The sequence below is a fragment of the Paenibacillus sp. FSL R5-0636 genome (genome assembly GCF_037974255.1).
Taxonomy (GTDB): Bacteria; Bacillota; Bacilli; order Paenibacillales; family Paenibacillaceae; genus Paenibacillus_AQ; species Paenibacillus_AQ odorifer.
This window is the reverse complement of sequence record NZ_CP150232.1, coordinates 6,227,731-6,285,401: the sequence shown is the minus strand read 5'-3', so window position 1 is coordinate 6,285,401 and position 57,671 is coordinate 6,227,731. Positions and strand designations below refer to the sequence as shown.

General features: G+C 44.5%; 52 protein-coding genes and 1 other annotated feature (2 of these 53 only partly in view). Of the genes, 44 read left to right on the top strand and 8 right to left on the bottom strand.

Annotated features, from left to right (window positions below):
- The 5 genes from MKX34_RS28685 to MKX34_RS28665 all read left to right on the top strand — a co-directional run.
- Positions 1-2,603 carry the 3' portion of an S-layer homology domain-containing protein gene (locus tag MKX34_RS28685; protein ID WP_339203957.1) on the top strand. 1,903 nt of this gene lie to the left of the window's left edge, so only the last 2,603 of its 4,506 coding nucleotides appear in the window; its start codon lies beyond the left edge, outside the window; its stop codon occupies positions 2,601-2,603.
- Positions 2,604-2,836: 233 nt separating this feature from the next.
- Positions 2,837-3,844, top strand: coding sequence for a cation diffusion facilitator family transporter (locus MKX34_RS28680; protein WP_076296887.1), 1,008 nt, complete (start codon positions 2,837-2,839; stop codon positions 3,842-3,844).
- Positions 3,845-3,918: 74 nt separating this feature from the next.
- Positions 3,919-4,239: a metal-sensitive transcriptional regulator gene (locus MKX34_RS28675; protein WP_076296882.1), complete on the top strand. Its 321-nt coding sequence runs from the start codon at positions 3,919-3,921 to the stop codon at positions 4,237-4,239.
- A 106-nt stretch (positions 4,240-4,345) separates the two neighbouring features.
- The gene (locus MKX34_RS28670) at positions 4,346-4,675 is read left to right on the top strand and encodes a four-helix bundle copper-binding protein (RefSeq protein WP_076296881.1); all 330 of its coding nucleotides are present in this window, start codon (positions 4,346-4,348) and stop codon (positions 4,673-4,675) included.
- Positions 4,676-4,849: 174 nt separating this feature from the next.
- Entirely contained in the window at positions 4,850-5,893 is a 1,044-nt protein-coding gene (locus MKX34_RS28665) for a globin-coupled sensor protein (RefSeq protein ID WP_305953660.1), read from the top strand.
- 85 nt (positions 5,894-5,978) lie between these two features.
- Here the strand turns inward: MKX34_RS28665 and MKX34_RS28660 are convergent, their stop codons facing one another.
- Positions 5,979-6,149, bottom strand: a complete 171-nt coding sequence (locus tag MKX34_RS28660) for a hypothetical protein (RefSeq protein ID WP_155288200.1) — start codon at positions 6,147-6,149, stop codon at positions 5,979-5,981.
- A gap of 137 nt (positions 6,150-6,286) precedes the next feature.
- Between MKX34_RS28660 and MKX34_RS28655 the strand changes: the two genes are divergently transcribed.
- The 15 genes from MKX34_RS28655 to arsC all read left to right on the top strand — a co-directional run bounded on the left by MKX34_RS28655 (position 6,287) and on the right by arsC (position 21,127).
- Positions 6,287-6,610 (top strand): PadR family transcriptional regulator, encoded by a 324-nt coding sequence (locus tag MKX34_RS28655; protein WP_036681391.1) that lies wholly within the window; start codon positions 6,287-6,289, stop codon positions 6,608-6,610.
- A 16-nt stretch (positions 6,611-6,626) separates the two neighbouring features.
- Positions 6,627-7,163 (top strand): DUF2812 domain-containing protein, encoded by a 537-nt coding sequence (locus MKX34_RS28650; protein WP_076296880.1) that lies wholly within the window; start codon positions 6,627-6,629, stop codon positions 7,161-7,163.
- 237 nt (positions 7,164-7,400) lie between these two features.
- Complete coding sequence (locus MKX34_RS28645) at positions 7,401-8,633, top strand: glycosyl hydrolase family 8 (protein WP_256717630.1); 1,233 nt, start codon at positions 7,401-7,403, stop codon at positions 8,631-8,633.
- 762 nt (positions 8,634-9,395) lie between these two features.
- Positions 9,396-10,205: a CPBP family intramembrane glutamic endopeptidase gene (locus MKX34_RS28640; protein ID WP_143758642.1), complete on the top strand. Its 810-nt coding sequence runs from the start codon at positions 9,396-9,398 to the stop codon at positions 10,203-10,205.
- A 137-nt stretch (positions 10,206-10,342) separates the two neighbouring features.
- Positions 10,343-12,724, top strand: a complete 2,382-nt coding sequence (locus MKX34_RS28635) for an ATP-binding protein (protein ID WP_076296879.1) — start codon at positions 10,343-10,345, stop codon at positions 12,722-12,724.
- The gene (locus tag MKX34_RS28630; protein WP_038573390.1) at positions 12,702-13,358 is read left to right on the top strand and encodes a response regulator transcription factor; all 657 of its coding nucleotides are present in this window, start codon (positions 12,702-12,704) and stop codon (positions 13,356-13,358) included. Before MKX34_RS28635 ends, MKX34_RS28630 begins: the two co-directional genes overlap by 23 nt.
- A 169-nt stretch (positions 13,359-13,527) precedes the next feature.
- Positions 13,528-14,046 (top strand): DinB family protein, encoded by a 519-nt coding sequence (locus MKX34_RS28625; protein ID WP_038574881.1) that lies wholly within the window; start codon positions 13,528-13,530, stop codon positions 14,044-14,046.
- Between the two features lie 16 nt (positions 14,047-14,062).
- On the top strand, positions 14,063-14,206 hold the full coding sequence (locus MKX34_RS28620; protein ID WP_179089300.1) for a hypothetical protein: 144 nt from the start codon (positions 14,063-14,065) through the stop codon (positions 14,204-14,206).
- Positions 14,207-14,413: 207 nt separating this feature from the next.
- Positions 14,414-16,375, top strand: a complete 1,962-nt coding sequence (locus MKX34_RS28615) for an ABC transporter ATP-binding protein/permease (RefSeq protein WP_076296878.1) — start codon at positions 14,414-14,416, stop codon at positions 16,373-16,375.
- 28 nt (positions 16,376-16,403) lie between these two features.
- Positions 16,404-17,072 (top strand): response regulator transcription factor, encoded by a 669-nt coding sequence (locus MKX34_RS28610; RefSeq protein ID WP_038573388.1) that lies wholly within the window; start codon positions 16,404-16,406, stop codon positions 17,070-17,072.
- Positions 17,073-18,416, top strand: a complete 1,344-nt coding sequence (locus tag MKX34_RS28605; RefSeq protein ID WP_081383945.1) for a HAMP domain-containing sensor histidine kinase — start codon at positions 17,073-17,075, stop codon at positions 18,414-18,416.
- Positions 18,417-18,458: 42 nt separating this feature from the next.
- Positions 18,459-18,860, top strand: a complete 402-nt coding sequence (locus MKX34_RS28600) for a GNAT family protein (RefSeq protein WP_076296877.1) — start codon at positions 18,459-18,461, stop codon at positions 18,858-18,860.
- A gap of 81 nt (positions 18,861-18,941) precedes the next feature.
- Positions 18,942-19,268 (top strand): metalloregulator ArsR/SmtB family transcription factor, encoded by a 327-nt coding sequence (locus tag MKX34_RS28595; protein WP_036680319.1) that lies wholly within the window; start codon positions 18,942-18,944, stop codon positions 19,266-19,268.
- Positions 19,269-19,396: 128 nt separating this feature from the next.
- Positions 19,397-20,686: an arsenic transporter gene (locus MKX34_RS28590; RefSeq protein ID WP_076296876.1), complete on the top strand. Its 1,290-nt coding sequence runs from the start codon at positions 19,397-19,399 to the stop codon at positions 20,684-20,686.
- Between the two features lie 21 nt (positions 20,687-20,707).
- Positions 20,708-21,127: an arsenate reductase (thioredoxin) gene (gene arsC, locus MKX34_RS28585; RefSeq protein WP_076296875.1), complete on the top strand. Its 420-nt coding sequence runs from the start codon at positions 20,708-20,710 to the stop codon at positions 21,125-21,127.
- A 17-nt stretch (positions 21,128-21,144) separates the two neighbouring features.
- Here arsC and MKX34_RS28580 read toward each other — a convergent pair whose 3' ends face one another.
- Entirely contained in the window at positions 21,145-22,329 is a 1,185-nt protein-coding gene (locus MKX34_RS28580) for an oxalate decarboxylase family bicupin (RefSeq protein WP_076296874.1), read from the bottom strand.
- A 164-nt stretch (positions 22,330-22,493) separates the two neighbouring features.
- Between MKX34_RS28580 and MKX34_RS28575 the strand changes: the two genes are divergently transcribed.
- From MKX34_RS28575 to MKX34_RS28560, 4 genes are all read left to right on the top strand, one after another.
- On the top strand, positions 22,494-23,348 hold the full coding sequence (locus MKX34_RS28575) for a copper amine oxidase N-terminal domain-containing protein (RefSeq protein ID WP_076296873.1): 855 nt from the start codon (positions 22,494-22,496) through the stop codon (positions 23,346-23,348).
- 55 nt (positions 23,349-23,403) lie between these two features.
- On the top strand, positions 23,404-24,960 hold the full coding sequence (locus MKX34_RS28570; protein ID WP_076296872.1) for an SAM-dependent methyltransferase: 1,557 nt from the start codon (positions 23,404-23,406) through the stop codon (positions 24,958-24,960).
- 45 nt (positions 24,961-25,005) lie between these two features.
- Positions 25,006-25,266, top strand: a binding site (T-box leader).
- Positions 25,267-25,347: 81 nt separating this feature from the next.
- Positions 25,348-27,027, top strand: coding sequence for a glutamine--tRNA ligase/YqeY domain fusion protein (locus tag MKX34_RS28565; protein WP_076296883.1), 1,680 nt, complete (start codon positions 25,348-25,350; stop codon positions 27,025-27,027).
- Positions 27,028-27,233: 206 nt separating this feature from the next.
- A complete protein-coding gene (locus MKX34_RS28560) occupies positions 27,234-28,526 on the top strand; it encodes an Nramp family divalent metal transporter (RefSeq protein ID WP_051491117.1) in 1,293 nt (430 codons plus the stop codon).
- Between the two features lie 95 nt (positions 28,527-28,621).
- On the opposite strand, the gene MKX34_RS28555 is transcribed toward MKX34_RS28560, so the two are convergent.
- Positions 28,622-29,779 carry an N-acetylmuramoyl-L-alanine amidase gene (locus tag MKX34_RS28555; RefSeq protein WP_076296871.1) on the bottom strand — a complete coding sequence of 386 codons (1,158 nt, stop codon included), beginning with the start codon at positions 29,777-29,779 and terminating at the stop codon, positions 28,622-28,624.
- A 149-nt stretch (positions 29,780-29,928) separates the two neighbouring features.
- Between MKX34_RS28555 and MKX34_RS28550 the strand changes: the two genes are divergently transcribed.
- Both MKX34_RS28550 and MKX34_RS28545 read left to right on the top strand, forming a co-directional pair.
- Positions 29,929-30,936, top strand: a complete 1,008-nt coding sequence (locus MKX34_RS28550; protein WP_170914300.1) for a TIR domain-containing protein — start codon at positions 29,929-29,931, stop codon at positions 30,934-30,936.
- Positions 30,933-31,172, top strand: a complete 240-nt coding sequence (locus tag MKX34_RS28545; RefSeq protein WP_036680302.1) for a hypothetical protein — start codon at positions 30,933-30,935, stop codon at positions 31,170-31,172. The genes MKX34_RS28550 and MKX34_RS28545 overlap by 4 nt, the downstream gene beginning before the upstream one ends.
- A 60-nt stretch (positions 31,173-31,232) precedes the next feature.
- Here MKX34_RS28545 and MKX34_RS28540 read toward each other — a convergent pair whose 3' ends face one another.
- A complete protein-coding gene (locus MKX34_RS28540; protein WP_076296870.1) occupies positions 31,233-32,318 on the bottom strand; it encodes an LLM class flavin-dependent oxidoreductase in 1,086 nt (361 codons plus the stop codon).
- Positions 32,319-32,861: 543 nt separating this feature from the next.
- Here MKX34_RS28540 and MKX34_RS28535 point away from each other — a divergent pair.
- Positions 32,862-34,145: an ArsB/NhaD family transporter gene (locus tag MKX34_RS28535; protein WP_076099947.1), complete on the top strand. Its 1,284-nt coding sequence runs from the start codon at positions 32,862-32,864 to the stop codon at positions 34,143-34,145.
- A gap of 560 nt (positions 34,146-34,705) precedes the next feature.
- Here the strand turns inward: MKX34_RS28535 and MKX34_RS28530 are convergent.
- Positions 34,706-37,597, bottom strand: a complete 2,892-nt coding sequence (locus MKX34_RS28530; RefSeq protein ID WP_339203941.1) for an S-layer homology domain-containing protein — start codon at positions 37,595-37,597, stop codon at positions 34,706-34,708.
- Between the two features lie 326 nt (positions 37,598-37,923).
- On the opposite strand from MKX34_RS28530, the gene MKX34_RS28525 reads away from it, so the two are divergent.
- The 8 genes from MKX34_RS28525 to MKX34_RS28490 all read left to right on the top strand — a co-directional run bounded on the left by MKX34_RS28525 (position 37,924) and on the right by MKX34_RS28490 (position 45,708).
- Positions 37,924-38,700 (top strand): ABC transporter ATP-binding protein, encoded by a 777-nt coding sequence (locus MKX34_RS28525; RefSeq protein ID WP_036680296.1) that lies wholly within the window; start codon positions 37,924-37,926, stop codon positions 38,698-38,700.
- Between the two features lie 106 nt (positions 38,701-38,806).
- Positions 38,807-39,610, top strand: a complete 804-nt coding sequence (locus MKX34_RS28520) for an ABC transporter permease (RefSeq protein ID WP_036680294.1) — start codon at positions 38,807-38,809, stop codon at positions 39,608-39,610.
- A 35-nt stretch (positions 39,611-39,645) separates the two neighbouring features.
- Positions 39,646-40,533 (top strand): ABC transporter permease, encoded by an 888-nt coding sequence (locus MKX34_RS28515; protein ID WP_036680293.1) that lies wholly within the window; start codon positions 39,646-39,648, stop codon positions 40,531-40,533.
- Between the two features lie 24 nt (positions 40,534-40,557).
- Positions 40,558-42,165, top strand: a complete 1,608-nt coding sequence (locus MKX34_RS28510) for an FAD-binding protein (protein WP_036680291.1) — start codon at positions 40,558-40,560, stop codon at positions 42,163-42,165.
- Complete coding sequence (locus tag MKX34_RS28505) at positions 42,162-42,494, top strand: ferredoxin family protein (RefSeq protein ID WP_036680289.1); 333 nt, start codon at positions 42,162-42,164, stop codon at positions 42,492-42,494. Before MKX34_RS28510 ends, MKX34_RS28505 begins: the two co-directional genes overlap by 4 nt.
- 47 nt (positions 42,495-42,541) lie before the next feature.
- Positions 42,542-43,600: an ABC transporter substrate-binding protein gene (locus tag MKX34_RS28500; protein ID WP_051491116.1), complete on the top strand. Its 1,059-nt coding sequence runs from the start codon at positions 42,542-42,544 to the stop codon at positions 43,598-43,600.
- A gap of 159 nt (positions 43,601-43,759) precedes the next feature.
- Entirely contained in the window at positions 43,760-45,370 is a 1,611-nt protein-coding gene (locus tag MKX34_RS28495; protein ID WP_076296869.1) for an FAD-binding protein, read from the top strand.
- Positions 45,367-45,708: a 4Fe-4S binding protein gene (locus tag MKX34_RS28490; protein WP_036680283.1), complete on the top strand. Its 342-nt coding sequence runs from the start codon at positions 45,367-45,369 to the stop codon at positions 45,706-45,708. Before MKX34_RS28495 ends, MKX34_RS28490 begins: the two co-directional genes overlap by 4 nt.
- A gap of 66 nt (positions 45,709-45,774) precedes the next feature.
- Here MKX34_RS28490 and MKX34_RS28485 read toward each other — a convergent pair whose 3' ends face one another.
- Complete coding sequence (locus tag MKX34_RS28485; RefSeq protein WP_076296868.1) at positions 45,775-46,320, bottom strand: glutathione peroxidase; 546 nt, start codon at positions 46,318-46,320, stop codon at positions 45,775-45,777.
- Positions 46,321-46,943: 623 nt separating this feature from the next.
- Here MKX34_RS28485 and MKX34_RS28480 point away from each other — a divergent pair.
- From MKX34_RS28480 to MKX34_RS28455, 6 genes are all read left to right on the top strand, one after another.
- Complete coding sequence (locus MKX34_RS28480) at positions 46,944-48,020, top strand: bifunctional 3-deoxy-7-phosphoheptulonate synthase/chorismate mutase (protein WP_036680279.1); 1,077 nt, start codon at positions 46,944-46,946, stop codon at positions 48,018-48,020.
- Positions 48,021-48,281: 261 nt separating this feature from the next.
- A complete protein-coding gene (locus MKX34_RS28475; RefSeq protein ID WP_256717631.1) occupies positions 48,282-49,661 on the top strand; it encodes a SulP family inorganic anion transporter in 1,380 nt (459 codons plus the stop codon).
- A 218-nt stretch (positions 49,662-49,879) separates the two neighbouring features.
- Positions 49,880-50,362 (top strand): Rrf2 family transcriptional regulator, encoded by a 483-nt coding sequence (locus tag MKX34_RS28470; RefSeq protein ID WP_076137019.1) that lies wholly within the window; start codon positions 49,880-49,882, stop codon positions 50,360-50,362.
- A 21-nt stretch (positions 50,363-50,383) separates the two neighbouring features.
- A complete protein-coding gene (locus tag MKX34_RS28465; RefSeq protein ID WP_076128737.1) occupies positions 50,384-51,382 on the top strand; it encodes an LLM class flavin-dependent oxidoreductase in 999 nt (332 codons plus the stop codon).
- A gap of 192 nt (positions 51,383-51,574) precedes the next feature.
- Positions 51,575-52,348: a hypothetical protein gene (locus MKX34_RS28460; RefSeq protein WP_076296866.1), complete on the top strand. Its 774-nt coding sequence runs from the start codon at positions 51,575-51,577 to the stop codon at positions 52,346-52,348.
- A gap of 105 nt (positions 52,349-52,453) precedes the next feature.
- Positions 52,454-53,287, top strand: a complete 834-nt coding sequence (locus MKX34_RS28455; RefSeq protein ID WP_036680268.1) for a prohibitin family protein — start codon at positions 52,454-52,456, stop codon at positions 53,285-53,287.
- A gap of 75 nt (positions 53,288-53,362) precedes the next feature.
- Here the strand turns inward: MKX34_RS28455 and MKX34_RS28450 are convergent, their stop codons facing one another.
- Together MKX34_RS28450 and MKX34_RS28445 are read right to left on the bottom strand one after the other, a co-directional pair.
- A complete protein-coding gene (locus MKX34_RS28450) occupies positions 53,363-54,355 on the bottom strand; it encodes a 3-oxoacyl-ACP synthase III family protein (protein ID WP_076137015.1) in 993 nt (330 codons plus the stop codon).
- Between the two features lie 10 nt (positions 54,356-54,365).
- Positions 54,366-54,707, bottom strand: coding sequence for a hypothetical protein (locus tag MKX34_RS28445; RefSeq protein ID WP_076099934.1), 342 nt, complete (start codon positions 54,705-54,707; stop codon positions 54,366-54,368).
- A 297-nt stretch (positions 54,708-55,004) separates the two neighbouring features.
- Here MKX34_RS28445 and deoC point away from each other — a divergent pair, with 297 nt between their 5' ends.
- From deoC to MKX34_RS28430, 3 genes are all read left to right on the top strand, one after another.
- Positions 55,005-55,682 carry a deoxyribose-phosphate aldolase gene (gene deoC / locus MKX34_RS28440; RefSeq protein WP_036680262.1) on the top strand — a complete coding sequence of 226 codons (678 nt, stop codon included), beginning with the start codon at positions 55,005-55,007 and terminating at the stop codon, positions 55,680-55,682.
- A gap of 311 nt (positions 55,683-55,993) precedes the next feature.
- Complete coding sequence (locus MKX34_RS28435; protein WP_036680260.1) at positions 55,994-57,286, top strand: homocysteine synthase; 1,293 nt, start codon at positions 55,994-55,996, stop codon at positions 57,284-57,286.
- 210 nt (positions 57,287-57,496) lie between these two features.
- A protein-coding gene (locus MKX34_RS28430) for a hypothetical protein (RefSeq protein ID WP_076296865.1) crosses the window boundary here: on the top strand, positions 57,497-57,671 show its start. It continues 896 nt past the right edge of the window; the window shows 175 of its 1,071 coding nt (coding positions 1-175); its start codon is at positions 57,497-57,499; its stop codon lies beyond the right edge, outside the window.

Sequence of the window (57,671 nt, the reverse complement as noted above, 5' to 3'; positions counted from 1 at the left end):
TAGCCACGCCAGCGGCAACGGCGCTGAACATTGCACCTGTCGCAGGTAGCACAGCGACAATGAAGCTCACTACGGGCGTAAGTGCCCCGCAGACCAACGGTGGCAGCTTCGCGCAGCAGCCAGTAATAACACTGCTGGATCAGTTTGGGAATCTAAACATTGGCGACAACAGTTCGGTTGTTACTGTGTCGAAGAAGGACGCAGGAAGCTGGACGTTGACGGGGAATACGACGTTGACGGCAGTAGCAGGTGTCATTTCCTTTACGGATCTGGGAGCTACGAATGCAGCTGGAATCACCGGAGCCCAACTGGCATTTGATGCGACAGGTCTTGCAGAGATCACTAGTGCAGTTATTGACCTTACCTGGCCTGAACTTGCTGCGCCAAGTATTGAGTCTGTAACGGCAGGAAACGGACATATTCGAATTACTTGGAGTCCCGTATATGGTACCGATAGTTACGCTGTATATCAGTCTACAGCTTCAGGTGTTTATGGAGCTGAGGTAGCTACTATAAGTGGCTCTGAGAACAGTTACGATGCTGTAGGATTAATTAATGGAACTGCTTATTATTTTATTGTTAAAGCTGTTAATCCTGATGGTATCAGTGCGGCTTCCAATGAAGTAACTAGAACGCCTCAGGTTCCAGCGCCGGGCGCGCCAATACTTCATTCACCTGTGGCAAGTAATGGCATCATCGGCTTAACATGGGATCCGGTGAAGGGTGCGATTGGATACACTATATATCAAGGTATCACTTCCGGAATCTATGAGACACAAGTGGCTACAGTAAGCGAGTCCGTCTACAACTATGATGTGACAGGGTTAACTAATGGCCAATCTTATTATTTCGTAGTTAAGGCATCTAATCCGGGCGGGGAGAGTGCAGCTTCTAACGAAGTCAGCACGAAACCAAGAACATCACCATCTGCACCTACGGGCTTAATAGCAGTAGCGGGAGATGGCGAGGCGACTGTGACATTTGCAGTTCCTGATTCGAACGGGGGAACTCCAATTACGAATTATGAGGTTACTGCTTCTCCAGGTAATATCGTAACAGTTGGGGCAACAAGTCCAATAACGGTAACAGGTCTAGCGAATGGAACAACTTATTCGTTTACAGCTAAAGCGATTAATAGCGCTGGTAGTAGTGTAGCTTCTGAAGTTTCGAACTCCGTGACACCAAAGTCATCAACGGAGGTTGAGGTTACACCTACACCGCCAACACCAACACCAACACCAACACCAACACCAACAGAATCACCGACATCAACACCGACTGCACCACCTGCAACAACTGCACCAACTGCAACAGCAGGATCCACTGCTACAGCTACAGCTACACCATCTAGCAGCATGGTTGAGGTATTGGTGAACGGTAAGGTTGAAAATGCCGGAACAGCAACGATATCTGAGCATAACGGGCAGACGGTTACCACGATTGTTGTAGATCAGGCAAAAATAGAGCAACGCATCGAAAAGGAAGACCAGAATGCAATTATAACTATCCCTGTGACTGCGACTTCAGATGTGATTATTGGCGAGCTTAATGGTCAAATCATCAAAGATATGGAGCAGAAGCAGGCGCTGTTAATCATTCGTACTCCAAAGGGTACTTATACAATATCAGCAGCTCAGATTGATATCAGTGCAATTTCAAAACAGTTTGGCACAGACATTGCTCTACAAGATGTGAAGGTGCAAATTTCAATTTCTGTTCCGACTGCGGATGTACTGAAAAGAATAGAAATGCTGGCAGCCAATGAAAAGCTAACGCTGGTAGCTCAGCCATTAGATTTCACGGTGAAAGTTACTTACGCTGGGAAAACTGTTGAACTCACTAAGTTTAATACCTATGTGGAAAGAACTATTCCTCTTGCGGATGGTGTAGACCTTAAGAAGATTACGACTGGGCTAGTGCTTGAAGCAGGGGGGACGATCCGCCATGTACCCACACAGATTGTTGCCATTGATGGCAAAAACTTTTTGAAAATACACAGTTTAACGAACAGTACGTATTTTGTAGTTCAAGATCCACAGAACTTCAAGGATGTCGTCACCCACTGGGCTAAGGACATTGTCAATGAGATGGCTTCCCGTAAGGTTATTAATGGAGTCGGTGACGATTTGTTTAACCCTAATCAGGAGATTACACGTGCAGAATTTGCGGCGATTATCGTACGTGGATTGGGATTGAAATTGGAGAGCGGAACAACATCCTTTACGGATGTGAAGGTCTCAGATTGGTATAATGATGCGGTGCAGACAGCTTACTCCTATAAGCTAATCAACGGTTTTGAGGATGGAGCGTTCCATCCTACAGACAAGATTACTCGGGAACAGGCGATGAGTATTATTGCTAAAGCTATGGTGATTACCGATTTGAAGACAAAACTTCCTGCCAAAGAAGCAAGCGAGCTGCTGAGCATTTACACGGATGCGAATGAAGCATCAGGCTGGGCGAAGAGTGGCATTGCAGACAGCCTGCAAGCAGGAATCATCACGGGCAGAAGCGGAAATGTACTTGCCCCACAAGCCTTCATTACGAGAGCAGAAGTTGCGGCTATCATCCAAAGATTGCTGCAACAATCAGATTTGATTTAATACACGGTTCTGATTCGAGAGGATCCTCCATGCAGGAAGAGCTGCGGAGGGTCCTCTTTATTTTATTAGGTCAGAGACAATCATTTGTTGCTTTTTTATTGACAAGAAGAAAAATCCAGTTAATAATAACATGTGAACACATGCTCATATGTTATTATTAACTGGAGCTTTTGAATGTAACTGCGCAGGGCTACGAATACTATCTAGCTGAAGGTAATAGGAGGTTAAGCATGATGAACAAGAAGAAAAGACACAATCATCAGGTCGAGAATGCACACAGGCAACAGGCCAATCACGATCACAGTAACCACGACCACGCTCATGAAGGACACAATCACTCGCATGGCGCTCACGGGCATCATCATTTTGATCCAAGTGGAAATAAAAAAGGGCTTATGATTGCGTTAATCATTACGGTTGGAATTATGTTTTTGGAGTTTTTTGGAGGGTTAATTACCAACAGCTTAGCCCTGTTATCGGACAGTGGGCATATGCTAAACGATGCAAGCTCTCTAGCATTAAGCCTAGTAGCGGTCTGGTTCGCAACCAAACCTGCTTCTCCGAACAAAACGTACGGATTTCATCGATTTGAAATTTTGGCGGCACTTTTAAACGGAGTTACTTTATTTGTAGTTGCTGGATTTATCATTGTAGAAGCTTATGGGCGATTTTTTGATCCGCCGGCGGTTGCCAGTGGTTCTATGATGCTGATCGCAAGTATTGGTCTTTTAGCCAATGTAGCTAGTGCATGGTCGCTTATGAGAAAAGGGGATGTGAAAAATAATATTAATCTCCGTAGTGCTTATCTCCATGTGCTTGGTGATGCTTTAGGTTCGGTAGGGGCGATTATTGCCGGTTTAATTATGATGATTTTTGGCTGGTATGTTGCAGATCCTATCATAAGCGTTCTGGTTGCTCTATTGATTCTTAGAGGGGCATGGGGAATTATCAAACATACCGTTCATGTCCTTATGGAAGGCACACCGATTACAATTAATCCAGCTGAAGTAAAGGAAATCCTCGAAAGCATTGAGGGGGTTAGAAATATTCATGACCTGCATATCTGGACCATAACTTCGGGCTTAGATTCACTCAGCTGTCATATCTTAATTGAAGAGGAAGCAGATGACCAACGCATTTTGCAGCAAGCGATTCGGTTAATTGCCGATCATTTCAAAATTCAACATACAACCATTCAGGTTGAAACTTCCGCTATAGTTCATGAAGAATTGAAAATCTAATCAATGATTTATTTTTTGAATAGAATAGGGGGGCTATAGTATAATAAAAATACGAGGAAAGGGGTGATCGGTGCATGGATAATCTGACTCACGAGCATGAATCATGCAGTACGGATGAGCGGAAAAGTCATCACTCAGATAAAACTAAAAAGCATTTGATTAGCCGGCTCAATAGAATTGAAGGTCAAGTTAGAGGGCTAAAAGGGTTAATTGAAAAAGACACCTATTGTGATGATGTGCTGCATCAAATCTCCTCGGTCCAATCTGCATTGAACGGCGTGGGCAAGCTTTTGCTGGAGCATCATATGAAAAGTTGTGTAGTGGAACGTATCCAGGATGGTGAGAACGAGGTACTGGATGAGCTATTAGTTACCATCAATAAATTAATTAGATAATTGATCAATCGGAAGGATTCCTTGGGATCCTTTTTTATTTGCTCAAATTGGGTATATATAGAGTAGGGGACTATCCTAATTTATGATTTCGAGAGGAGTATGTGTTATGGCACATCAAAACTACAAAGAGTGTATTGAAGAGTGTTTGAAATGTATGGTAGCTTGTAATCACTGTTACTCAGCTTGTTTGGATGAGGATCATGTGGGGATGATGAAGGAGTGCATTCGCCTGGATCGTGAATGTGCAGATATATGCGAGTTCGCAGCTCATGCGATGTCGATGAACAGTAAATATGCAAAAGAAATTTGTCTGGCTTGTGCAGAAGCTTGTAAAGCCTGCGGCAACGAATGCCAAAAGCATGATCATGAACATTGCCAGCAATGTGCAGAAGCTTGTTTTGCTTGTGCAAAAGTTTGCCGTGAAATGGCGGCATAAATTAAAGCTTGAAACTGAAAGGGCTGCCGCGGCAGTCCTTTATTCATGAATAGGAAGCCAAATCTAAGGGCACTAGTGAGGTTTTGTAAAATTATTAAGCAATATAGGCAAATATAGTGTTAAAATTTATTGAAATAATACCTTTATAATCAAGAGATATAGATGCCATAGGGGATGGCTGAGAAAAATAAACAGAATGAGGGGGATGTTAACAACGTTATGATCAATCTTAGTCCAGAACGACTCCAGCAAGTTAGCTACATAGGGATTACTGAGGCTGATTTAGAAATATTAAAAAGCAAGGAGAAAGAATTCAACTTAATCGTTAGCTCATTGGTTGAGGAACTGTATAAACAGATGACGATGGAGCCAGAATTGCTCCACATCATTGAGCAGCACAGTACACTGGATCGATTAAAAGAAACACAGCAGTGGTATTTTTTATCCATGGCCTCTGGTGTGATCGATGAAGCATTTATTGAAAGACGTTTGCTTATCGGGAAAATCCATTCTCGTATTGGATTAACAACGAATTGGTATTTGGGGACGTACATATTATATCTGGATCTGGCTACTGCTTATTTTGAACGGATATTACCAAACGAGTGGAAGCCTGTTATTCATGCCTTAACCAAGATGTTTAATCTCGATTCACAGCTCGTTCTTGAAGCCTATGAAGTGGATGAAAAAGCAAAAATTGAAAACTTGCTGGAGAAGCAAAATCACCTGCTTACAGGAGTGAGTTCAGCCGTTCAGGAGCTGGTATCTTTGATGGTTCAATTAAAGGATAGCAGTGAATCGATAGAAAGTTTAGCTAGTAAAAATGCTGATTATCAAGAGAAAACGCATCAAACGGTATTATATTTAGACAAAGAGGTGGAGTCTATTCATCAAGTGGGTACGATGATTAGAGAAGTGGCTGATCATACGCATCTTTTAGGCTTAAATGCGGCTATTGAAGCGGCCAGAGCTGGAGAGTTTGGAAGAGGGTTTGAAGTTGTGGCTAATGAGGTTCGTAAGCTAGCCCGCCGCTCAAAGGATTCATTGGTAACCATTGACCAGAAACTAGACAATATCAATGCCACCCTTTCCAAGGTGAAAAAAGAATCAGAACATAACTCCATGTATTCCAAGGATCAGGTCAAAAGCTCTCAAGAGCTGGCTTCCTTCGTGAACTTAATTGAAAAAGTGACTGCTGAGTTAGAGAGCTTGAAATGAAGCTGCCACGGATTGAAACACTCCTTCAGAAAATTCTGAGGAGTGTTTTTTTGTTTGAAATATAAGAAGTTATTAGCGGTCTAGCTTAGACATCAGTTTTGGAGACGCCGTTTAAGCTGGGCACATAATCAGCAGCCTTATCGATGTTCACCATCTGAGCGGCTTCATTGAAATTGTTGTTATTCTCCGCATTGTTTTTCTTACTTGGTTGATGTTTACCTGGAGCTTCTTTGGGATTGGCACTATTTTTGGGCATGACATTCACCTCCATATTCTTCACCTAGTATGAGAAGGTAGTTTGAATTTTATGCCAGCAGTTGACAAGTGTATCATTAAAAGATATAGTTCATTTAATGATATATCTTTTAATGATACATATGAGGAGGTGATTAAGTGTCAAGAACGGACTCATTGGAAATGGGAGAGCTCACAGACACTGCATTTTATATTCTCTTATCTTTAGTCGAAGCCAAACACGGATATCTAATTATGAAATCGATCGAAACGATGACGAACAATCAATTTTCAATTGGGCCTGCTTCCATGTATACAACTATTAAGAAGCTGTTAGCGGCTGAATTTATTGAGTTGTATAAAGAAGAAGAGGATGATAAACGAAAAACGTATATTGCAACAGAAAAAGGGATTGGATTGCTGAGAAAAGAAGTAGAGCGCCGAAAAGAAATGATTAGACATGCAGAACAAATTCTCAAATAAAAGGTGGGGAATAGGCATGAAGAATACAAAATATGTGACCAGCGGGGGCTTAGCTTTTACTGAAAAAGGTGATATGCAGAAATTGAGTAAGTATGCCAAAAGGGGCTGGCTCCTGGAAAGCTTTGCACCATTTGGTTATAAGTTAAGAAAGGGAGATCCCCAGACTTTTGAGTACAGTGTAGATTATCACACGAATGTGGATGAGGAGTATTATTTGATTTTTGAAGATGCCGGATGGACCTATGTCTGTTCTGCCGGAAATGGGTTTCATATCTTTCGGGCAGCTGCAGGTACGGCGCCTATCTACTCAGACACTGGGACCCTCATTGACAAATATGAACGTGAAAAGAAAACGATGGGCAAAGCAGCCTTGCCATTGCTTATAGCTTTGATTGTTTTTATCTTCCTAGCGATCTTGGGCGTTAATAGATGGTTACCTGAGATGGTGAGGAATATCAGCCTAGTGTTAGTAGTGGTCACACTTTGTATGTTGGTCTTTCCGGGTCTTCCATACATTGCGTATCGACTTAAATTAAATAAATTACGAGAATAGCGAATGAATTTTTATCTAAAGGATGTTTGCACAGCCATGAATGAAGTTGGTTGTGGGACCATCCTTTTTTAGTTGAGGAGTGAGAACAAATCTAAGTCTCAGATATATAGTACTAATGATCTATTAATGGGATTTATTATATATTAATTCCATATTATGTATTACAATGATAGCGAATACGAATTAGCTTGCTGTTTTCTTTCAAATTTATTACCACAATTGAAGAGGAGGCAATGAATGATGAAGAAGAATGCAAAGCTTAGGTTGAGTTGGAGAAGCCTTATTGTCGTATGTTTGGTAATTAGTATTCTTCCTGCCGGTTCCGCGTTTGCAGCAGTGAACAAACCTTTTCCGCAACACACCACCTACACGAGTGGATCTATCAAGCCGAACAATGTAACCCAGACCAGTATGGATAATTCAGTGATGACTAAATGGGATGCGTGGAAAACGGCCTATCTCAAACCAGCTGGCACTGGCAAATATTACGTTAAGTATAATTCAGATGGAGAAACGGTATCTGAAGCACATGGTTACGGGATGTTGTTCACAGTTTTGATGGCTGGTTATGACAGTAATGCTCAGACTTATTTTGACGGCTTATATAATTATTACAAGGCTCATCCAAGTACAATTAACCCTTATTTGATGTCCTGGAAGCAAAATAGCAGCTTTCAAAACATTGAAGGCGAGGATTCGGCTACAGATGGAGATATGGATATAGCTTTCTCATTGCTGCTTGCGGACAAGCAGTGGGGAAGTAGTGGTACGATCAATTATTTACAAGCTGCAAAAGATATCATTAATGCGATTATGGACAATGAGATTAACCAGACACAGTGGACGATCCGTCTAGGTGACTGGGCGAATAGTGGCTCGTATAATACAGCAACTAGACCTTCGGATTTCATGCTAAATCATTTAAAAGCATTCCAACAGGCTACAGGAGATACCCGCTGGACGAATGTTATCGATAAAACGTACACGATTATAAATAGCCTTTATACGGGTTATAGCTCTAGCACTGGACTCTTGCCTGATTTCGTAGTTTACTCTGGGGGTGTGTATAAACCTGCTGCGGCGAATTTCCTTGAAGATGCCAATGACGGGAATTACAATTACAATTCTTGTCGTACCCCATGGCGTATTGCAACAGACTATTTGATTACTGGAGACAGCAGGGCACTTTCTCAGCTCAATAAGATGAATAGCTGGATTAAGACTAAAGTAAGCAGTACACCTGGTAGTATAAAAGATGGGTACAAGCTAAACGGAACCGTATTTGGAAGTTACAATAGCGGTGCTTTCTATGCTCCATTTGGGGTCAGTGCGATGACCTCATCAACTTACCAAAGCTGGTTGAATTCTCTCTGGAGCCACACGGCAAGCAGTGCTGCAGAAGATTACTATGAAGACAGCATCAAGCTGTTTTCGATGATCGTTATGTCTGGCAACTGGTGGACCTATTAAGAGAATATTTAGGTAGAAAAAGGCTGTCCCCAAAACGTTCATGCCCAAAGCCATAAAAGCCAAACAGAACAGCGATTCTCCTAATATTGGAGAATCGCTGTTCTGCATTTTTGGTCAACTGCAGCTTGCTTCAGTAGATTATGGGCAAAAGTAAAGGCACCTGATCTCTAATGTCACTTTTATGTGCTGCAATGCATAAAACCCTGTAATCCCCGAGATCCCCGCAATCTTCGTTTGTTCTTCGGTTATCCAAATACACTTTCCGGTTCCGTCATTCGGCGTACGGCGGAGCATCCTTTATTTGATAACCAATTGAATCATGGGGCGTACCTAATGATGCTCCAAATGATGCAATAAGTGAAGCACTTATACAGCAATTAGGGAATTTCTCCCTGAAATTCAGAGATTTCTGTTCATCAGACATATAATTAGGGAAAACTTCCCTAAATTTTGGCCGATTCAGTAACTAATAAAGAAATCTCCCTGATTATTAGGGAGGAATTCCCTGATTTTGTCCTTTTAGAGCGAATATCGGCTATTTTCAGGGAGTATTTCCCTAATTAGTTTACACTTACGCTGCACATCGCACACCATTTCCCTATTTTTGGGACAACCTTTCTGAAGACTTTGCGGCATACAGATAAGCAGTACCGCAAAAGAATTGTGGTTTTAGCGAACGTTGTTTTCGGTGAAACGTCCTGCCAGTTTATATACAATTGGATTAAATAGGAAAATGTAGTTCCTTATATCTAAAAAAGGCAGGTGATAATATTGCTCTCAGACAAGAAACAATCTCTACTATTTATTATTATCGTATGGGCAATGGCGTTAGGGATGTTGCTGCTTCCGGAATCGGCACAGGGTCTGTATGGTTTTACTCCTTTTTTCGCAGTATGTATCATGATGTTTCTGATTGTGAGAGATGGATACAGTGCTGAGGGATGGAGAAGGTTGGGCTTCAAATTTAGGGGAGGCAAAGAATACATATTGGCTTTAGTTATTCCCTTAGGTTCACTGGGAGCGGGTTATGCTGTCTATTGGATGGAATGGACTTCAAGCTTAATTCCTCCAGATTCATGGATCGAGATTGTTATATATTTGCTCGTTTACATTGTCCTTGGTTCGTTATCTGCTTTGGGGGAAGAGATCGGTTGGAGGGGTTGGCTGCTCCCGCGTTTTCAATGGATGGGAAGAGTAAGTTCTAGTGTAACAATGGGCTTAATCTGGGCTATATGGCATTATCCGGGGATTCTTGGGCCGCGTGCTTATCATTCCTCTGGAAGCCGCTGGCTCGTGGTGGTGCTCTTTACCTTATCTGTTATGTTTGCGGGCATCATTATAAATGAACTGCGTCTGTCCTCCGGTAGTATTTGGCCGGCAGTGCTTTTACACGGAACTAATAATGCTGTAGATAGTGTTTTGCACAATATTACTGTCAGTTCTTCACCTATGTTGGAGTATGTGGCCGGGGAGAGCGGTTGGGTTCCAATGATTTTATATGGGTGCGCAGCTATATGGATTCTGAATCGAAACCACAGAGTGAAACAGCAAAAAGCCAGAATAGAGCTATAATTCAATGCGGACATTTAGAAGGGAAGGAATATCATGCATAAAAGTATATAATTTCCTGTGTGATTCATATAAAATGGTAGGGGAATACCAACTAAGAATAGAGATATGTATAATTTTGTTCGTTCGGGGGATTTGAAATGACAGTAAAACTCCGCCAGTTATTCATATCAGGGTTACTTTGCATTTTTGCTTTTCTTATTATTCATTTTGTGGGGGTCATTCACTCTAATATCTTGCTTGGCGTTGGTCTGGAGCAGAATGAACGAGGGCAATATTATATTGCTGAGGCAGACGTTTTTAGCGAAGGGTATAAACAGAATTTAAGGGAAGGGGATATCTTATTACGGGTTAATGGGAAACCGATTGACAAAGTGGACGAAGCTGTTAGATATGGAAGCTTAACTCAGGTTCAATCCGTTGACCTTCTTCGTAACTCCAAGGGGGGTGCTCCACTTGCTTTGCATTATGATATTGAGAATAAATCCTCCATATATCATACGTTTACCCAGCTTGTAGTCCCTGGAGCGACATTTGTTTTTTTGGCAGTGTTAAGCCTTCTATTATACCGCAGGAGAAGCGGGGAGCGCTCAGCAGAGCTGCTGATTTTATTCTTTTTATTAGTCGGAATAACTTACTTTGCGGGATATGCTTCAAGTAGATCTGATCTTATAGGTAGAATCGCGATGGGTTGCGTGTTGCCTTTAATTCCACTGGTTTTTATTCACTTTCTCCAAGTATATCTGAAACGATTTGATGTATTAGTTTTATCTACTACTGTAATCAAAATATACTACGGCCTGGTTATTTTATTAAGCCTATTTTCTACCTCCAGTCTAATGGTTTACTCATGGGATAGATCCTTGTATTCCTTTATAAGGTTAATTATTATTGGGTTCTTTGTTTTTGGGATTTTTTACAGCATATTTAAGCTGCTATATTTATACATTACTTATCGAAGCACAACGCTTAAATCGATGTTTAAAATTATGCTTACCGGACAAATCCTTGCGTTTACACCTTTTGTTCTCTTCTCAGCTGCACCCATTGCTGTTGGGGTCAACTTGATTCCTTACGAAATTACTACGATCTTTTTGTTTTTGATGCCAGTTACTTATTTTTATCTGCTGACGGCTAGGCAACTATTTGACATTGATTTCGCTTTTAATCGGTTTAAATATTATTTATTAATTGCTTTTTTTCCGGCGCTAATGATTGTAGCCGTACTTGCGATCATTCAGAGCAGGCAAGAGTATGATTGGATCAAATGGATTCAGATGTTTTTGGTTGTATATTTATCTATTACAATCTTTTTATTCTTTAAGGAGAAAATAGATTATTATTTCCGGCCTAAATTGTTCCGTGAGCTTTATCATTATCAAGGTAGTCTGGAGCGATTCTCGAAGCAAATCTCCAAGGTGATGAAGCGGTCTGATTTGGAGGCTGCAATTTACAAGGAAATCAATGAGATTTTACCGGTTAGTCGGTCTGCTTTTTTTGAGAGAGATGAGGATATGAGTAACCTCGAACAAATAGTCGACAATTCGGGCCAAGAGATCAACATAGAATTTGTATCGAAATCTCCAGTTTTTAAGGTAGGAGAAGTAGTTCAACTCAAACAGGGGATCTTACTCGTAATCGGACGTCACCAAAAAAAATTTAATCTCCTCTGGATTGATCATAAGAAGAATCATACAAAACTTAATTCGGATGAGCTTAATTGGTTAAATACCCTCGCAAATTATGCGAGTATTGTTTATGAGAATTTATATCTTATTGAAGGCTTGATTGAAGACCTTGAAGCAGAGATGAAAAAAGAGTTACATGCAGCACCATGGGTTCTACGCCTGATCTTTAACTTATCAGAGAAAGAACGCAGAAAGCTGGCGGCAGATTTACATGATTCTGCTCTTCAGGATCAGCTCATTTGGCTTCGCAGGCTGGAAACACTGATCTCCGATCATGATATTGAGGCGGATATTTTGCCAGAGCTGCTTCAGATTAAAGAGGGACTTCTGGATGTGATATATCAGATTAGGGAGACCTGCAATGAACTGCGTCCGCCGCTGCTAAGAGAGACCGGAATTGTGAAGGCACTGGAACTATTGTTTGAGTATGCCCAGCTGCAGTCTAACTACATTATCACCTTTACATCCAGTCCGATTGGTGAGCTAAGTGATGATCTGGTGATTGCGTTGTATCGAATAGTACAGGAGCTCCTGCGGAATGCCGGGAAACATGCCAAGGCGAATCAGATTGAAATTGAGCTGGACCAGCAAGAGCATCTCTATTTCCGATATAAGGATGATGGGATTGGCATGAATATAGTTGATATCAGGGAATCTTTTCAGCATATGGGCCTGTCCGGCATCAAAGAACGTGTTGCGAGCTTAGAGGGGCAATGCACTTTTAACTCGGAGAAAGGGAAGGGACTGGAGGTTATTATTTATTTACCGACAATGGCTTTTGTAGAAGAAAAGCACAGAGGAGGCGATGACGATGATACGTATCTTGTTGGTTGATGATCATCCTTCAGTCGGAGAAGGAACCAAAACTATGATTGAGCAGGACGCGGATATGGAGGTTACTTTTGTTTTGTCAGCGATGGAAGCTTTGGATAGGCTGGAGCAACAAGAATTTGATGTGATCTTATGCGATCTCAACATGCCTACGATCAGCGGACTTGAATTCGCCAAAAGAGCCGTTCAACGTGATCCTGAATCTAAAGTGGTGATTTATACCGGATATGAGATCAGTGCTCATTATAATCTTTTGATGGAGTCAGGGGTCACAGGATTTATCTCTAAGACAGCTTCCCGAGAACAGTTGTTAAATACCATTCGTTGTGCACTGAGGAATGAGGCGGTCATTCCGGTGTCTTTACTTAAACAGCTACGAAGAAATGATATCAAGATTTCTAATCACCGGGATAATCGGCTGCTTGAAGAAGTGTCCATTAATCAAAGAGAACAGGAAATACTCCAAGAAGTAGCTAGTGGAAAAAGCAATAAAGACATAGCCAGCAAGCTTTTAATGTCACAAAGGACTGTGGAGTATAACCTGACGAGAATCTTTGAGAAGCTTAGTGTACATTCCAGATCCGAGGCTATTGTTGAGGGTAAACGACTAGGTCTTGTTAGGATGGAGACTTTCTAAGTTGAAGCCCATACAACCCAATACATAGTTTTGTTAGTTTTATTCATGTTGTTAAGCACCTCACTTTGACATCTTGATCGTCATTACCTGTAATTCATAATTCTGAACCATTCTGGTATTTAGATGTATTATTCTGAAAAAATCAAGGAGGAACATCCATATGATTGACATGAACCAACTATTTTTGATTACAGATATCCCAGGTTACTCGCCGCAAATCAGCCGACTTTTATCCATGATGAACTATGCAAGATATACAACATTAGAAGCCGTTAAGGGTCTAACTGTGGAACAACTGGATTATTTATTGGATGCTCAGAGTAACTCTATTGGAGCGTTATTATTGCACTACGCTGCTGTAGAATATGCATATCAAGTGGCAACGTTTGAGCAAAGAGATTTGTCTGAAGAAGAGCTAACAAGATGGGGACCAGCATTAAATTTAGGCGACGAAGGACGAGCCAATATTAAGGGGAATGACCTAAGCTATTATTTAGATCGCCTAAATGAAGTTAGACAAAAGACTTATGAATTATTCGCAACCGTCGATGATAATTGGTTATATACTGAAGAGGAATTCTGGCATAACAAACCTGCGAACTACTATTTTATGTGGTTTCACGTTTTTGAGGATGAAATCAATCATAGAGGCCAGATTAGGCTGATCCGAAAAAGAGCACTAGCTTAAGAAAGGAGGCGCGCGAATGGAGTACATAGAGAAAAATATAAAGCCTTTATTTAAGAAATATCCGCTGCTCTCGAAATTTGTATTAACAGTGGTGATTATAGACATCATTTATTACGCCGGCAAACAAGTTGGAGGATTAGCTTATTACCTCATGCACTAATTTCTTTTGAAAATAAGCCGAATAGAAAAGGCGAGTTCCACTCATTTTGAGTGTGAATTCGCCTTTTTATATTGCCTAACCTAAATATCTGCTGTAGCTCTGACTCTTCCATGTGGCTATCCAGTTCATTATCAGTTCACACAAATTTGTTAGGATATGAAACATCAAAAGAGATATAGCGCATGACCAGGAGAGGAAGAGAAACAAATGAAAATATTAGAAGTTAAACATGTAAAGAAATCATATACTTTGTACGGTAAAGAAAAGGTGCCAGTACTCCATGATGTGAATCTAAGCTTTGAGACAGGTGAATTCGTCTCTATTCTAGGTGAGTCTGGCTGCGGAAAGTCCACACTGATGAACATCATTGGGGGAATGGACTCCGATTATGAGGGCGAGGTCCTTGTCCGCGGAAAGAATTTAAGCACGATGACCGAAAAGGAAATGGATGATTATCGCAAGAACAATATTGGCTTCGTTTTTCAAAATTTCAATCTGATCCCGCATCTGTCAGTTTTGGAGAATGTTACAGTGGCGATGCAGATGACGGATACCAGTGAGAAGGACCGCAATAAACGTGCTATAGATATTTTGACTGAGGTAGGCTTGAAAGAGCACCTGAAAAAACGCCCCAATCAGCTGTCCGGTGGACAGAAGCAAAGAGTGTCCATTGCCCGCGCGCTAGCGAATAATCCTGATATTATTTTGGCAGATGAACCTACAGGGGCCTTGGACAAGGATACCGGCGATCAAATTTTAGTCTTATTGGACAGCATAGCCAAAAGAGGGATATTGGTCATTACCGTGACCCACTCACAGAAAGTAGCCGACTCTGGTACCCGTATCGTAAAGGTTGAAGAAGGACGGATTAAAGATGATATTCAGTTAAAGGACCGCTCCTTGATTAGTTACGATGGAGGAGAGGGGTCATCCCGAAATCTCAGTTTATTTGCATCTTTTAAAATGGCTCTGCAGAATATGAAGCTCAACGCCAAACGTAATGTATTGGTAGCTTTGGGTGGGTCTATTGGTATTTTAAGCGTACTGTTGATGCTTTCCTTAGGGAATGGAATTACGAACTATATGAATGACGAAATTAATTCAAGTATGGATCCTTTACTCGTGGATATAACTAAACCCAGTGAAGAAGCTAAAGGCATGCAAGGTCCAGAGGCAATGATGTTGCCCGGCGAAACGTTTACGGCTGCCGATATTGAAACCATTCGAAATATTCCAAATGTTGATTATGTAGAAACCATCACTTCCATTTCGGGCAAATCTACTATGGTTTTTGCAGATCAGACGGTTAGTCTTACACAATTAACTACCTTAACGGATGCTTTTGATAAAGAGACGATTACCGCAGGGGCTTTTCCAGAGGACAAAGAGATATTATTACCCGTGAAAACGGCAAGTAAATTAAGCGGAAACGACAGTCCAGAGTCTTTGGTAGGGAAGTCGATTCATCTATATATTAATGAAATGGATGCTAAGCATAAACCGGTCACATTGGAACAAGAAGTCACTATCTCTGGTATTTATGAAAGCACTGATCCAAGAGCGCAAATGCAACCCACGGGTTATCTTCCAGCGCAGACTTTGGAGCAAATGTATGCTGACAAGGGGATTACAATAGGTCCAATTCAAGTTAATGCTTTTGCAACCGATATGAAATATGTGAATGATATTAATGCAGCCGCTGTTGATGCTGGGTTCTCAGGTTCTCAATCGGCAAAAATCATGGAGCGAATCACAACTTATGTGAATATGGCTACTATAGTTCTCTCTGGTATTGCCGGGATTTCACTTCTCGTATCAGGGATCATGATATTGGTTGTGCTATATATCAGTGTAGTGGAACGGACTAAGGAAATCGGGATTCTTCGGGCAATTGGCGCAAGGAAAAAAGATATTAAGCGTATATTCTTTTCTGAATCAGCTTTATTAGGTGTATTCAGCGGTATCTTTGCGGTACTCTTTGCCATTGTCATTAGTTATGTGTTAAATATTCTCTTGGACAATGCTTTTGGAGTGAAACTTATTAATCTATCCGGTTATTATGTGTTATTTGGGATCGTTGTGAGTACCCTGATTAGTATTATCGCCGGTTTGATGCCATCCTCTAAGGCTGCCAAACTGGATCCAATGGAATCTCTACGATATGAATAAATAGGTTAGCGGAGAGGATAATTGAGAGATGAACACGATTCTAGTGGCGGATGATGATTCTCATATCCGTAGATTAATACGATTATATCTTGAAAAAAACCAATTTTCCGTAGTGGAAGCGGCAGACGGTCAAGAGGCATTAGACATTCTAGCGCATACAAAGATCGATTTGGCGATTGTAGATGTAATGATGCCGAATGTAGATGGTATTGAATTGACCGAAGATATCCGATCTTATATCGATATTCCAATTCTGATGGTTACAGCTAGAGGAGAATCTAAGGACAAAGTCAGAGGATTTAATGCCGGATCAGATGATTATTTAGTCAAACCGTTTGATCCCATAGAATTGGTCCTGCGGGTAAAATCACTATTAAAAAGATATCATTTAACCTCCTCGAGTGTGATTCAATTAGGCGCAGTGATGATTGATCTGGGGAATTTGACCGTTGTTGCGGCTCAGAGAACGGTGGAGTTGAAGAAAAAGGAATGTGAGTTGTTATTTGCTCTGGCGGGTTCGCCAGGGCAAATATTCACGCGTTCTCAGCTCATAGAAAATATTTGGGGTGTCGATTATGAAGGCGACGAGCGTACGGTAGATGTGCATATCAAACGTCTGAGAGAAAGATTGGAATCGATTCCTGAGCTAATTATTTCTACGGTAAGAGGACTTGGATACCGTCTGGAGTTGGCCTAAATGTTGAAAAAAAGCCTGCGTCTGCGTATTGTCATTACGTTCATTGGGATTGTGATCGTCAGCTTAATGATCTCTTTTTTGCTAAATGTACGGTTTTCCGAAAATAATGTGACCCCAAACCATATCTTCATTAGAGTAGCTGGAGACGTAGCCAAAGTGCTTACCCTAATCGATGATCCGGAAAAAACACAGGCATTTACTAAACTACTCAATAAATATGGTGTCGATATTGCGAAAGTGAGAGTGAATGAGTGGAGTGATGCTGTTTTTTCAGTGGATAAGGAGAAGGTTGCCGCTCTATTTAAGCCAGACTCCACAGACGCGGTGATGCTTAATGATAAGTCTGGTGTTGCTATTGTTGGCATTCCCATCGTAGATAAGGAGAAAGCTGCGCTCATCATTAAAATTGATTTTTCGTCGAGCTTGATCACATTCAGACGTAACGTATTTTTTACACTTCTAACGGTTTTAGTCATCGGAAGTTTACTGATTCTCTTGATGTCCGGTTTCATTGTGAAGCCTATCAAACGTCTGACGGAAGCTGCTAAGAAAATGGCATCAGGCGATTTATCTGTACGATTGACGCATAAAAATCAAGATGAGTTCGGGGAACTGATGGAAAGCTTTAATCATATGGCTAGTGAGCTGCAAAAGATAGATTCAGTTCGTGATGATTTTGTCAGCAATGTCTCTCATGAAATGCAGTCTCCGCTTACGTCGATTAGAGGGTTTACTAGAGCGCTGCAAGATGGTGTCGTTCCAGTAGAAGAGCAAAAAGAGCATCTGGATATTATTTATCAGGAAACGCTGCGCTTATCCCGCCTAAGTGACAATCTGCTTAGATTAGCCTCGCTCGATTCAGAACATCATCCGGTTAATCTCACCACTTTCCAGTTGGATGAACAGTTAAGAAGAGCGATCGTTCTGGCGGAACCCCAATGGGCACAGAAAAACATTCAGATAGAATTAGATTTATTGCCCTGCGAAATTATGGTGGATAAGGATTTGTTTGATCAAGTCTGGCAAAACCTAATCAATAATGCTATAAAATATACAAGCCAAGAGGGTATCATTCATGTCGAAATCGAGCGTTCTATAGCGTTTGTGAAGGTTTCTATTAAAGATTCTGGTCAAGGCATACCAGAGGAAGCATTGCCCCGCATTTTTGATCGTTTTTATATGGTGGATAAAGCGCGGAGCAGCGTTCATAAAGGGAATGGACTTGGATTATCCATTGTATTAAAAATTCTAAAAATGCATGATTGTAAAATAGAAGTGGAGAGCAGGGTTGGGGTAGGAACCCAGTTTATCGTCTCGATCCCTATCTCTCAACCCTATGAATAGTTAATGAGCTGAAGCTTAAGGCAAACGCTGCCCCTTTCATTTGTGAACCAAGTACTAGAAGACTCTCAAAAAGTTCCCAGAACTCGGTTCGCGCAAGCCATAGTTGCAGTAGGAACTGAACATTTGATCGGCATGATTGAATTAAACATTAGAAGCCATACGGACAGAAGCGGCGAAATCGGCTATATTGTCCATCCTGATGCCTGGGGACAGGGAGTCGCTACAGCAGCGGCCAGACGAATGTTAAAGTTCGGTTTTGAAGAACTGCAACTACATCGAATATACGCGACCTGTGACCCTAGGAATAGTGGATCATCCAAGGTGCTCACCAAGATAGGTATGACCTATGAAGGAAGATTAAGGGATGCTTTACTTATTAAAGATGGGTGGCGGGATTCTTTGATGTTCAGTATGTTGGAGCATGAGTGGACGGTAGCCCGCTAAAAATTAACTCTTGCTTCCCACTGGTAAGTTCACTAGAATATAAGTATTAGCTTATATACTTTCGAAAGGAGGAGAGAAGGAATGCAGACACTAACGGAAATTGCTGAAGACTTGAAGCTATTCGGAGATAAGACCCGATTGGCAATGCTTTCCCTTCTGAAAGAGCGGGAATGGTGCGTGTGTGAATTCGTTGATATCTTTGACATTTCCCAGCCGGCGATTAGCCAGCATTTACGGAAATTGAAAAGTAGAGGAATCGTTAGGGAAAGCAAGCGGGGACAGTGGGTACATTATTCGTTAAATGTCGAGGATAAACCACATCTTAAGGCTGTTCTTCAACAGATGCCTAGTACCAAATCGATATTGGCTGAACTGAATAAAGAGGCTAAAGAGCCATGCTGCGACTAAATTTCAGGTAAGGATTTTTTTGATTTATATATAACCATATAGTTATATAATGATGTTGGATTGAAGTCACATGCTTATATAGGAGTGTTGAAAAAGATGTGGATTGGCAGTAAAAGGGGGATGGCACTTTGCCTATTGTAGCTATCCTTATATTTTTAGTAACTTTAATCCTTGTAATCTGGCAGCCCCGTAATTTATCGATTGGATGGTCAGCCTGCGGTGGCGCGATCATAGCTTTGCTAGCTGGGGTAGTCAGCTTTAATGATGTTCTGGATGTAACGCAGATCGTGTGGAATGCTACTTTAGCGTTTGTGGCTATTATTCTGATTTCTTTAATTCTGGATCGAATCGGATTTTTTGAATGGGCTGCTTTACATATGGCGCGGGCTGCCCGCGGGAATGGCAGACGAATGTTTGTGTACGTCATCGTTCTTGGCGCGTTAGTGTCTGCATTTTTTGCGAATGATGGAGCGGCTCTGATTCTTACGCCTATTGTGCTTGCGATGGTAAGGGCGCTGCATTTTGATGAGAAAAAAGTATTTCCGTTTATTATCGCCAGCGGTTTTATTGCCGATAGCACCTCACTGCCGCTCGTGGTCAGCAATCTGGTCAATATCGTATCGGCGGATTTTTTCGGGATTACGTTTATGGAGTATGCAGGCAAGATGATCATACCTACGCTGTTCTCACTTGTGGCGAGCATCGTGGTGCTCTATTTCTTTTTTCGCAAAAGTATTCCCAAGCACTTTAACGATTCACAGCTAAAAGATCCGCATGAGGCGATTAAAGACAAAAAAATGTTTCGGCTGTCATGGATTGTATTGGCTGTTCTATTAGTAGGATATTTTGTCAGCGAATTTTTGGGTATTCCGGTATCTGTGGTTGCGGGGATCATAGCTATTTTGTTCCTGCTTCTCGCGAGAAGAAGCCCTTTCGTCAAGGTGAAAGAAGTGATTACAGGAGCGCCTTGGGCGATTGTGTTCTTTTCTATTGGAATGTATGTCGTAGTATATGGACTTCGGAATGTTGGGCTGACGGATTTACTTGCTAAGATGATTGGGTCTATTGCTGATCAGGGCTTATTTGCCGCAACGATGGGTATGGGCTTCATAGCTGCATTGATCTCATCGCTGATGAATAATCTGCCTACCGTTCTGATTGACGCGCTTGCCATTGATGCGACGCATACCACTGGAATCATTAGAGAGGCTTTAATATATGCGAATGTTATAGGTTCGGACTTAGGACCGAAGATCACTCCGATTGGCTCACTCGCCACACTGCTGTGGCTGCATGTACTTTCGGCTAAAGGCGTGAAGATTTCTTGGGGAACGTATTTTAAGACAGGTATTATTTTAACCATTCCAACGTTATTTATTACGCTTTTAGGTCTTTATATGTGGTTGTTAATTAACTAATTTGAATAGGGGAAGATCAAGATGAACAAGAGAACGATTTATTTTTTATGTACAGGGAATTCCTGCAGAAGTCAGATGGCTGAAGGCTGGGCTAAGCAATATCTAGGAGAAGGATGGAGCGTGTACAGTGCAGGTATTGAAGCTCACGGTCTAAATCCAAAAGCTGTACAAGCCATGAGCGAAGTAGGCATAGATATCACGGGCCAGACCTCGGATATTATTGATGCTAATCTGCTGAACAACGCGGATCTGGTCATTACCTTATGTGGAGATGCTGCGGATAAATGTCCAATGACCCCTCCGAAGGTCAAACGGGAACACTGGGGCTTCGATGATCCGGCAAAAGCGCAAGGGACGGATGAAGAGAAGTGGGCAGTGTTCCAGCGTGTGCGTGACCAGATTGGAGATAGAATCAAACATTTTGCAGAGACTGGTAAATAAGCAAAGGAGGAAGTAACCTATTCTTTTAACTTAGGGTATTTCACCACTGGCCATTTCACTTTCCGTAAGGCATCGGTCACTTCGGGTCCAACGTTCAAATTACTTTGAACCAATTCATGGGGAGTGAGAGCCATCCATTGGTTCAGAGAGACGTCGGCAAAACGATCACTTTTGAACATTTCGAGGAACCACAACGATTCTTCTCCTGTGTTCTGAATATAATGTCCAAATGCAAAAGGAACATACCCAACATCGCCAGCCCTGTAATTAAAGGTACGTGCCGCACCGTTTCCGGCAAACACAGTCATCCGTCCTTTTCCGGTAAGATAATATTGCCACTCATCGTTGTTGGGGTGCCAGTGGAGTTCTCTCATTCCTCCAGGTTCAATCTCTACCAGTGCAGCAGCCACGGTCTTGGAGATCGGAAAGTTGCTGGAATCAACGATTCTGACGCTCCCGCCAGGAGTCTTCAATGGAGGCTGTGCCAATAGCGAATGTTTGAAACTCTGTGGAATTTCTCCGTAAGGCGACTGCACCTTTTGGCTTTGTAATGAGCCGGGAACTTGATCCTGATAAATGTAAACCTGTTCAGTGGGGATGGAGTCAAAGGTCTCGGCAGGTATTCCAAAGTTAGCTGAAAGAACCTCTTTGGGCGTATGGGCGAACCAATCGGAAATAGACAAGGTATTCAGATCGGAGAAGCTCCCGTCGTCAAAGACTAGGAGGAATTCGCAGCCTTCTTCAAGACCTTGTATAGAGTGAGGAATACCCGGCGGAAAATACCATAGATCACCAGGTTCTACATCTGCTATAAAGTTCCGCCCATTCTGGTCCACAGCAGTAATCCGAGCGCGGCCTAACAGCATATAAGACCATTCCGCTTGCTGATGCCAGTGAAGCTCTCGTACTCCACCGGGGGTCAGGCTCATATTCACACCTGCCAGTGTAGTTGCGATAGGGAGTTCTCTGACGGTTACTTCTCTGGACCAGCCACCATGATTAAGCTGCATATGCGCATCGGAGAAAGAAAATTTCAAATTGGGAACCAGGCCCGCATCAGTTACCGGAGGTACGAACATATCCGGGTTCTCAAGATCCCGCATAACATCGCGGGGTCCTTTATCTAATCCCCCTGTGCCATCGCTTCGGATGGGCTGGGGGATGTTTGTTTTGTTTGCCGAATCCTGTCCAGCAGAAGTCATAAGATGTTCTCCTTTCTTGTTCCTTAAGAGTTCAATGAAAATATATGCGGAATGCTGTCTTTTATGATGGATAGCAGAAGTGGTACAAGTTGACATGTGTAGGGTCATCATTGATTATTACTAATAGAGGCTAAGGTTCTAGATGAACTGGAGAGGGGTTTGTGATGATTCACATCAAGGAGTCCTTACAACGATTAGGGAAAATAAAAGCTTATGTAATAGGTCTATTAGTGATTATGTTCGCCGCGGGATCTGCGGTTACACCTACATCGGTGTCGGCAGCTGTCCAGTTAGGGACACAGGTAATGCCACTGTCATACGGGGGATATTACGTGCTTTTTCCAGGTAAACTAGCCCCTTATTTCAAAGCAGGTAAATTAATGGTGCCGATTCGAGCCTTCTCCAATGCGATTGGCGCAGATTTGCTCTATGACGCTCTGAGCAAGAGTATTACTGTTTCACTGCTGGACCGATCGGTAGGAAATATTAAAGCAGGGCAGCTAGAGGCAGATTTTAATGGGGAGACCGTGGATTCATTAGGCGTTGCTCCAGAGATAAAGGATGGCACTCTGTTTGTTCCGGCGTCCCCCATTTTAGAAGGGCTTAAGTCTTTTCGCTGGGAAGTGCAATTTAATAATGTGAATAAATTAACCCTTGGCATTGGAGCCAGAAAAGGGGAGGAATGGGTGAAGCCTGAGGCAGATCGTGCGCTTGCTCCTTATCCACTCGAAACGACAGCGCATCCGTATCCGTTATATCCTACTATGCTAACACAGGCTCAATCCGGGAAAGAATATAGATTAACCTTAGGCGTGCAAAATACCTCCGGATTCATCATCCCTAAAGGAAACGCGGAATTAGAGCTGGTGAGTGTGGACAGTAAAGGAAATTCTTTTTATCAAACGTTGAAAGGACCTGATTCGTTAACCTCTAAGGCGGCATTATTATCATTTTCCGTTTCCATTCCAACAGAGGCTGAATACGTCATTTTCAGGTCACGCACATTTAGAGCGCAATAAGGCAATTGCTATAGATTATTCAAACAAGCTAGACAGAGAGCGGGTAAAGAAACAGATGACAGGTAACAAAGAACAGCAATATCGCTTCAGCGAAGCACCGATTTGGGAATTGCAACGAACATATTATGAAGAGCAGGGATTAAAGGCTTGGAATAATGATCAGGTCCCGCAGTACATCACGAGTAACCCTATGATTGCAACAGCATACGCAGAGATGATCTTTGGATTCCTGCAAGACCGGGCTGGACAAGGGCATCTCTCAGAGACCGTTACGATTCTAGAACTTGGAGCGGGAGCAGGCCGGTTAGCGTTCCATGTGCTTAAAAAGTTGTGTGAAATCGTAGACTACGCAGATATTCCTCTTCCTCCTTTTCGTTATGTGATGAGTGATTTGCCTTCCAAAAATATATCCAGTTGGCAGCAGCACCCGAGCCTACTTCCTTACGTAGAGCAGGGTATTTTGGACTTCGCTCGTTTTGATGCTGTGCAGGATGTAGAACTACATTTAGTACACGCTAAGCTCAGCATTCGGCCTGGTGATTTACAGCAGCCATTGGTGATTGTGGCAAATTATTTTTTTGACAGCATTCCGCAAGAATTAATTTATGTGGATGAAGGAAAAATATATGAATGTGAGGTTTCGATCCAGTATTCGGCGGAAGTTGATCCGGATAACCCCTCCGATGCGCTCGGCAAAATCATCCCGCAGTACCATTATCGGCGTGCGGCTAGTTATGAAGAGGAGACTTATCCCTATCATGACGTTATAGCGCTTTATCAGCAGAAGCTGGAGGATTCACATATACTCTTTCCGGTGGTGGGGCTTACTTGTCTGGAGCGGCTTGCGCGGCTCTCTACAGAGGGATTCGTGCTGCTTACAGCGGATAAGGGAGACCATCGCTTAGAGAACTGGGAATTTGCAGAACCTCCATTGCTGATTCATCACGGAAGCTTCTCTTTGACCGCGAATTATCATGCGATAGAGCATATGCTGAAACAAAAAGGGGCGCATTCAATATTCACCAGTCATCACTATAAAAACCTGAACATCGGCTGTATTCTTATGCTTCCAACACCGCTGAGCTATACAAACACTCGGCTGGGTTACAAGCGGTTTATAGAACGTTTTGGCCCGGATGATTTCTTTAGTATGAAGGAATGGATGGATCAGCAATTAGATACGATGGGGCTGCAGCAAATTTTGGCCTTTTGGCGTTTGGGTGGGTATGATGCTGAATGGTTTATCCATAGCGCTGAACAAATTTCGGAGCTGCTGCTGGGTGCCAGTGATGAAGAAATGCTGGATCTACAGCGAGGTATACAGTTGATGTGGACTGGCTATTATCCGATGGAACAGAGTTATGATCTGTCGCTAGATGCGGGGTTGCTGCTGTACGAAATGGATAAATTTGCGGAAGCATTGGGTTACTTAGAACGCTCCATGCATGAGAGCACGGAAGAACCATTGGCATCAGTGCTTTATAGCATGGCAATTTGTAACTACGAGCTAGGAGCTGAAGCTGCTGCATTGGAATACGCGCGTAGAGCTTTGTCTGCAGAGCCTGACAATGAAGTAGTATTGGAGCTTCTAACGGCGCTGAACGAAGAATAAGCACATTTACATAGGGTTATCTTTTTGGTATCCTATACAAAATAATCAAACGCGATGACGAGAAGAGTACATGAAATCATTCCTTCACAGAGAGCCCTGGATGATGAGAACAGGGTAAGGGGGATTTTATCGAAACAAGCCTCTGAGCGGCATATCGGAACCGGACTAAGGGGATGGTATGACGGGAGCTCCTGTTATAGAGCTAGAGTATAAGCACTGCGTAAGATGTTTTGCCGTACTTGATGAGATTAATATGGTGACATATTAATGAACCTGGGGTGGTACCGCGAGAATTTCGTCCCCAAGACCATAAGTCTTGGAGGTGAGGTTCTTTTTATTTTGCAGATTAAGCAGGCGGATATCACTTATAAACAGGAGGTAACACCAATGAACGAGGAACCGGAAGTATTAGCAGAGAGCTACATCGACAGATTGATTCAAGAAGAGCTGGGAGCAGGGACTTACAGTAGAGATATTTGCACGAGATTTCCACCTGAGCCTAACGGGTATCTGCATATTGGCAGTGCGTATGCTATTCACACGAACTATACGACTGCGAAAAAGTATGGCGGGAAGTTCCATTTGCGCTTTGATGACACCAATCCTTTAAAAGAGGATCTGGAGTATGTAAATGCCATCATCGAAGATATTCAATGGATGGGCTATCCACCGGACCATATTTTTTATGGATCAGATTATTCTGAGAAAATATACAATAGCGCAGTTACGTTAATCCGAAAAGGAAAGGCTTATGTCTGTGATTTATCACCTGAAGAGGTGACGGCTTATAGAGGGACACTTACGGAGCCGGGAAAAAACAGCCCATTCCGGGAGCGTTCTGTTGAAGAGAATTTGTGGTTATTTACGGAGATGAAAGATGGAGTTTATCCGACGGGAGCCAGAGTGTTGCGGGCTAAAATAGATATGAGCTCACCTAATATCAACTTACGTGATCCGGTGATTTACAGAATCATTCATGCGGAGCATTATAGAACGGGTAACGAATGGTGTATCTATCCGATGTATGATTTTGCCCATCCTATACAAGATGCTATCGAAGGGATTACGTATTCCTTATGCTCGATTGAATTTAAGGATCATCGGCCGCTCTATGAGTGGGTACTGAATGAGCTGGATACCCCTGAGGCTCCCAAGCAAAGAGAGTTTGGACGGGTGAACATCACCGGAGTTGTGACGAGTAAACGGTATATCAGACAGCTGGTTACAGGCCATTATGTGGACGGTTGGGATGACCCAAGACTTCCTACGCTTCGCGGTTTACGCAGAAGAGGTTTTACACCGGAGAGTATCCGGAATTTTGTGAAGGAAATTGGATTTGTCAGAAATAGCACCATTGTGGATATTGCCATGTTAGAGCATGCGCTTAGACAAGATTTGAAGGCAAAGGTTCCAAGTGTGATGGCTGTTCTTAAGCCTTTAAAAGTGGTCATTACTAATTATCCTGAGGATCATAATGAAGGGCTGACGATTGAGAATAACAGTGAAGATAAGTCACTTGGGGAAAGAGAGGTTCCTTTTTCACGAACCCTTTATATTGAACAAGAAGATTTCATGGAGGAGCCGCCAAAAGGTTATCACAGGCTGACTATGGGGAACGAGGTAAGGCTAAAGGGTGCTTATTTCATTAAATGCAACGAAGTAATCAAGGACGAAGTTACCGGAGAAATCCTAGAGCTTCGCTGCACCTATGATCCGAGAACGAAGAGCGGAAGCGGGTTTAATGAACGGAAGGTTAAGGCAACCATTCACTGGGTATCGGCAGATCATGCTATCAAAGCTGATGTTCATCTATATGAGCGGCTGCTGAAAGATAACGACGGTCCTAAAGAAGACGGTGAGCGCTGGGACGCGTATCTTAATCCGGATTCCTTGACGATCCTGAAGGATTGTTTGCTGGAGCCATCGATGGGCAACGCAACGCCAGAAGATAAATTTCAATTGATCCGGCATGGATTTTTCTGTGTGGATACGAAGTACACCACGGCAGATAAGCTGGTGCTGAATCGGATAGTACCGCTGAAGGACACATGGAAGAAAAATTCATAAGCAGCTTAAGCTAGGCGAAGATCGGGTAATTTCTGATCATCGTCTAGCTTTTTTTGTTATTGGTCATAAGTATTATAAGCAAATGAAAATTCCATATGAAACATATTTACATTTTTCAGAAATAAGCATATACTTTAAATATAAGTTGCACAGGGGAAACTTTCGTGTATATAGACAACTTTTTCAGGGCAAGAGGAGGAATCGAAATGCTCGAACAAACTTTAGTAGAACAACCACATATAAAACAACATAAGAACTCTGTTTCAGCACAAGCCGTACTTAACGGGGAGATCAAAGGGATTAAACGATTACTTCCTTTCCTAGGCCCAGCTTTTATCGCTGCAGTTGCTTATCTGGATCCGGGTAATTTTGCCACCAATATTACGGCAGGCTCCAAATATGGATATCTTTTATTGTGGGTGATCGTAGCCTCGAATCTAATGGCTGTATTAATCCAAGCGTTATCCGCCAAGCTGGGGATTGCGACAGGCAAGAACTTGCCTGAGATCGCTCATGATCGTTTTCCGAAGAGTGTATCTATCTTCTTATGGATTCAAAGTGAACTGGTGATTATAGCTACGGATCTGGCAGAGTTTATCGGGGCGGCATTAGGATTATATCTCTTATTTGATATTCCCATGCTGCCAGCAGCACTGATTACTGCGGTGGGTTCATTTGCTATCTTAGAGCTGCAACGCCGGGGATACCGCTCCCTTGAGGCAGGGATTGCCGCAATGATTCTTATAGTCGTATTAGCCTTCGCTTTTCAAGTTATTGTAGCTAAACCAGATATGGGAGCTGTTGCTGTAGGCATGTTTACACCGAAGTTTGAAGGGGTGGACAGCATCCTGTTGGCCGCAGGAATACTAGGTGCAACAGTGATGCCACATGCGATTTACCTGCATTCATCACTTACACAGAACCGTATCGTCGGGGTGAATGAATCGGAGAAAAAACAGATTTTCAAACTGGAATTTATAGATATTATAATTGCGATGATTATCGCAGGTGCAGTAAATATGGCTATGGTTATTGTCTCTGCGGCATTGTTTTTCAAAAATGGTCTCGTGGTTGAGGATCTGGATGTCGCGTTTCAACAATTTGGTCACTTAGCTGGACCAGTAACGGCAATCTCGTTTGGGTTAGGACTCCTCATTGCGGGACTGTCGAGTTCCTCCGTAGGAACTATGGCTGGTGATGTGGTTATGCAAGGCTTCATCAACAAAAGAATTAACCTGTACTTGCGCCGTGCGATTACCATCATTCCCCCACTAGCGATCATTGGTTTTGGTGTGAATCCAACGAAGGCACTCGTAATAAGTCAAGTGATTTTGTCCTTTGGGATTGCGTTCGCGTTGATTCCACTGGTTGTGTTTACAAGCAACCGCCAGATTATGGGCGGGTTAGTGAACCGCAAAATGACAGCCACTCTGGGCTGGATTATCTCCGGTCTGGTTGTATCGTTGAACTTGTTCTTGGTCTATCAAATGCTCGTATAAGGAAGCAGTCAAAAGAGCCCGACCCACAAATCTCCTCAGATCATACCTGAGAGATACATGGGTCGGGCTTTTTTTTGGAGTGTTGTTCCAGCCAGTTATTTAAAATAATCTGCTACGCCTTCGGCGATGGCTTTAGCTGCTTTTTTCTGATAGGAGGTCTTGCGGACAATGGACTCGTCTATAGGATTGGTAAGGAATCCAAGCTCGACCAAGGTAGCTGGAATCCGATTCTCCCTTAGGATGTGATAATCGCCAAAGGACAACCCGTTGCTCTTCAGACCGATGCCTTGCCCCAGCCGGGTCTCAATCGCCCGCGCGAGCTTCAAATCATCCGCTTCTGAATAAAAGAAGGTCAACGTTCCGGACACATTTTTAGGTGAAGAATTATAATGAACGCTTACAAAAGCGTCAGCACGCAAGGCTTGGCTCATCTGAACACGACGTGCTAACGTGGGCTTTTGATCGTCTCGGGTGCGAGTCATCTCTACCCGTGCTCCTTTAGCAACAAGAGCATCCCGGACATAAAGTGCAGTGTGCAGATTCAAATCCTTTTCCATGGTGTTATATGTAGTGCCGAGCATGCCCGGATCACTGCCGCCATGACCAGGATCGATGACGATCAGCTTTCCTCGTAGTCCGCCTTTATGCTGGACGGTGCTTATGCTGCTTATGCTGCTTGTACTGCTTGGTGTGCTTCCGCTTCGGATATATTGCTCTGCCACCCAACCAGTTTCACCGCTGGCTGTGCGAATTCGAGCCCAGCCGTTCTGATGAAGAAGGAGAGTGACTGTATCCTTGGCTTTTAAAGAACCGAGCACCTTATATTGTGTTCCTGGGCCACTTCGGATGCGTAGAGAATCAGCCGTGACTGTAGCCTTTGAAGTTCTACTAGAAGCATTGGCTGATGTTGACGAGGCAGTATTGGTTTTAGTAGCAATAGACGTTCCAGAAGCGCTGGATTGCAGGGAGTTGCTGTTCACCTTTTTTAGGTAATAACCCGCTACCCAGCCAGAGGTGCTCCCCGCCTTAACCTTTAACCATCCGTGCTGCTCATCAGTCACAGTAACCCGAGCCCCATTCTTAATTGATCCTACAACAGTTGCATTCTTAGCCGGTTCATCGCGTACATTTAAAGAACTCGCATATACCTGTGCGGTATAACTTCCTGCTGCTGTCTTTGCTTCAGCAGACTGTGGCGCTGCTATACCCAAAAGGCAAGCTGTGAGCAGGGTGACACCTATCATTTTGTTCATAGTATCCTCGCTTTTTGAGAGTAGTCGTAATTCCTTACCCAATTTACGAGGTTTAGAATAATATTTTTTGAGAATAAGGCCTCTTTTCTGGTGGTCTAAAGACTTGTATAATTATTACATATCGGGAAAGAGGATGAAGGAGCATTGCCGTGACTAAACCAAAGCTATTCATTGGATCTTCCAGGGAGTCTATACGTTATGCAAGAGCGATTCATGAGCAGCTGAAGAGGGATGCTGAAGTGCATCCTTGGTATGCCAACGCTTTTCGTGCGAATGAATACACCATGGAGGCGTTGGAGAGAAATTTGGATGAGAGCGATTTTGCCGTATTTGTGTTCTCGCCAGATGATGTCGCCAAAATACGTGGTAAATATTATTATGTGACCCGAGATAATACGGGGTTTGAAATGGGTTTGTTTTGGGCTAGATTGCGGCGCAGCCGTGTTTTTTGTCTAGTACCTGATCAGGTAACTGCGCGTGATGATCTGATCCCTGGAGAAAATGTAGAAGAATATCATCTGCTATCTGATTTAGCAGGAATTACATCGTTAGAGTATGAAGTGCATCACGATAATCCTACGGCTGCTGTGGATGTGAGCTGTGGTAAGATTATTGATAGTATTCAAGAGCGTGGAAGATTCCGTGACCCGCTTAAAGATTTAGAGCAGCTAAAGATGGATTTAAGGCGCAAGGAAAGTATCCTTCATTTTTTTTGGCAATATAATAGTAATGTGACCATCTCCGAGAATGGAGAGAAGTATCACGCACTTAGTGAGGCGATACGCAATTCCTTTTTACCTCCGAAGCATTGTCGTGTAATCGGTGCAGCCATCTGGCAGGCACAAGCGAAGGAACAACTAGTTCAGGTGGGGGGGAATGTCGGACGCGGTCACTCCTATCCCTTGTCTGTAACGAAAGGGAATGAGAAGCAGCCTAGTGTGGTAGATGCATTTTTATCGAGTAAATGGACTTTTTTTCAACGCACGGAAGTTGCAGAGGTATATATCCTATGCTATCCTCTAGGTAAGAAGTATGTTCTTTCCGTTCATTTCTCAGGAAGTGATGGATTATCTGCAGATGATCTTAAGGCGGTAGTTGGGAATAATCAGGATTTATTCCGTACCATCAATCATTTAGTAGGAGAGGATTCAGCATGAAGAGAATAAAAGGTATTAACAGCTTATCCGATGCTGTTCTCCGATCTGCGAGTGGTGGGAGCAGGAGTGCAGGCGGTGATGACAAAAGCACCAAAAGAAAAGCAGGCTCGAGTCATTCTGCTCAGCAGCCAGCTTCAGCTCAGATTTATACTGCACCTTCTTTGGACGGCGGAGACGACGAGTATAAGAAGCTTATCAGCGGAAAAGTAGATAATAATAAACCATCCTTTGCGTGATTTTTTTATAAAAAGGGGGCCTCAGCCATTGGCTTGAGGGCCCCTTTTTGGTATTCCATTCTAACGGTTGTTCTTCTTGGCGATCTCACGCCGTACGACAGGTGCAACCTCTGTTGCCAAAAGCTCAATGGCTTTGGCTACCTTAGCGTAAGGAAGGCCGCCGATATCGAGCTGAGTCATAAAGCGGCTATGACCGAACAGCTCATGCTGATAGAGAATTTTTTCGATAATTTGCTGCGGGCTGCCCACAGCCATCGTGTTATCAGCAGATACATATTGCCCAAAGTCATCACGAGACACCTTGTACTCTTGACCCGGCTTTGGACTGATAGAGTTACGGTAACTATAGTAGTAAGGGTAATATTCATCCAACGCCTGCTGTGAGGTTTCAGCAATGTAGCCGTGGCTAGTGATCGCAATCTTTAGATCCTCAGGTGCATGTCCTGCTTGAATTCCGGCACGCCGATAGGTTGCGGCAAGCTCTTGAAAAGGCTCTGGACTGCCGCTTAGGATGGCGATAGCCATTCCGGTCCCGAGCATCCCGGCCTTCTCCGCGCTTTCTGGAGAACCGCCTACACCAATCCAGAGTGGAAGATTCTCCTGTAATGGACGTGGAGCAATCTCCGAATCCTTCAGCGATGAACGGAAGGAGCCCTCCCAGTTCATAACTTCATGTTTGTTAAGCTCCAAGAGTAAATTGATATTCTCGGAGAATAGACGGTGATAATCTTCAAGCTCATACCCGAAGAGCGGAAAAGACTCCACAAACGCACCACGCCCCGCAATAATCTCTGCACGACCATTCGACAGCAAGTCCAGTGTGGCGAAATCCTCGAACACCCGCACAGGATCAATGGTGCTTAATACGGTTGTTGCGCTCGTTAGTTTAATTCTGCTAGTAACCTGAGAAATGGCAGCCAGTACGACTGGCACCGAAGAAATTACAAAATCAAGACGATGATGCTCACCTACACCAAATACATCAAGTCCCGCCTCATCTGCCAGCTTAGCTGCAGCTACAACTTCGTCGAGACGTTGTTTTGGACTGATCTTCTTCCCTGTATGACAATCCGCTACGATGTCTCCTAAGGTATAGATACCAAATTCAAAATCGGATGCTGGTGCTGCGGTTGCTTCGTTACTCATGCTCACAAACCCCTTGTTATTCATATATTTGCTAAAGCCTGTCCGTGTATGGAGGAATGTGATTATTATAACACAATGACTTACAAAATGTAAGTTTGTGAGTAAATGTTTTGATTTCTTCTGTTGTTTTTGACAAAATGGAATAATAATCCATAAGGGTTATATCCTGCTCGTCTGATGTTATTATATTTGATTTTAAGAATCTATCCAAATGAGGCAGTTACTTATATGAGGAGGAGTTTGGTGCCTGGGACATGACATGTATGTAGCCCAGACCGATGGGAAATTGGTTGCTATTGATCTAAACGGTATGATAATTGTGCAGATTAAAGGGACGTTAACTGCTTTCAAGGAGCCTCAGGCTCTAAAAATGAAATAATCGAATCTACAACGGCTCTCCGATAAACATCCGGCAGAGTCGTTTTTTAGTGGAATGATTCCACAATCCCCGTGCGAAAAATACAAATCTATTTTATGATAATAAGGTTATATGATGAGTAGACTGTAAGTTAACGAAATTACATAGAAGGACCGAGGGATATTATGGAACAGCAAGCGGTTTGGGCGATAGGCATTTTTCTGCTGATTTATGGACTTATTATTTCCGAAAAGATTCACCGTACCATTCTGGCGATGTTAGGAGCTATCGTCATGATAGCGATGGGCATTGTGAATCAGGAGACGGCACTGCAGCACATCGATTTTAATACTATAGGACTGCTTGTAGGGATGATGATGATTGTAGGGATTACCGCAGAGACGGGGCTCTTTAAATACGCAGCTGTGAAATCCGCTAAGTTGGCGAAGGGGAAGCCGAAAAGAATACTGATTGCTTTGTTTGTGATTACCGCAGTGGCTTCAGCCTTTTTGGATAATGTGACGACAGTGCTGCTTATGGTGCCAGTCACCTTCAGTATTACAAGACAACTGCGCATACATCCGCTGCCTTTTTTAATGTCACAAATTATCGCATCTAATGTAGGCGGAACGGCAACCTTGATCGGAGACCCGCCTAATATCATGATTGGCAGTGCTGTTAAGGAGCTGACCTTCATGGCTTTTATTAGCAATCTGACACCTGTGATTATCATCATTGTTTTGGCGTATATCCCGCTGCTGTTATTGATGTTCGGTAAACAAATTAAAACTACACCTGAATTGCAGCAGAGCATCATGGATATGGATGAGAAGGTTATGATTACGGATCATAAGCTGCTGCGAAAATGTCTGATCGTATTGGCAATTACGATTGCCGGGTTCTTTTTACATCAGGCGTTACATTTGGAGTCCGCTACAGTTGCACTGGCCGGTGCATTTTTACTGCTGCTGCTGACCGGAGGGGAACATATGCTGGAAAAAGCTTTTCACAGCGTGGAGTGGATTACGGTCTTCTTTTTTATCGGACTGTTCGTGTTGGTGTCAGGGCTTGTAGAGACAGGTGTGATTGCAGAGCTGGCAGCAAAAGCGATTGAAATAACGAATGGTGATGTGCTGATGAGCTCAATGATGATTTTATGGGTCAGCGCCATTACCTCAGCATTTCTGGATAACATTCCTTTTGTAGCAACTATGATCCCTCTGATTCAGGAGATGGGCAATATGGGGATCAGCAATTTGGAGCCGTTATGGTGGAGTTTGGCCTTAGGGGCTTGTCTGGGTGGCAATGGCACATTGATTGGTGCGAGTGCTAATTTGATCGTAGCGGGTTTGGCAGGTAAAGAGGGGTACCCGATTACGTTCATGAAGTATTTGAAGGTCGGTTTTCCTTTGATGCTGTTGTCCATTGTGATCTCCAGCGTGTATTTATATTTAAGATATCTGATGTAAGCAGCGTTACTAAGAGCCAGGGAGTAATATGCTTGAAGTGATATTTTGAAACGGCAGGTAGAAGTTGTGGAGGAAGTAGAAGGAGTAGAAGGAGTAGAGGAAGTAGAGGGAGTAGATGCAGGAGTATAAGTAACAAGTGGAGGCAAAATGCAGATGTTGAAGCGGTGAACATATGTTGAAGTGACGGTGGGAGCATATAAGTGTATTTTGTACAGTTATAACTCATCGAATAAATTGTCCCCAAAAAATAGCTGTATTCAGTACACTTATTTTCATGATTTCCTCAGCTAAAGGTGATTTTTCTGGATTTTAATTGTATAGAATACAGTTATATTCAGGACACCCCCTTTTTTATACGAAATAAGTGTACAGAATGCAACTAAATCAAAGATTTGATCTAGATTCGGCGATATAAAATATACGGGGGGATCCGGAGGAGTTATTCCGAGGTTTACCCAAAGTCGACTTAACGCTACGCAATGCAGATAATCAAGCAGGCAGTGATTCTCCAATATCTGGAGGCTCACTGCCTGCTTGTTTTTTACATTAGAAAGGGCTGCTTAAGGAGTATGACTTCCAAAATACTGGTAACTTCCTTTGGGATATTGATTCCACTCGCCCTCAAGTGAATACTGCTGTGATCCAGTGTATATACCAGATTTACGGACAATAGTTCCACCTGTGGAGAGGAATTGCTGATTAGAGGTAGGGTCACCGAGAACATCTACGATTTGGCCGTTTTTCTTCAGTACTAATGCTGTAATATTATATGTTTTTGGATTATATAGACTCAGCTCATCATTGTAATAGGAGATATTCATTAAATCAAATGCGTCCCCAAAAGTAGAATCTATAAACATATAAGGCATTGCTACAGATACAGGAAATAGTGGCCGGGAATAAACCTGTTTGGTTTGGGTGGCTTTCATAAATTGGTGGACTTCAAGGGTGTAACCTTCTGCTTTTCCTGCGGGATTACCATTTCCTTTATAGTACAGCTCAACTGCGATTCTGCCGTCACCGCCGTCCAGATACTCTGAGAAGAATAGCTCGGAGGTGCCCTGTGAAGCCACACTTATAGATAAAACAACCGCTTTGCCATCAGAACCTACTATCCATACCGTTCCTGGACTTGTAGGACCATTCCATATAGCTCCATTCAGAGTTGCAGGTGCGCTCAATGAACCTGTGCTGCTTTCTGTATACACTTTAAATTGACTCTGATTAGGAATCAGCTTGGAAATATCGAAGGAAATATTGGACACACCTTGCTTGGTGGTTATTGGCACAAAGCCGTTGTTTACAAGCTGGGCTGTAATCAAGGTGAAAGTTGAGGTGGTTGAACCTCCTTTATTATCCATTGCTGTGAGGGTCACTAAACCACTCGCTGAACTATTAGCTGCCGGAGTTACCGTTAGAGTGTTGCCATTAATACTAAGTGTACCAGCATTTACGTTATCTATAGAAGCTGAATAAGTAAGCATGTCATTGTCTGGATCTTGAAAAAGCTGGGCCAGATCAAATATACGTGGTGCCGTGATACCTGGTGTTAAGAGTTGAGTAGTGATTCCAGATATCGCAATTGGTGGCTGATTAGACGTTACAGTGAATACAAAAGTAGAAGTGTTAACGCCACCTTGGCCGTCCATTGCTGTTATTGTAATCATGGCCGTACCTGAATTGACCGGCACAAGGTTGAGATGATTCCCATTTACAGATACAGTGGCAACGCTAGCGTCAGAGGATGCAGCTGCGAATGTAAGCGGGTCGCCGTCCGGATCAATGAACACATTACTGATGTCGACGTTTTGGACACCGTTTGTGATCAGAGCAGATATTGGATCAATATTATTTTGCGCGACTGGTGCATGGTTCACCGGAGTCGGCGCCGGAGTAGGCTCAGGAGTCAGCACCGGAGTAGGACTAGGAGTCACTACCGGAGTAGGACTAGGAGTCGCTACGGGAGTAGGCTCAGGAGTCGCGACCGGAGTCGGACTAGGAGTGGCCACCGGAGTAGGCTCAGGAGTCGGCACCGGAGTAGGCTCAGGAGTCACTGCCGGAGTAGGGCTTGGAGGCGCGACTGGAGTAGGACTAGGAGTCACTGCCGGAGTAGGGCTCGGAGTAGGCGCCGGAGTAGGCTCAGGAGTCGCTACCGGAGTAGGACTAGGAGTCGGTGCCGGAGTAGGCTCAGGAGTCGGTGCCGGAGTAGGCTCAGGAGTCGGATCGCTCACGGCGTTAGCAGACGTGGACGAAGTATACACAGGAGCAACGGCTCCAGATGTATTTTGAACCGTTTGGATATTATTTTGAATGGCTGTGTAATTTGTTATGAAATGTGAAGGCAGACTGTTGCCAGGCAACTGCAGATTTTGAATAGACAAGGAGGGATCGATGGTGATCTTAGCGCCGCCTTCAACTATTTTTAAGGTTTGCAGGGAACCGCTACCATGAATAGTAACTGGAGTTATAGAATCCACAATGATCTGCCCAATTTGGTCCTGAAAAGTTATACTCGAAACGCCATTTTTAATCTTCAAATCACCGGTAACATTGCCTTTAATAACAACATCATTTCCAGAAATATTGAGCAAAGAACCGGAGGGTAAGCCGGAGGTATTTAGTTGAACCCCTTTTTGTACAATTTCAAGCTCTTGCAAACCATCTACATGACGATTCAAGGAATTGAACTTAAGGACAGCTCCTCTTAAAGCATCATGGTTGTTATCACCCATTAATTCTTTGAGTTTACCTTCAATGAGGTAAGGCGTGCCATTGATCGTTACGAAATCCCCATCTATACTGTCGATCGTTGCAGTTTGTTGTTCTTCTTTAAAAATATTCAGCAGAAAAGAAGCCATATCCTGCCGCTGAACAGTACCTTTGGGGCTGAACATATCTTCGGGAGAGTCTATAAGTTTAAGGCGTAATGCGACATCGGTATACTCTTTTGCCCAATTGCTAATTGTGGATTCGTCCTTAACCTTGTTGGCTTGTCCGCCTTGCGCTCCAGTTCCGCGGATGGCACGTACAAATATAACTGCAAGCTCTTCTCTAGTTACAGGTCTGGATGGATTAAAATTACCTGTAAGATCACCCTCCATAAATCCTGCCTTTTTAACAGCCTCAATAGCGGACACACTCCAACTGGAATCAGATACGTCTCTAAAGGAAGAAGCGGAGTTTACTGAGGAATCTAGCTTTAAGGTCTTCGCTAAAATGGCTGCCAGCTCTTGGCGAGTCATTGTCGCAGTGGGTCTGAATTGTCCGTTGGGATCGCCTTTAAGCAAGCCTAGACGAGCAGCCTCGAGGATTGCGGCACTTTTCGTCTGTTGTATTTCGGTTAAATCAGAGAACGGTGGAGTGATTTCAGCTGCAGATGCGTAGAGGGTACCACCGAACAAGGTGTTAAGGGCAACAAGTGTTGCTCCCCATTTTAATGATATGCTTTTCAAGCAAAAGCCCCTTCCTTAGAACCAATTTGTCATAAGCTTACTTCATTATATCGACGCAAAAGTTAGGTTTTTTAATACTTTCATCCTACTAAAAGTGATTTAATTCATTGCTTTTCTAACTTATGAACTAGAAATAACTCCACTTCTGTTCCATAAAAGGGCTTGTTTTTTGTTGACAGCTTATAAAATCGATGATATTTTAAATATTATAATTCCAATTGATTTACTTTGAATAATGATTGCCGACTGTTCCTACAGAGGTATTGCGAATGTAAAAACGCAATGCCTCTGTTTTTTTGTCCATACAGATTAAAGGAGGGGTCAAGGTGGGAGAAGCGTTGCTGTCTATTTCGAACCTAAATAAACGTTTTGAGTCTGCCGGTGGTCATGTTCAAGCACTCCATAATGTAGATCTCCATGTACAGGAGGGCGAATTTATTACAGTCATCGGCCCCAGCGGCTGTGGAAAAAGTACACTATTACGCATCGTAGCCGGTCTGGATAGCGGGTACACTGGCAGCGTCACCCTGGAAGGGGCGGAGATTGGGGGTCCTGGGATCGATAAGGGTTTTATTTTTCAGGAGCATCGCCTCTTTCCCTGGCTTACCGTTGAGAAGAATATTGCCTCTGATTTACCGCTAGGGAACAAGGAAGTCAGGCGGAAGGTCGATGAATTGATTGATCTGGTGAAGCTAAATGGATTTGAGAAATCTTATCCCCGCGAGTTGTCGGGAGGGATGGCCCAGCGGGTAGCAATAGCTCGTGCACTTCTGCGCAATCCAAAAATACTGCTGCTGGACGAACCGTTTGGTGCACTGGATGCATTCACTCGGGCCCATATGCAGACGGTATTGCTGGACATTTGGCGGGCTAACCAAACAACCATGATTTTTGTGACGCATGATATTGATGAGGCTGTGTTCTTGGGTAATCGGGTAGTGATTCTAGAGCCGCGTCCCGGGAAAATACGTAAAATTGTACCGATAGATTTACCGTATCCACGGAAAAAAACAACGACCTCCTTTCAAGAGCTGCGTTTGAAGGTGTTGAATTATTTTGAAAAGGTAGATGAGCTAGAGCTTACAGACGGAGCCGGAATATAAAATAGGTCGACCATACCCATGGAGACTTTCGAAGACATTACTATTCGAGGGTCTCTTTCTGTTTATTTAAAGTGATTGTAAAGCTGAAAAAAGGTGGGTTCAAAGTATGACAAATCGGGCTGTAGCCATAAGAACTTCCGGAAGACCCGGAAAGGTGGCAACACTAGGACTTGGTCTTTTGCTGCCGGGCAGTGTGCTGATTCTGTGGCAGACGCTCGGGCATTATGGAATGATCTCGGAGATGCTGTTCCCTACGCCGTATACGATTGCGGAATCTTTTGTAACTTTAGCGGCTTCAGGCGATTTGTGGCCGAACTTTAGGATCAGCTTGATCAGAGCTTTTTCTGGATTCCTGCTAGGTGGTGGACTGGGTCTGCTGTTAGGACTTCTCGTAGGTCTGTTCCGCAGATCGGAGAAGCTGTTAGATCCCTCCTTGCAAATGATCCGTATGATTCCCAGTCTGGCGGTAGTACCGCTGTTCATTTTATGGTTCGGGATCGGTGAGGAGTCGAAGGTGCTATTGATTGCTAAGGGAGCTTTTTTTCCACTTTATATTAATACGTTCATGGGAATTCGCGGCGTGGATAACAAGCTATTTGAAGTTTCCCGGGTACTTGGCTTCAGCCGGTTGAAGCAGATTGGCAGGTTAGTACTTCCAGCAGCGCTGCCGAACATTATTCTTGGAGTTCGTCTCTCTCTAGGGCTTTCTTGGCTGGGGTTAGTAGTGGCAGAGCTTATTGCATCTACCTCAGGCATTGGATACATGATGTCCGATGCGCGTCAATTCGCGGACACTCCAGTGGTGTTCGTGGGAATTATTATTTTTGCCGTAGCTGGATTGTTGAGTGATTCCATTGTCCGTTACATTGAACGACGGTTGTTGAGATGGCAAGACAGTTATCGCGGATAACCTTGAACGCTCATTAAACAAAAGGGGGATGCACCATGAGCGATGGAGTAGAAGCTATTATCAAAAATACTAAAAGAGCCAGAGAAACGCTGGATAGCAGCGGCACAGCTCCTTTATCCAAGAAGACACCGAAGAAACCCGCAATACAAGTTGCATGGAAACCCTTGCTCTCTGATTGGGGAATGGGTGCAATTATCCCGGTGGTGACGTTAGTCCTTTGGCAGCTGGCAGGGAGTACGGGGCTGGTCTCAGCAACCTTTTTGCCGACTCCGCTTTCGATTGCAAGAGCTTTTACCGACTTGTTGGTTACTGGAGAGTTAACTCATCATCTGGGTGTCAGCATGGGTAGGGCGGGCATCGGATTTCTTATTGGAGGTGTGTTGGGTCTTCTATTCGGCGTACTGACTGGCTTGTTCCGCAGTGTGGAATATGTACTCGATCCTAGCGTACAAGTGCTTAGGCTTGTTCCTCATTTGGCTATAGCACCGCTCATTATTCTCTGGTTCGGGTTTGGAGAGATATCTAAAGTTGTGATCATTATGACAGGCTCTTTTTTTCCGCTCTATATTAATACGTTTATGGGCATCCGCAATGTGGACAATAAATTGTTCGAAGTAGCTCGGGTATTAGGATTCAGTCCATATCAGAAGCTGCGCAGGCTTATACTCCCGGCGGCGCTGCCCGGAATTTTGTTAGGGCTAAGGTTGTCGCTGGCTGTTGCTTGGATTGGTTTGGTTGTAGCAGAGCTTATTGGATCACAGTCAGGTATTGGGTTTCTTATCAATGAGGCGAAGCAGAACTCTAATACAGAGGTTGTATTCGTAGGCATTATTATTTTCGCAATTGTCGGTAAGCTGATCGATTCCTTGTTCCGGATTATTGAACGAAAGTTCCTGTTCTGGCGCGATAGTTACGAAGGCTAAACAAACTGAGGAGGTCTTGAACATATGAGTGGATCGGTGAAAAAAGGATCGGTGAATTTGGTGGCAGACGTGCTCGTTATCGGAGGAGGTCCGGCAGGAACGTGGGCAGCCCTTACTGCATCAGCGAAGGGGGCCAAAGTAATCCTTGCAGATAAAGGGTACTGCGGTTCAAGTGGGGCAACGGCACCGTCGGGAACGGGAGTCTGGTATGTGAAGCCGGATGAGAAGCTCCGAAAAGAGGCAAAAGCAAGTCGTTATGCGCTTGGCGGTCAGCTGGCTGAATCTCGCTGGATGGACCGGGTGCTGGATCAAACCTATGCCAATATGAACAAGCTGGGTGTTTCCGGTTATCCATTCCCTGTAGATGAGCAGGGCAATCAATTCCGAAGAAGTCTGCAAGGACCGGAATATATGAAATTAATGCGTAGGCTGGTGAAAAAGGCAGGCGTTAAAATTCTAGATCACAGCCCAGCTTTGGAACTCCTGGCGGATGAGCATGGCGTAGCTGGAGCGGCTGGAGTTCATACCCAGAGTGGAGAAACCTGGACTGTTCAGGCAGGAGCAGTCGTCATTGCTACCGGAGGCTGCGCCTTCCTAAGCAAGGCACTTGGCTGCAACGTGTTGACCGGAGATGGATATCTCTTCGCTGCTGAGGCTGGGGCGAATCTGTCCGGCATGGAATTCTCCAATGCCTATGCGATCTGCCCTACGTTCTCTTCGGTGACCAAGACGGCGTATTACAGCTATGCCAGCTTTTATTATGAGGATGGAAGCATTGTGGAGGGAGCCGGTTCCAAGAAAGGCCGTTCTGTAATTGCCCGGAATCTGTTGGCAGGTAACCAGGTGTACGCCAAGCTGGATGGGGCACCAGAGGATTTAAGACCGCTGCTGCGGGTGGCGCAGACGAACTTTTTCCTTCCTTTTGACCGCCAGGGAATTGATCCGTTCAAGGATGCGTTTCCGGTTACTTTGCGGCTCGAAGGCACGGTTCGGGGGACGGGTGGCATCCATATTACAGATGAAAGCTGCGGCACAGGTGTTCCCGGACTTTACGCGGCAGGAGATGCTGCTACCCGCGAGCTGATTTGCGGAGGTTTTACTGGCGGAGGCAGCCATAATGCGGCGTGGGCGATGTCTTCGGGTTCTTTTGCTGGTGAAGGAGCTGCTGTCTATGCACAGAGTCTGGGGTCGCACGCTGCGCAGCGTAGTCCAGTCGGCTTATCATCATCACCACTGGTGCATCAGGAAGTGAAGCCGGGAGTGGCGGCCCAAACGGCAGAGTATGTGTCTGCTGTACAGGCTGAGGTGAAGCCGTATGACATCAATTTGTTCCGGACAGAACAAGGGCTGACTTCTGCACTAGATCGTCTCGATGGGTTGTGGAAAGAGCAACGAAGCCGCGAAATTCAACGCACGCCAGAAGGGGTCAAGGCACGTGAAGCCGAAGCCATGACCGCAACAGCCCGCTGGATGTACAATTCTGCACTTGCTCGTACAGAGACGAGAGGCATGCATAAGCGTGAGGATTTCAAGGCTACAGATCATGGCCAGCATCATCGTTTGATCAGCGGCGGATTAGATCAGGTATGGGTGAAGACGGAAGCCGTGGCTAAGGAGGGTGTTCTATCGTGATTGAGGTGATCAGCGCTGCCAGATGTGTAGAGTGCAACCAATGTGTATCTGTCTGCCCGACTAATGTTTTCGAACGGGTAGAGGATGGCATTCCTGTTATTGCCCGGCAGAGCGATTGCCAGACTTGCTTTATGTGTGAGCTGTATTGTCCTGTCGATGCTCTCTACGTTGCACCAGACTCAGAGAATATTATTGGTGTGACAGAAGCGGAACTTCAGGAGCAGGGACTCCTTGGCGGTTATCGTGAAAAAGTAGGCTGGGGTAAGGGCAGGCAGCCGGTGGCAAGCCATGACTTTATGTATAAATTGGCGTCGAGGGCAGGGTTCTGAGCTTGATTAAGATTTAAATAAATAGCATAAACCTAGGGGGAGAAACAATGAAACAAGCGTACAGAGAGATTCAAGGGAAACGTTCAAGGAAGATTCGGTTTGCACTTTTAACTACAATTATGATGGCCATGCTGGTGCTTCAGGCTTGCGGAAATAATACGGGCGGCAATGGAGCATCTGCCTCCGGGGGATCAAATACGGAGAAGGCGGGAGAAGAGGCCACGAGCAATGTTCCAGCGGTATTGAACTTTGGGTTTATCGGTTCCAACAAATTGAATGTGCCTGGCGGCGCAGAGGGTTGGGGCTTTTATAAAGGGATTATTCAAGAAGAGTTGAAGAAATACGGCATTACTGAAGTGAAGCTTACTGGCTTTCCAAACGGTCCGGATCAGACAGAATCCTTGATTAGTGGTCGGCTGGATATCGGCAGCCTTGGAGATACACCTGCTATTATTGCCTACGCTTCTGGAGCCAAGACCCGTCTGATTTCACAATCTTCCGCGAACACGATCGGTTATTTGATCGGCAAGAAGGATGGGCCCAAGACGGTGAAAGATTTGCAAGGTAAGACTATCGCAATTCAAAAGGGCTCCTTCATGCACCGCTATGTTGTTGGATTACTACAGGAAGAAGGAGTAACCGACTACAAACTCGTGCATATGCTCATTCCTGATGCTACCGCAGCTTTAGCCCGTGGAGATGTAGATGCTACAACAAATCTAGGCGTTCCTGCGCTGAAGCTGATTGACCAAGGATACACTCACTTGGATGATGCCTCGAAGCACCCGAACCTGCTTGGTTCTAGCGCAACAGTTGTGTCTGAGGATTATCTGGCGAAATTCCCTGATTTTCCGAAGGCATGGAACGAAGCTAGAGAGAAGGCCTTGGCAGACTTGAAGCAGCATGAGGATGAGTATTATCAATTTCTGGCTGAAATCGGAGATACAACGCCTGAGCTGGCGAAGCAAGTGAATCCGATTAGTGATATCAAGGATACTGCGTTCACTGATGAAGGAACAAAGCTGCTGGAAGGTACCAAAAACTTCCTCGTCGAAGAGAAGTTAGCGAAAAAAGACTTCAATATTAGCGATTGGCAGTTGAAATAAAGTTGCTTAAAGGCTGCTTTAATTGAACTTAAGATTCTTCTATAAAGGTAATTGAGTGACTGCGGTGAATGTTTGGACTTTCGGCCGCCTCTCCGCCACTCCTCCCTTTAGTGATTTTTAAGTTCAACTAACTCAGCTAATGGTGTAGGAGGAAAAAAGATGTCGCAGCTTAAGAAGGAAATGAAAGTGGATGTCCTCGTGCTTGGCGGAGGTCCTGCTGGGGCGTGGTCGGCATGGAGTGCAGCCTCGCAAGGTGCAAAGGTAGTCCTGGCGGATAAGGGCTACTTGGGCACAAGTGGCGCAACTGCACCGGGTGGAACAACGTTGCTCGTGATCCCTCCCATTGCCGAGCTGCGGGAGCAGGCAGTGCAGGCCAGACTTAAGGCCGGCGGATATTTATCGGAGAATGCTTGGATTCACCGGGTGCTGGATCAGGTAGAGCAGAACCTGGCTCAAGTGGAGCAGTGGGGGTATCCGTTTCCGAAGGATGAAGAAGGAAACTCACTGCGTACCCATCTCCATGGACCAGAATATATGCGGATTATGCGAAAAGTTGTGCGCAAAGCAGGGGTCACAATTCTTGATCAGTCACCAGCGCTGGAACTTCTTCACGATGAACACGGTGTCGGTGGAGCGCGTGGGATCAACCGCCTGACAGGAGAGTCATGGGAAGTGAAGGCTAATGCCGTTGTGATGGCTACCGGAGGCTGTGCTTTTCTCAGCAAAGGCCTTGGTTGCAACGTGCTGACAGGGGAAGGATTGTTGATGTCCGCAGAGGTGGGAGCTGATCTTTCGGGCATGGAATTCAGCCGCCAATACGCGCCAAGCTTTGCGGACGGAACCGTAACACGTGGCCGCATGCTGGCTTGGGCCACCCTTTATGATGCGGACGGTCATCCGTTGCATAGAGGGGACCGGACCTTTGGCAGCATTCCTGAGCTGATGCTGAAGGGTCCGGTTTACGCTTCGCTGGATCTGGCAGACACCGCGGAGAAACAGGATTTTCTGCGCAAAGCGCATCCGATTTTCTTTATGCCGCTGGAGCGGGCGGGAATTGATGCGTTTAAGCAGAAATTCCCGCTCACCCTGCGCTATGAGGGCACGATGCGCGGCACTGGGGGTCTGCGCTTGAGCGGCACGGATTGCCAGACGACCGTGCCCGGACTCTATGCGGCCGGAGATGCCGCATCTCGCGAGAAAGTGACCGGCGCCATCTCCGGCGGCGGGGCTTATAACGCTTCCTGGGCCATGTGCAGCGGAAGCTGGGCTGGACAGGGAGCCGCACAGCATGCGCTGTCCTGCCGAGGACAGGCGAACAGCCGCAAGCTGACCGCAGCGGGACGCTACGGGCTGGCGGCTGGCGCCGATGCCTCGGAAACGCTGGAGGTGAAGCCGCTAATCGCGGCAATCCAGCGTGAAATCTTGCCGCTGCAGATCAATTATTTCCGCAGCGAGCTAGGCATTTCTTCAGCCTTGAAGCGGCTGAATGCCTTGATGCCCTATTTGAACGGGCAGGCTCCTGCCAGCGTTCAGGGCATCGTGCAATCGCGTGAAGCCGCGGCTATGCTCGCGGTCGGCAGGTGGATGTACACCGCGGCACTCGCCCGGAAAGAGACCCGCGGACTGCAAAAGCTAGCGGAATATCCGGAGCTTGATCCGCGCCAGACTCACCGGCTGATCTTATCCGGTATTCAACATATAAGCATCAGTACAGAGGCTGTGCCCCATGCTCATGAACTGAATGCGCTGAAGGAGGGGCAAGCGATATGATCGAATTAATCAGCTTGGAGCGTTGTGTTGGTTGTAAGCTGTGTACGAAAGTATGTCCGACGAACGTATTCGAAATGCAGGGGAAGATTCCGGTCATTGCCCGTCAGGAAGATTGCCAGACCTGTTTCATGTGTGAAGCTTATTGTCCTGTAGATGCTTTATACGTGGCACCACAGGCGGATCAGCTGATCGGTGTAAATGAGGAGGCGTTAATCCAGTCAGGCGCGTTGGGAAGCTGGCGTGCTGAAATCGGCTGGGGACCAGGTGCGAATGGTTCGATGGCGGAGAGGGATACGACTCCTTATTTTGAAGTGTTTACCGAGCAGTACCGTACATGAATAAGCAGAGGCTTAAACCCAAAAAATCCGCCCGAAAGCTAGGCGGATTTTTCATATATTAGAAACTTACAGCAGGGCTTCGATAGCTGGTTCAATATCCAGCGGGTCCACCGTAGATTCGAATCTAGTGACAACATTGCCTTCGCGATCAATCAGGAATTTAGTGAAGTTCCACTTGATTTCGTCATTGTTCAGAGCCTCTGGATCTTTGTCTTCAAGCATGCTTTGCAGCAGCTTTCCTGAAGAATGGTTGATATCGAACCCTTCAAATCCAGCCTGTTCTGTTAGGTAGGTGAAAAGAGGGTGTTTAGCTTCGCCTTTTACGTCAACCTTTTCAAAGAGTGGGAAGGCTACCCCGTAATTGATTTGGCAAAATACATTAACCTCTTCATTGCTGCCGGGTTCTTGCTCTCCAAATTGATTGGAAGGAAAGCCGAGAATTTGGAGGCCGCGTTCCTCGTACCGTTCATAGAGCTTTTGCAGATCTGAATATTGGTGGGTAAATCCGCACTTACTTGCTGTATTCACTATCAGTAGCACTTTACCTTTGTATTGCTCTAGCTCGATATCTTTTCCCCGAATACTGCGTGCTGAATATTGATAAATGCTCATGGCTGCTACATCCCTTCAGTTATCTATGCTTTTTGAAAAAGAACAGGAAATATTTATAATAATTAAATTGTAAACAATTCAATTATCGCTGTCAAACAATACAGCTTGAAGGAATTGGAACCGTAATTGCCAGGTTGGAATAGGATAGATAATGGGTATGGATCAGTCAAACAAATTTATTGCGTTAAAGCTACTCTGCGTTCCATTATTATCTTGCATCGGGAACGTTTTTTGATTAAGATAGCAGAAACCAGCGCAAAAGCCGCGCTGACATAGATAAGGACTATGACGAAGAGAGTAAGCATTATAGCGGATCTTAACAGGGAAGGCGTGCCGGAGACTGAGAGCACCCTCATGAGACGATTAATGCCGAAGTTCACTTCCGAGTCGGCCCCTGAAGTAGTTTGTCACAGGTTGTGGCAGGTATGAGTAGGGAGGCCCGCGCCCCGCGTTACCGGGTGAAAGACAGAATTAATTCTTAGTCAGGGGAACATGAGATTCTATTCCTTTGTGCTAGTATTCGGGTTAATTCTAAATAAGGGTGGTACCACGGCTCCTCGTCCCTTGCGACGGGGGGCCTTTTTGCGTTCCAAATTATAACAAAAAGAGGGAGTGGAAGGGTAATGAGTAACGTGGAATTGGATGTTCTTAGAGGTCGTCTGGATGAAATTAATGGGCAATTGCTGGAGCTGATCTCCGAGCGGGCTAAGATTGTTCAGGAGATTGGAGTAGTTAAAGAAAAACAAGGTGTCCCTAAATTTGATCCAGAACGGGAAAAACAGATGCTGGATAAGCTCGTAGCGAGCAACAAAGGCCCTTTCACTAACGGGACGATCCGTAGCCTCTTCAAACAAATTTTCTCAGCTTCTCTGGACTTACAAACAGATGATCATAAAAAAACTTTACTGGTAGCCCGCAAGAGCCACAAAGAGGATACAGTGATTGTTCTGCCGGGGGATGTAACGGTTGGCGGTGCTTCTTCACTGATGGTAGCCGGTCCTTGCTCCGTGGAAAGTGAACTGCAGACTCGCACCGTAGCTGCCGCCCTGCAAAAAGCCGGAGTACGTGTAATGCGTGGCGGTGCCTTCAAGCCTCGGACTTCACCTTATGATTTCCAAGGGCTGGGAATGGACGGTTTAAGAATATTACGAGAAGCAGCAAATGAATATGGACTGCTGACCATCAGCGAAATTGTAGATCCAAGACATATTGAAGAGTCCCTTGATTATGTGGATATCATCCAGATCGGTGCACGTAATATGCATAATTTCGAGCTGCTAAAAGCGGTCGGAGAAGTCGACAAGCCGGTGCTGCTGAAACGTGGATTGGCTGCCACACTCGATGAATTCATCCATGCAGCGGAATACATCATGTCTCGTGGAAACACACAGATCATGCTGATTGAACGTGGAATTCGTACCTATGAAAAAGCGACCCGCAACACGCTTGATATCTCAGCAGTGCCCATTCTCAAACAGGAATGTCATTTGCCAGTACTGGTTGATGTAACTCACTCGACAGGCCGCAAAGACATCCTTATTCCATGTGCGAAAGCCGCACTCGCAGCTGGAGCTGACGGCATTATGGTGGAGGTGCATCCTGATCCTGCAACCGCATTGTCTGATGCCGCTCAGCAGCTGAATATTGATGAATTCAACACCTTCTTTAATGAAGTGAAGGCTTCCGGATTGTACCGGTAATCTAGAAATATAGAATTTGCATGATATTTTAAGGATTTGCTAGAAAATGATGTGTATAAGCGCTTACAAGTCTAACTAATCTTTTTGTGAAGGTGAAGGCGGGTCGAGTACAATAAGCAACATTAGCGTTGCACCGGCCCCGGGTCTTTTCTGACAAAAGATCTACACATTTTAATAGTCACAGGAGGAAATTAGATTTTGAAGCAGCTTACCTTAAATAATGGGTGGTTTTCTAACACTCGAACCGATATTTTATCGGGGATGACCGTAGCCGTTGCGCTGATTCCTGAAGCGATCGCTTTTTCGATCCTGGCGGGAGTAAGTCCGATGGTTGGTTTATATGCCTCTTTTTGCATTGCGATTGTAACGGCACTTGCCGGAGGCAGACCCGGAATGATCTCGGCGGCTACGGGAGCTATGGCTCTGTTAGTCGGAAGCCTCGTACTAGAACACGGAATAGAGTATCTGTTCGCGGCAACTGTACTGGCTGGTGTGTTTCAGATATTGATGGGGATGCTAAAGCTGGGGCGGTTTATCACCTTTTTGCCACAGCCGGTCATGACAGGGTTTGTCAACGCGCTGGCGATACTGATTTTTATGGCACAGCTTACCCATTTTAAAGGACAAGGCTGGGTGATGTACGGACTGGTAGCTCTGACCTTGCTTATTATCTACACGGTTCCTCGGTTTACCAAAGCCATACCTTCAGCACTTGTAGCGATTGTTATTGTTTCTATTCTTAGCATCGCTCTTCATCTGGACGTAAGAACCGTAGGTGATATGGGGAATATTACAGCAACCTTGCCACTATTCCATCTCCCGCAAATCCCGTTCACGCTGGATACGCTGCTTATTATTTTGCCATATTCACTTTCGCTGGCCGTAGTTGGGCTATTGGAATCCCTGATGACTGCCACCTTAATAGACGATATTACGGGCACAGGTAGTGATAAGAACAGAGAGGCGAAGGGACAGGGGCTTGCGAATGTAGTCACTGGTTTTTTCGGAGGGATGGCAGGCTGTGCGATGATTGGCCAATCGATGGTTAACATGAAGTCAGGAGGACGCACGCGTTTGTCCACGTTTGTATCAGGGGTTTTTTTATTATTCCTAATTATCGTACTTGGCGATGTGGTGAAGCAGATCCCGATGGGCGCGCTCGTCGGGGTAATGATAATGGTCTGTATCAGCACCTTTGAATGGGGCTCACTCAAAACTTTAACCCGTGTTCCGCTAAGCGATGCGCTGGTTATGATTGTGACGGTGGTCACTGTGGTGGTTACGGACAACCTTTCTATTGGGGTTTTGTTTGGGGTTCTGCTAAGTGCTTTAACGTTTGCTTGGAAAATAGCTTCGATCCGCCTAACTGTTCAGGAAGCGACCTCTTCCAAAACATATGCGGTTTCCGGCCAGCTGTTCTTCGGCACGACAAGCCACTTCATTCATGAATTCGCCTACGATAGCGATCCGGATCATATTATTATCGATTTTTCACACTCCCATGTGTGGGACCAGTCCGCAGTCCATGCCATAGCGAAGACGATGAGTAAATACGCCGAGCATGGCAAAAAAGTCACCATTACTGGACTTAACGACCAGAGCTCACAGCTGGTTCAGCGGGTGGGATTATCATTACAGTAGGATATACAAAAAAATAACAGATACCCTCAAAAAAGATTGCGCTGTATGCGTGATCTTTTTTTTATAGCAGATATTAACTGAAAGAAAAGGCCAGCAAGGTTTTACTTTGGGTTTAAAATAATATAAAGTATAAAGTGGATAATGTTTATCCTCTTTATACGCGGACGGTATTATCTACAGTTTGTATCAAACTATTTACGTAAATCGAGGTGCTATGCATGCATATGAAAACAGGGGTAGAGCAGTCGGTATATGCACTGGTTCTACTCAACATGCTGCCGGATAAGGCGGTGTTGTCTGGGGAAGCGATTAGCCAGCAGCTTGGAGCATCGGCGACCTATTTTCAAAAACTGTTAAGAAAGCTGGTAACTGCAGACATCATCACGTCTGTTCCCGGCATTAAAGGCGGTTTTAAATTAAAGAAAAGCCCTGAAGATATTCGTGTATATGACGTTTACCTCGCGGTGGAAGGCCAGCAGTCGCTGTATTCATCGAATGGTATTCTGGTAGACATGTTGGATTTAGAAAAAGAAGACAGCTGCTGCCTGCTATCGAATCTGATGGAAGAAGCTGAATCCTCTTGGAAAGCCGTGTTAAAGCGGGAGACTATTGCTTCGTTGTCGGAGGAAATGCGTGGTGAACGCTTTAAAGATAAGATTGCAGCCTTAGAGGAATGGGTCAGTAATAAAATGGTCATCTGACCAAAGAAGGGATGTATTCGCATGAGATTAAGCATATTGGATCAGGCACCCGTGACAAGCGGCAACACTGCGGAAGGTGCCTTGAACAAAGCAGAAGAACTGGCTATTTTAGCAGATGAGCTGGGATATAGCAGAATGTGGATGGCAGAGCATCATGGCGGAAATACATTTGCTAGCTCAGCTCCGGAAGTAACGGCTGCCCGTTTAGCCGCCAAGACCAACCGTATTCGAATCGGCACCGGCGGTGTAATGATGATGCATTATTCTCCGCTTAAGCTGGCTGAAGTATTTAAAACGTTAAGTGCTTTTTCCCCGGGGAGAATTGATTTTGGTGTGGGACGAGCTCCTGGTGGCGATACAAGCGCCATGTACGCTTTATCTGAAGGCCGCGAGTTAATGCTGCATAATATGTATGACAAGCTTGGCATTACCATGCAGCTGCTTAGTGATCAGATTCCGGAAGATGAGCTATATGCCAAAAATCTCGCTGCTCCAACGAAAGTGGCGCTCCCTGAAGTATGGTTGTTAGGCTCGAGCGGCAATAGTGCGCGAAAAGCTGCACAAATGGGAGTCGGATACTCCTTCGCACAATTTTTTAATGGTGCGATGAGTAATGAGATTTTGGACCATTACCGGAATAACTACCAGCCTTCTATCTTTATGGACAAACCAGAGATCAGTGTATCTTATATGGTGACCACAGCAGAAACAAAGGAAGAAGCTGAGTATGAAGCATTACCGCAGGATATTTTTCGGTTGATGATGAGTAAGGGCCGGATTACTCAGGTGCTGACACCAGAAGAAGCTCAGAACATTTCGTTATCGGAAATTGACCGGATGTCAATCAAGGAAGGGCGCAAGATTCATTTGGTTGGTGCGGTTAAAGACATCGCCGTACGTTTGCAAGAAGAACAAGCACAATATGGATTCCAAGAAGCAATGATATGCAGCATCCCACATTCGCAGGAGAAACGGCTAGAGGTTTACCGACTACTGGCGCGTGAACTGCTAGGCTCTTGATTCTGGATAGCTAACCTTAACCCGCATTTGATGCGGGTTTTTTGTATGCTAATTTAGCTTTTGGATCGGCGCATCCCCTCAAAAGACAATAAATTAACCCTACCGCCTCCTAAAAGTAACATTTGAATGCCTAACTTCATCTATGATTAATGAAAGATTTAATTTTAAAAAGAGGATAGGAAGTGATCAAGGATGTTTCCTCTACATAAATCCGTTACGCTGACAGCCTTGTTTCTAATGAATCTGCTGGCAGGTTGCCAACATCAGGTGGACCCATCCTCCCTTCAATCGGCTAACGACTACCACACCTCAAGACCGAAGCCAACGGACACCGCTGCAAATCTCATTAAGCTAGAGTGGAAGCTGGTGGATACAATCCCCGTAGTCTCTCAACTAATTGCTCCACCTACAGGCGCTACTTTGATTACAGAGAAGAAGCTGGAAGATTTCGGAGGAGTCAAAGTGAGTGTGTATACGATGGCTAGTGACGAAGACTATGTGTATGCCAGAACTTCTACTTCCAAAGGGCAATACAGTCTAGGGGCGATAGGAACTTATAATTATCGTCAACCGGAGGATATCAAGGTAGAAGTAGTGCGGCTGTTTAGCGAAAAGGTGTTGAAAATCACTGGAGGACTAGGAGTAAATAACTCGCTCAGTAACTATTATTTAATCGACGAGAGCGGTAACCCCTCGGGTTTGCTGCAAATTGATACCGGACATTCCAGAGAGCTGGATGTTGATCAGGATGGATCTTTTGAGGGTGTAGCCGCACATGGAAATCCGATGAGTGCCTACATTTACCGCTGGAATGTTGATCACGCTGAGATAACTTTCGTTAATGATGCTTTAAAGGCGGACTCCGTGGTGCTAACGGATGAAGGAATATATGAAGCTTCTAATATCGGGGACAAGCAGAGCAAAAAATTCCGGTTGACCGTAGAAGGACTGATCCCAGAGCGGTAACGCCATGACCATTGCTGTTGAAATATTTCCTGCGACCATTTACCCTAAACCTCCGTATAGACGGTTAAGCTTGAATGATTATCCATAATCTAGGAGGGGTATTGGATGAATATGCAAATGAATCCGAAATTGAAACAGCTGCGTCCGGGGAAAATAGTCAGCGGTATTGCAGCGGTGCTCATTGTATTGTTGATCGGCGCGAACTCTTTTGTATCTGTGGAATATGGGCATGTAGGTTTATACAAAACCTTTGGTAAATTAAATGACAATACATTGTCACCCGGCATTCATTTTAAAATCCCTTTTATTCAGACAGTGATTCAGGTCAATACACAGGTAACGAAGGCGGAGACCGATACTTCAGCCTCTTCAAAGGATCTTCAGCCTGTGTCCACACATGTGGCGGTGAACTATTCCGTAAATAAGGCTTCGGCCTTTAATCTGATGAACAATATCGGAGGTAATTTTGATAGTGTAATTATCAATCCGGCTATTCAAGAAATCGTTAAAGAAGTAACAGCCAAATATCCAGCAGAGGATTTGATTACGCGTCGTGATGTGGTGTCAAGTGAGATTAGTGAGCACTTAACCGCTAGGCTGGCAAAATATGACCTGATCGTCAACGATATTAACATCGTTAACTTTAAATTCTCGGAGGCGTTTAACCAGTCGATTGAAGCAAAGCAGGTTGCCCAGCAGCAGGCGCTGAAGGCGGAAAATGATCTCCGGCGGATTGAAATTGAAGCGAAGCAAAAAATTGCCCAGGCGCAAGCAGAGGCCGAATCTTTAAGACTTAAGAAGCAAGAGGTTACACCTGAGCTGGTGCAGCTGAAGCAAATTGAGGTTCAGGAGAAAGCACTGGAAAAATGGAACGGCGTGCTGCCATCTGTAACAGGGGGAGCCACACCTTTTGTGGATGTTCAATCCCTGACTAAATAATTCATTATTGGGTTTCTGATTTATTTCCTCTGATGAAAAAGCCCTACTTCTATAGAAGTAGGGCTTTTTATACTATTAATATTGATAAAGCATCGTAGGAATTTGCCAGCCAGCGCCAACTGACCAAAAGAAGACATAATCGCCACGTTTGATTCGTCCGTCCTCGACTCCGCGTTGAAAAGCGATAAAAGGACTGCTTGTGGCTGTGTAGCCGAACTCGTCGCCTACATAGATGAACTTTTCTGCGGTGAGCCCAAGTCCGATTTGGATGAGCTCGATATTTTTCAGTGAGAATTGTGAAAGGCAGAATGCTGAGATATCATCCGTAGTCAGACCGTTGCGTGAGAGAAGCTCCTTCATATCCGCTATAGCCGCGTCCACACACACTGTACCGTCAAAAGGGGTCCAACGTATCCGAATCTGCTCTGGGGTCATACCCTCTTGATAAATATTCGACAGGCCGCAGGCCGGGAACATAATATTCTCGGAGCCCTCAGAATCGGTGTAATAAAGGGAATCTATGAAGCCTGCATGCTCGTTGCTGCGCTCCAGAATCACTGCTGCTGCGGCGTCCCCAAAGTTAGGGTAAGTAATTTCATCATCTGTATTGCAGTTCACTGAGCTGTAGTCGCTTCCTACGACGAGTGCGTACCTGATGCTGGGATTGGCTTGCATATAACGACTTGTCTGCTCCACGGCGGAGACCATTCCTGCGCAGTTAGCATTGGAATCCTGCGTAATGGTCCGGTGTTTACCTTGAAGCATACGGTGTAGGAGAAGTGCATTGGTAGGATAGGTGTACTCTGGTGTCTGTGAAGCGAACATGATCATGTCCATATCCTCACCTTGCAAATTCGCTTCGCTAAGCACTTTTTGGGCAGCCTTTAATCCCATCGTCAGAGCATTTTCACCCTGTTCTTTTACGATGTATCTCCGGTCGCGACCCATGACTTCTAGGAATCGTTTGATGTCCTTGCCCATACTCTGAAAATGCTTCAGATAATATTCGTTATCTACGATATGCTCTGGGTGGTAATAAGCAGCTTGGCGAATCGCTATATGTCCCAAATGGCGCCTCCTATGCTTCAATAATTTCGTAATTTTCTAATTTCGTTGCCCGTGCCACTCGGCTTAACTGCATTTTTAGGACAGGGCTTTTGGCAATAATAAAGGTTACTTTTTTAAATCCGGATTGTTTATACAGTATGTAGCATTGCTCAAGCATGGGAAGTGTGTCCTTTGAGGATACATTCAATGTCTTGCAATCTAGGATAATCTCATATTGTTTGGGGTCGAATGCACTTATGATTTGGTTGTACTCATTAATGAAACGTCCTGCATCTTCTGGCGACATAGTTCCTTCGACTTGTACATTCAGTTTTTGATCTGCAGCATTTGTGGCGAAATTGAAGTTTCCCATTTTTGATTAATCTCCTCCTAAGTTTTATCTAAGAAAAATTTTGATGAATAGGATAAAAAAACCTATTTATCTAAGACTATTATCGTATTTTTAATTGGGAAAGTTTAGGGGATTAAACCTTTATTTTTTTAAAAAGATAATTTAGGGAATGATAAACTACTTAAAATCCATAAAATCTGCACAAATTAAGGTTTGAGGTAGGCATGCCCACCTTGTTTGCTTTGCAAAGCACAGTTCTATTGGTATGATTACAGAGATGAAAAAAACTACTATCCAAATCATGGAGGAATAATAAAAATGAGCGAAATTACACTATCGGGGATCATTGATCATACACTGCTTAAAGCAGATGCACGGAAAGAAGACATTATTAAATTGGCGGAGGAAGCTAAAACTTATAAGTTTGCTTCTGTTTGCGTAAACCCTGCTTGGGTAGCTACTGCCCATGAAGTGCTGAAAGATACGCCTGAGGTTAAAGTATGTACAGTAATCGGCTTCCCGCTGGGATCATCCACAACAGAGAGCAAAGCATTCGAGACTACCGATGCTATCGCTAAAGGTGCAGGCGAGGTGGATATGGTCATCAATATCGGAGCATTAAAAGATGGCAACGATGAGCTGGTTAAACGTGATATTGCAGCTGTTGTAGATGCAGCGCGCGGCAAAGCCCTGACAAAAGTCATCATTGAGGCTTGTCTGTTAACGGAAGAAGAAAAAGTTCGTGCCTGCAAGCTATCTGTTGAGGCCGGAGCAGATTACGTAAAAACATCCACTGGATTCTCTACAGGCGGGGCAACGAAAGAAGATATCGCGCTTATGCGTGCTACAGTTGGACCTAATATCGGTGTAAAAGCTTCCGGTGGTGTACGTAGTGCAGAAGATGCACATGTAATGGTACAAGCAGGTGCAAGCCGTATTGGAACTAGTGGTGGTGTAGCGATTGCTAAAGGCGAAACAAGCCAAAGCAATTACTAAGCCGAAGGGCTGAATCGGAAGCGGCGAGTGAGGAGGACAAGCTCATTCGCCGCTGTCCTGATTCAAGCTATTAACGGATCAATTTGATTAGCGATTGTGTTTTATACATAAGGTTGAGGTTTTTATTAATTTATATTGAAAGCGTTATCCAGTAGGTAGAGGGCACTAGCAGAAGCATTTGACCAAAGTATAATAATTCACACCGGAATAATGAGATTTTTTTCTTTTCAAATGACGTGGTTTGTGAGAGAATGGGTACAATTCAAAATTGTTAATCATTTCTATACTTAATTATAGGGGAGGAAATACCTATGTCAGAAGATCGCAAGCTGTCGTTTGAAACTTTGGCTGTCCATGCAGGCCAGGAAATTGATCCAACTACTTTCTCACGTGCTGTACCGCTTTATCAGACCACTTCCTACGGGTTCCGTGATGCTGATCATGCAGCGGATCTGTTCGCGCTTAAAGAATTCGGTAATATTTATACTCGGCTGATGAACCCAACTACGGATGTATTTGAACAGCGTGTGGCAGCACTTGAGGGCGGTGCGGGTGCGCTTGCTACAGCTTCCGGTGCAGCGGCTATTTCCTTTTCCATTTTAAATATTGCGGGCGCTGGGGATGAAATTGTATCTGCGGCAAGCCTATATGGCGGAACTTATAATCTATTCTCGACAACACTGCCTAAGCTTGGTATTAAGGTGCATTTCGTAGATTCGGATAATCCTGAGAACTTCCGTGCTGCGATTACAGATAAGACCAAAGCCTTGTATGCAGAAACAATCGGCAACCCGCAGGGAAATGTTCTGGATATTGCGGCAGTTGCAGCGATCGCCCATGAACATGGGATTCCTCTCATCGTAGACAACACGTTCCCAAGTCCATATTTATTGCGTCCGATTGAGCATGGCGCGGACATTGTTGTCCATTCGGCAACCAAATTCATCGGTGGACATGGTACATCCATTGGCGGGATTATTGTTGACGGCGGTAAATTTGATTGGAAGGCAAGCGGTAAATTCCCAGGTCTTACGGAGCCAGATCCAAGCTATCATGGAGTGGTGTATACGGAAGCAGTGGGCCCGATTGCTTATATTATTAAAGCCCGCGTTCAATTACTTCGCGATTTAGGGGCGGCGATTTCTCCGTTCAACTCTTGGATGCTGCTGCAAGGTCTGGAGACTCTTCATTTGCGGATGGAACGTCATAGCCAGAATGCGCTAAAGGTAGCGCAATATTTGGAGGCACATTCAGATGTGGAATGGGTAAGTTATTCGGGACTTCCTACGCATCCATCTCATGAATTAGCGCAAAAGTATTTGCCTAAAGGCCAAGGTGCGATCCTTACTTTCGGTATTAAAGGTGGAAGTGCTGCGGGACGTAAGCTGATTGAGAATGTGAAGCTGTTCTCTCATTTAGCGAATGTTGGGGATTCCAAGTCATTGATCATCCACCCAGCGAGCACAACCCATGCACAGCTGTCGGATGAAGAGCAAATCACAGCCGGAGTAACGCCGGAATTGCTGCGTTTGTCGATCGGGACGGAGTCCATTGATGATATTATCTATGATCTGGAGCAAGCTATTGCTGCCAGTCAACAATAAAAGTTTATATTTCGAAAAGCATTACCGCTCTGCGGTAATGCTTTTTTTGTTCCCTAAAAAAGTTGGAATATTCATCGGATTTGGCAACGCTTGCATATTTCAGGTGTGGCTCCCGTATTTATAAGTGAGGTAGGTAATGAAATGTCGGTCGCTTATGTTATATAGCTTGGCATACCGGCAGCAATCCAAAGATAAAGGGTGGGTGCGAGGATGAAGGGTGAACGTCAGCAGGATGGTTTGCGGAGTAGTGAAGAGCGCCCGTTCAAGTTCATGTATAAGGCTGGTGATCGGACTGTGGGAATGGAAATGAGCCAAGCTGGATCCGTAGCCTCCGCTGCCGCAGAATTTATCGCTGGAGTAGAGCAGAGGGATGTCGTTGAGCCTT

Bases quoted from the DNA above. Each gene is read 5' to 3' on its own strand.
- MKX34_RS28445 (WP_076099934.1), bottom strand. From the start codon at position 54,707: ATGGGAAACTTCAATTTCGCCACAAATGCTGCAGATCAAAAACTGAAT.
- MKX34_RS28625 (WP_038574881.1), top strand. From the start codon at position 13,528: ATGAACCAACTATTTTTGATTACAGATATCCCAGGTTACTCGCCGCAA.
- MKX34_RS28645 (WP_256717630.1), top strand. From the start codon at position 7,401: ATGATGAAGAAGAATGCAAAGCTTAGGTTGAGTTGGAGAAGCCTTATT.
- MKX34_RS28565 (WP_076296883.1), top strand. From the start codon at position 25,348: ATGAACGAGGAACCGGAAGTATTAGCAGAGAGCTACATCGACAGATTG.
- MKX34_RS28535 (WP_076099947.1), top strand. From the start codon at position 32,862: ATGGAACAGCAAGCGGTTTGGGCGATAGGCATTTTTCTGCTGATTTAT.
- MKX34_RS28455 (WP_036680268.1), top strand. From the start codon at position 52,454: ATGAATATGCAAATGAATCCGAAATTGAAACAGCTGCGTCCGGGGAAA.
- MKX34_RS28630 (WP_038573390.1), top strand. From the start codon at position 12,702: ATGATACGTATCTTGTTGGTTGATGATCATCCTTCAGTCGGAGAAGGA.
- MKX34_RS28580 (WP_076296874.1), bottom strand. From the start codon at position 22,329: ATGACTTCTGCTGGACAGGATTCGGCAAACAAAACAAACATCCCCCAG.
- MKX34_RS28650 (WP_076296880.1), top strand. From the start codon at position 6,627: ATGAAGAATACAAAATATGTGACCAGCGGGGGCTTAGCTTTTACTGAA.
- MKX34_RS28665 (WP_305953660.1), top strand. From the start codon at position 4,850: ATGGCTGAGAAAAATAAACAGAATGAGGGGGATGTTAACAACGTTATG.
- MKX34_RS28470 (WP_076137019.1), top strand. From the start codon at position 49,880: ATGCATATGAAAACAGGGGTAGAGCAGTCGGTATATGCACTGGTTCTA.
- MKX34_RS28495 (WP_076296869.1), top strand. From the start codon at position 43,760: ATGTCGCAGCTTAAGAAGGAAATGAAAGTGGATGTCCTCGTGCTTGGC.
- MKX34_RS28460 (WP_076296866.1), top strand. From the start codon at position 51,575: ATGTTTCCTCTACATAAATCCGTTACGCTGACAGCCTTGTTTCTAATG.
- MKX34_RS28465 (WP_076128737.1), top strand. From the start codon at position 50,384: ATGAGATTAAGCATATTGGATCAGGCACCCGTGACAAGCGGCAACACT.
- MKX34_RS28500 (WP_051491116.1), top strand. From the start codon at position 42,542: ATGAAACAAGCGTACAGAGAGATTCAAGGGAAACGTTCAAGGAAGATT.
- arsC (WP_076296875.1), top strand. From the start codon at position 20,708: ATGAACAAGAGAACGATTTATTTTTTATGTACAGGGAATTCCTGCAGA.
- MKX34_RS28605 (WP_081383945.1), top strand. From the start codon at position 17,073: ATGTTGAAAAAAAGCCTGCGTCTGCGTATTGTCATTACGTTCATTGGG.
- MKX34_RS28620 (WP_179089300.1), top strand. From the start codon at position 14,063: ATGGAGTACATAGAGAAAAATATAAAGCCTTTATTTAAGAAATATCCG.
- MKX34_RS28540 (WP_076296870.1), bottom strand. From the start codon at position 32,318: ATGAGTAACGAAGCAACCGCAGCACCAGCATCCGATTTTGAATTTGGT.
- MKX34_RS28520 (WP_036680294.1), top strand. From the start codon at position 38,807: ATGACAAATCGGGCTGTAGCCATAAGAACTTCCGGAAGACCCGGAAAG.
- MKX34_RS28670 (WP_076296881.1), top strand. From the start codon at position 4,346: ATGGCACATCAAAACTACAAAGAGTGTATTGAAGAGTGTTTGAAATGT.
- MKX34_RS28515 (WP_036680293.1), top strand. From the start codon at position 39,646: ATGAGCGATGGAGTAGAAGCTATTATCAAAAATACTAAAAGAGCCAGA.
- MKX34_RS28635 (WP_076296879.1), top strand. From the start codon at position 10,343: ATGACAGTAAAACTCCGCCAGTTATTCATATCAGGGTTACTTTGCATT.
- MKX34_RS28490 (WP_036680283.1), top strand. From the start codon at position 45,367: ATGATCGAATTAATCAGCTTGGAGCGTTGTGTTGGTTGTAAGCTGTGT.
- MKX34_RS28575 (WP_076296873.1), top strand. From the start codon at position 22,494: ATGATTCACATCAAGGAGTCCTTACAACGATTAGGGAAAATAAAAGCT.
- MKX34_RS28675 (WP_076296882.1), top strand. From the start codon at position 3,919: ATGGATAATCTGACTCACGAGCATGAATCATGCAGTACGGATGAGCGG.
- MKX34_RS28570 (WP_076296872.1), top strand. From the start codon at position 23,404: ATGACAGGTAACAAAGAACAGCAATATCGCTTCAGCGAAGCACCGATT.
- deoC (WP_036680262.1), top strand. From the start codon at position 55,005: ATGAGCGAAATTACACTATCGGGGATCATTGATCATACACTGCTTAAA.
- MKX34_RS28545 (WP_036680302.1), top strand. From the start codon at position 30,933: ATGAAGAGAATAAAAGGTATTAACAGCTTATCCGATGCTGTTCTCCGA.
- MKX34_RS28435 (WP_036680260.1), top strand. From the start codon at position 55,994: ATGTCAGAAGATCGCAAGCTGTCGTTTGAAACTTTGGCTGTCCATGCA.
- MKX34_RS28595 (WP_036680319.1), top strand. From the start codon at position 18,942: ATGCAGACACTAACGGAAATTGCTGAAGACTTGAAGCTATTCGGAGAT.
- MKX34_RS28555 (WP_076296871.1), bottom strand. From the start codon at position 29,779: ATGAACAAAATGATAGGTGTCACCCTGCTCACAGCTTGCCTTTTGGGT.
- MKX34_RS28680 (WP_076296887.1), top strand. From the start codon at position 2,837: ATGAACAAGAAGAAAAGACACAATCATCAGGTCGAGAATGCACACAGG.
- MKX34_RS28560 (WP_051491117.1), top strand. From the start codon at position 27,234: ATGCTCGAACAAACTTTAGTAGAACAACCACATATAAAACAACATAAG.
- MKX34_RS28485 (WP_076296868.1), bottom strand. From the start codon at position 46,320: ATGAGCATTTATCAATATTCAGCACGCAGTATTCGGGGAAAAGATATC.
- MKX34_RS28615 (WP_076296878.1), top strand. From the start codon at position 14,414: ATGAAAATATTAGAAGTTAAACATGTAAAGAAATCATATACTTTGTAC.
- MKX34_RS28480 (WP_036680279.1), top strand. From the start codon at position 46,944: ATGAGTAACGTGGAATTGGATGTTCTTAGAGGTCGTCTGGATGAAATT.
- MKX34_RS28510 (WP_036680291.1), top strand. From the start codon at position 40,558: ATGAGTGGATCGGTGAAAAAAGGATCGGTGAATTTGGTGGCAGACGTG.
- MKX34_RS28660 (WP_155288200.1), bottom strand. From the start codon at position 6,149: ATGCCCAAAAATAGTGCCAATCCCAAAGAAGCTCCAGGTAAACATCAA.
- MKX34_RS28475 (WP_256717631.1), top strand. From the start codon at position 48,282: ATGACCGTAGCCGTTGCGCTGATTCCTGAAGCGATCGCTTTTTCGATC.
- MKX34_RS28610 (WP_038573388.1), top strand. From the start codon at position 16,404: ATGAACACGATTCTAGTGGCGGATGATGATTCTCATATCCGTAGATTA.